Annotated in this window: 59 protein-coding genes (2 of these 59 running past the window's edge); 39 read left to right on the forward strand and 20 right to left on the reverse strand. The window is 33.7% G+C overall.

From position 1 onward, the window contains the following. From Q0912_RS05385 to Q0912_RS05410, 6 genes are all read left to right on the forward strand, one after another. Positions 1 to 763, forward strand: the 3' portion of a protein-coding gene (locus tag Q0912_RS05385) for a ParB/RepB/Spo0J family partition protein (RefSeq protein WP_299112786.1). It extends 140 nt beyond the left edge of the window; the window shows 763 of its 903 coding nt (coding positions 141-903); its start codon lies beyond the left edge, outside the window; its stop codon occupies positions 761 to 763. Further along, complete coding sequence (locus Q0912_RS05390) at positions 753 to 1361, forward strand: DUF5683 domain-containing protein (protein WP_299112788.1); 609 nt, start codon at positions 753 to 755, stop codon at positions 1359 to 1361. The genes Q0912_RS05385 and Q0912_RS05390 overlap by 11 nt, the downstream gene beginning before the upstream one ends. A 1-nt stretch (position 1362) precedes the next feature. Then, positions 1363 to 2064: a 4-hydroxy-tetrahydrodipicolinate reductase gene (gene dapB / locus Q0912_RS05395; RefSeq protein ID WP_299112790.1), complete on the forward strand. Its 702-nt coding sequence runs from the start codon at positions 1363 to 1365 to the stop codon at positions 2062 to 2064. Between the two features lie 61 nt (positions 2065 to 2125). Beyond that, positions 2126 to 3742, forward strand: coding sequence for a signal peptidase I (gene lepB / locus Q0912_RS05400; protein ID WP_299112792.1), 1617 nt, complete (start codon positions 2126 to 2128; stop codon positions 3740 to 3742). Between the two features lie 21 nt (positions 3743 to 3763). Then, complete coding sequence (locus Q0912_RS05405) at positions 3764 to 4387, forward strand: WbqC family protein (RefSeq protein WP_299112794.1); 624 nt, start codon at positions 3764 to 3766, stop codon at positions 4385 to 4387. Further along, positions 4380 to 4688, forward strand: coding sequence for a DUF6122 family protein (locus Q0912_RS05410; protein ID WP_299112797.1), 309 nt, complete (start codon positions 4380 to 4382; stop codon positions 4686 to 4688). Before Q0912_RS05405 ends, Q0912_RS05410 begins: the two co-directional genes overlap by 8 nt. Here the strand turns inward: Q0912_RS05410 and Q0912_RS05415 are convergent. From Q0912_RS05415 to Q0912_RS05445, 7 genes are all read right to left on the reverse strand, one after another. Continuing rightward, the gene (locus tag Q0912_RS05415; RefSeq protein ID WP_299112799.1) at positions 4680 to 5705 is read right to left on the reverse strand and encodes an endonuclease/exonuclease/phosphatase family protein; all 1026 of its coding nucleotides are present in this window, start codon (positions 5703 to 5705) and stop codon (positions 4680 to 4682) included. The two genes, Q0912_RS05410 and Q0912_RS05415, sit on opposite strands and share 9 nt — an antisense overlap. Positions 5706 to 5733: 28 nt before the next feature. Continuing rightward, the gene (locus Q0912_RS05420) at positions 5734 to 6603 is read right to left on the reverse strand and encodes a rhomboid family intramembrane serine protease (protein ID WP_299112800.1); all 870 of its coding nucleotides are present in this window, start codon (positions 6601 to 6603) and stop codon (positions 5734 to 5736) included. A gap of 2 nt (positions 6604 to 6605) precedes the next feature. Then, entirely contained in the window at positions 6606 to 7442 is an 837-nt protein-coding gene (locus Q0912_RS05425) for a rhomboid family intramembrane serine protease (RefSeq protein WP_299112802.1), read from the reverse strand. 3 nt (positions 7443 to 7445) lie between these two features. Next, the gene (gene mutL / locus Q0912_RS05430) at positions 7446 to 9302 is read right to left on the reverse strand and encodes a DNA mismatch repair endonuclease MutL (RefSeq protein ID WP_299112804.1); all 1857 of its coding nucleotides are present in this window, start codon (positions 9300 to 9302) and stop codon (positions 7446 to 7448) included. Then, positions 9302 to 9586 carry a riboflavin synthase subunit beta gene (locus Q0912_RS05435; protein ID WP_299112806.1) on the reverse strand — a complete coding sequence of 95 codons (285 nt, stop codon included), beginning with the start codon at positions 9584 to 9586 and terminating at the stop codon, positions 9302 to 9304. The genes mutL and Q0912_RS05435 overlap by 1 nt, the downstream gene beginning before the upstream one ends. 407 nt (positions 9587 to 9993) lie before the next feature. Beyond that, on the reverse strand, positions 9994 to 10500 hold the full coding sequence (ribH, locus tag Q0912_RS05440) for a 6,7-dimethyl-8-ribityllumazine synthase (RefSeq protein ID WP_299112808.1): 507 nt from the start codon (positions 10498 to 10500) through the stop codon (positions 9994 to 9996). Between the two features lie 3 nt (positions 10501 to 10503). Continuing rightward, positions 10504 to 11268: a tetratricopeptide repeat protein gene (locus tag Q0912_RS05445; RefSeq protein WP_299112810.1), complete on the reverse strand. Its 765-nt coding sequence runs from the start codon at positions 11266 to 11268 to the stop codon at positions 10504 to 10506. Positions 11269 to 11407: 139 nt separating this feature from the next. On the opposite strand from Q0912_RS05445, the gene recF reads away from it, so the two are divergent. The 9 genes from recF to Q0912_RS05490 all read left to right on the forward strand — a co-directional run bounded on the left by recF (position 11408) and on the right by Q0912_RS05490 (position 19630). Beyond that, positions 11408 to 12487, forward strand: a complete 1080-nt coding sequence (gene recF / locus Q0912_RS05450; RefSeq protein ID WP_299112812.1) for a DNA replication and repair protein RecF — start codon at positions 11408 to 11410, stop codon at positions 12485 to 12487. Further along, the gene (locus tag Q0912_RS05455; protein WP_299112814.1) at positions 12484 to 12903 is read left to right on the forward strand and encodes a lipocalin family protein; all 420 of its coding nucleotides are present in this window, start codon (positions 12484 to 12486) and stop codon (positions 12901 to 12903) included. The genes recF and Q0912_RS05455 overlap by 4 nt, the downstream gene beginning before the upstream one ends. 32 nt (positions 12904 to 12935) lie before the next feature. After that, entirely contained in the window at positions 12936 to 13232 is a 297-nt protein-coding gene (locus Q0912_RS05460) for a DUF721 domain-containing protein (RefSeq protein ID WP_299112816.1), read from the forward strand. 92 nt (positions 13233 to 13324) lie between these two features. Next, on the forward strand, positions 13325 to 15745 hold the full coding sequence (locus Q0912_RS05465) for a penicillin acylase family protein (protein WP_299112817.1): 2421 nt from the start codon (positions 13325 to 13327) through the stop codon (positions 15743 to 15745). Beyond that, a complete protein-coding gene (locus Q0912_RS05470; RefSeq protein WP_299112819.1) occupies positions 15738 to 16094 on the forward strand; it encodes a hypothetical protein in 357 nt (118 codons plus the stop codon). The genes Q0912_RS05465 and Q0912_RS05470 overlap by 8 nt, the downstream gene beginning before the upstream one ends. A gap of 95 nt (positions 16095 to 16189) precedes the next feature. Further along, positions 16190 to 16948 (forward strand): SDR family oxidoreductase, encoded by a 759-nt coding sequence (locus Q0912_RS05475; protein ID WP_299112821.1) that lies wholly within the window; start codon positions 16190 to 16192, stop codon positions 16946 to 16948. A gap of 54 nt (positions 16949 to 17002) precedes the next feature. Next, positions 17003 to 17917, forward strand: a complete 915-nt coding sequence (locus tag Q0912_RS05480; RefSeq protein ID WP_299112823.1) for a response regulator transcription factor — start codon at positions 17003 to 17005, stop codon at positions 17915 to 17917. Between the two features lie 43 nt (positions 17918 to 17960). Beyond that, the gene (locus Q0912_RS05485) at positions 17961 to 19133 is read left to right on the forward strand and encodes an LETM1-related biofilm-associated protein (RefSeq protein WP_299112825.1); all 1173 of its coding nucleotides are present in this window, start codon (positions 17961 to 17963) and stop codon (positions 19131 to 19133) included. Between the two features lie 56 nt (positions 19134 to 19189). Beyond that, positions 19190 to 19630, forward strand: coding sequence for a J domain-containing protein (locus tag Q0912_RS05490; RefSeq protein ID WP_299112827.1), 441 nt, complete (start codon positions 19190 to 19192; stop codon positions 19628 to 19630). A gap of 58 nt (positions 19631 to 19688) precedes the next feature. On the opposite strand, the gene Q0912_RS05495 is transcribed toward Q0912_RS05490, so the two are convergent. From Q0912_RS05495 to Q0912_RS05535, 9 genes are all read right to left on the reverse strand, one after another. Beyond that, positions 19689 to 20291 (reverse strand): SRPBCC family protein, encoded by a 603-nt coding sequence (locus Q0912_RS05495; protein ID WP_299112829.1) that lies wholly within the window; start codon positions 20289 to 20291, stop codon positions 19689 to 19691. Between the two features lie 74 nt (positions 20292 to 20365). After that, complete coding sequence (locus Q0912_RS05500) at positions 20366 to 21217, reverse strand: AraC family transcriptional regulator (RefSeq protein WP_299112831.1); 852 nt, start codon at positions 21215 to 21217, stop codon at positions 20366 to 20368. 54 nt (positions 21218 to 21271) lie between these two features. After that, on the reverse strand, positions 21272 to 21694 hold the full coding sequence (locus Q0912_RS05505) for an SRPBCC family protein (RefSeq protein ID WP_299112833.1): 423 nt from the start codon (positions 21692 to 21694) through the stop codon (positions 21272 to 21274). Between the two features lie 115 nt (positions 21695 to 21809). After that, positions 21810 to 22565, reverse strand: a complete 756-nt coding sequence (locus tag Q0912_RS05510; RefSeq protein ID WP_299112835.1) for a LytTR family DNA-binding domain-containing protein — start codon at positions 22563 to 22565, stop codon at positions 21810 to 21812. Positions 22566 to 22674: 109 nt separating this feature from the next. Beyond that, a complete protein-coding gene (locus tag Q0912_RS05515; protein ID WP_299112837.1) occupies positions 22675 to 22998 on the reverse strand; it encodes a 2TM domain-containing protein in 324 nt (107 codons plus the stop codon). Between the two features lie 25 nt (positions 22999 to 23023). Continuing rightward, entirely contained in the window at positions 23024 to 23362 is a 339-nt protein-coding gene (locus tag Q0912_RS05520) for a 2TM domain-containing protein (protein ID WP_299112839.1), read from the reverse strand. Continuing rightward, on the reverse strand, positions 23349 to 23702 hold the full coding sequence (locus tag Q0912_RS05525) for a 2TM domain-containing protein (RefSeq protein ID WP_299112841.1): 354 nt from the start codon (positions 23700 to 23702) through the stop codon (positions 23349 to 23351). Before Q0912_RS05525 ends, Q0912_RS05520 begins: the two co-directional genes overlap by 14 nt. Continuing rightward, positions 23693 to 25048: a histidine kinase gene (locus Q0912_RS05530; RefSeq protein ID WP_299112843.1), complete on the reverse strand. Its 1356-nt coding sequence runs from the start codon at positions 25046 to 25048 to the stop codon at positions 23693 to 23695. The genes Q0912_RS05525 and Q0912_RS05530 overlap by 10 nt, the downstream gene beginning before the upstream one ends. A 16-nt stretch (positions 25049 to 25064) precedes the next feature. After that, positions 25065 to 25700: a hypothetical protein gene (locus Q0912_RS05535; RefSeq protein ID WP_299112845.1), complete on the reverse strand. Its 636-nt coding sequence runs from the start codon at positions 25698 to 25700 to the stop codon at positions 25065 to 25067. A 181-nt stretch (positions 25701 to 25881) separates the two neighbouring features. Between Q0912_RS05535 and Q0912_RS05540 the strand changes: the two genes are divergently transcribed. The 8 genes from Q0912_RS05540 (at position 25882) to Q0912_RS05575 (ending at position 32425) form a co-directional block, all read left to right on the forward strand. Further along, positions 25882 to 27687 carry a serine hydrolase gene (locus Q0912_RS05540; protein ID WP_299112847.1) on the forward strand — a complete coding sequence of 602 codons (1806 nt, stop codon included), beginning with the start codon at positions 25882 to 25884 and terminating at the stop codon, positions 27685 to 27687. Positions 27688 to 27806: 119 nt separating this feature from the next. Beyond that, positions 27807 to 28298: a hypothetical protein gene (locus Q0912_RS05545; RefSeq protein WP_299112849.1), complete on the forward strand. Its 492-nt coding sequence runs from the start codon at positions 27807 to 27809 to the stop codon at positions 28296 to 28298. After that, on the forward strand, positions 28299 to 28637 hold the full coding sequence (locus Q0912_RS05550) for a cyclic-phosphate processing receiver domain-containing protein (protein ID WP_299112850.1): 339 nt from the start codon (positions 28299 to 28301) through the stop codon (positions 28635 to 28637). A gap of 160 nt (positions 28638 to 28797) precedes the next feature. Then, positions 28798 to 29160: a hypothetical protein gene (locus Q0912_RS05555; RefSeq protein WP_299112852.1), complete on the forward strand. Its 363-nt coding sequence runs from the start codon at positions 28798 to 28800 to the stop codon at positions 29158 to 29160. After that, complete coding sequence (locus tag Q0912_RS05560) at positions 29148 to 29741, forward strand: hypothetical protein (RefSeq protein ID WP_299112854.1); 594 nt, start codon at positions 29148 to 29150, stop codon at positions 29739 to 29741. Before Q0912_RS05555 ends, Q0912_RS05560 begins: the two co-directional genes overlap by 13 nt. A gap of 166 nt (positions 29742 to 29907) precedes the next feature. After that, entirely contained in the window at positions 29908 to 31353 is a 1446-nt protein-coding gene (locus tag Q0912_RS05565) for a UvrB/UvrC motif-containing protein (RefSeq protein ID WP_299112856.1), read from the forward strand. A gap of 293 nt (positions 31354 to 31646) precedes the next feature. Further along, a complete protein-coding gene (locus Q0912_RS05570; protein ID WP_299112858.1) occupies positions 31647 to 31973 on the forward strand; it encodes a metalloregulator ArsR/SmtB family transcription factor in 327 nt (108 codons plus the stop codon). Then, positions 31970 to 32425 (forward strand): SRPBCC domain-containing protein, encoded by a 456-nt coding sequence (locus tag Q0912_RS05575; protein ID WP_299112860.1) that lies wholly within the window; start codon positions 31970 to 31972, stop codon positions 32423 to 32425. Before Q0912_RS05570 ends, Q0912_RS05575 begins: the two co-directional genes overlap by 4 nt. Before the next feature lie 53 nt (positions 32426 to 32478). Here Q0912_RS05575 and Q0912_RS05580 read toward each other — a convergent pair whose 3' ends face one another. Then, positions 32479 to 32898 (reverse strand): nucleoside-diphosphate kinase, encoded by a 420-nt coding sequence (locus tag Q0912_RS05580; RefSeq protein ID WP_299112862.1) that lies wholly within the window; start codon positions 32896 to 32898, stop codon positions 32479 to 32481. A gap of 238 nt (positions 32899 to 33136) precedes the next feature. Between Q0912_RS05580 and Q0912_RS05585 the strand changes: the two genes are divergently transcribed. The 4 genes from Q0912_RS05585 (at position 33137) to Q0912_RS05600 (ending at position 36417) form a co-directional block, all read left to right on the forward strand. Next, positions 33137 to 34156, forward strand: coding sequence for a bifunctional oligoribonuclease/PAP phosphatase NrnA (locus Q0912_RS05585; RefSeq protein ID WP_299112864.1), 1020 nt, complete (start codon positions 33137 to 33139; stop codon positions 34154 to 34156). Between the two features lie 20 nt (positions 34157 to 34176). Continuing rightward, on the forward strand, positions 34177 to 34710 hold the full coding sequence (gene gldI / locus Q0912_RS05590) for a gliding motility-associated peptidyl-prolyl isomerase GldI (protein ID WP_299112866.1): 534 nt from the start codon (positions 34177 to 34179) through the stop codon (positions 34708 to 34710). Next, a complete protein-coding gene (locus Q0912_RS05595; protein WP_299112868.1) occupies positions 34703 to 35914 on the forward strand; it encodes a peptidylprolyl isomerase in 1212 nt (403 codons plus the stop codon). The genes gldI and Q0912_RS05595 overlap by 8 nt, the downstream gene beginning before the upstream one ends. A 101-nt stretch (positions 35915 to 36015) precedes the next feature. Beyond that, entirely contained in the window at positions 36016 to 36417 is a 402-nt protein-coding gene (locus Q0912_RS05600) for a beta/gamma crystallin-related protein (RefSeq protein WP_299112870.1), read from the forward strand. 82 nt (positions 36418 to 36499) lie between these two features. Here Q0912_RS05600 and Q0912_RS05605 read toward each other — a convergent pair whose 3' ends face one another. Further along, entirely contained in the window at positions 36500 to 37960 is a 1461-nt protein-coding gene (locus Q0912_RS05605) for an aminoacyl-histidine dipeptidase (RefSeq protein WP_299113179.1), read from the reverse strand. Positions 37961 to 38119: 159 nt separating this feature from the next. On the opposite strand from Q0912_RS05605, the gene Q0912_RS05610 reads away from it, so the two are divergent. The 3 genes from Q0912_RS05610 to Q0912_RS05620 all read left to right on the forward strand — a co-directional run bounded on the left by Q0912_RS05610 (position 38120) and on the right by Q0912_RS05620 (position 43633). Further along, positions 38120 to 39187, forward strand: coding sequence for a DUF3810 domain-containing protein (locus Q0912_RS05610; protein ID WP_299112872.1), 1068 nt, complete (start codon positions 38120 to 38122; stop codon positions 39185 to 39187). 163 nt (positions 39188 to 39350) lie between these two features. Then, entirely contained in the window at positions 39351 to 42317 is a 2967-nt protein-coding gene (locus Q0912_RS05615) for an amidohydrolase family protein (protein ID WP_299112874.1), read from the forward strand. An 11-nt stretch (positions 42318 to 42328) separates the two neighbouring features. After that, positions 42329 to 43633: an amidohydrolase family protein gene (locus Q0912_RS05620; protein ID WP_299112876.1), complete on the forward strand. Its 1305-nt coding sequence runs from the start codon at positions 42329 to 42331 to the stop codon at positions 43631 to 43633. A gap of 61 nt (positions 43634 to 43694) precedes the next feature. Here the strand turns inward: Q0912_RS05620 and Q0912_RS05625 are convergent, their stop codons facing one another. Together Q0912_RS05625 and Q0912_RS05630 are read right to left on the reverse strand one after the other, a co-directional pair. Next, positions 43695 to 44486 carry a DUF6503 family protein gene (locus tag Q0912_RS05625; protein WP_299112878.1) on the reverse strand — a complete coding sequence of 264 codons (792 nt, stop codon included), beginning with the start codon at positions 44484 to 44486 and terminating at the stop codon, positions 43695 to 43697. Positions 44487 to 44586: 100 nt separating this feature from the next. Continuing rightward, positions 44587 to 48171, reverse strand: a complete 3585-nt coding sequence (locus Q0912_RS05630; protein ID WP_299112880.1) for a choice-of-anchor L domain-containing protein — start codon at positions 48169 to 48171, stop codon at positions 44587 to 44589. 134 nt (positions 48172 to 48305) lie between these two features. Here Q0912_RS05630 and Q0912_RS05635 point away from each other — a divergent pair, with 134 nt between their 5' ends. The 9 genes from Q0912_RS05635 to Q0912_RS05675 form a co-directional block, all read left to right on the forward strand. Further along, positions 48306 to 49103, forward strand: coding sequence for an RNA methyltransferase (locus Q0912_RS05635; RefSeq protein ID WP_299112882.1), 798 nt, complete (start codon positions 48306 to 48308; stop codon positions 49101 to 49103). 68 nt (positions 49104 to 49171) lie between these two features. Beyond that, positions 49172 to 50407: a M48 family metallopeptidase gene (locus tag Q0912_RS05640; protein ID WP_299112884.1), complete on the forward strand. Its 1236-nt coding sequence runs from the start codon at positions 49172 to 49174 to the stop codon at positions 50405 to 50407. A gap of 95 nt (positions 50408 to 50502) precedes the next feature. Beyond that, complete coding sequence (locus tag Q0912_RS05645) at positions 50503 to 50928, forward strand: hypothetical protein (protein ID WP_299112887.1); 426 nt, start codon at positions 50503 to 50505, stop codon at positions 50926 to 50928. Between the two features lie 128 nt (positions 50929 to 51056). After that, positions 51057 to 51518, forward strand: coding sequence for a hypothetical protein (locus Q0912_RS05650; protein ID WP_366125122.1), 462 nt, complete (start codon positions 51057 to 51059; stop codon positions 51516 to 51518). A gap of 7 nt (positions 51519 to 51525) precedes the next feature. After that, positions 51526 to 51936, forward strand: coding sequence for a HipA N-terminal domain-containing protein (locus Q0912_RS05655; protein WP_299112891.1), 411 nt, complete (start codon positions 51526 to 51528; stop codon positions 51934 to 51936). Between the two features lie 203 nt (positions 51937 to 52139). Further along, entirely contained in the window at positions 52140 to 54347 is a 2208-nt protein-coding gene (locus Q0912_RS05660) for a RelA/SpoT family protein (RefSeq protein WP_299112893.1), read from the forward strand. A gap of 105 nt (positions 54348 to 54452) precedes the next feature. After that, the gene (locus Q0912_RS05665; RefSeq protein WP_299112895.1) at positions 54453 to 54905 is read left to right on the forward strand and encodes a transcriptional repressor; all 453 of its coding nucleotides are present in this window, start codon (positions 54453 to 54455) and stop codon (positions 54903 to 54905) included. A 13-nt stretch (positions 54906 to 54918) separates the two neighbouring features. Further along, complete coding sequence (locus tag Q0912_RS05670; RefSeq protein ID WP_299112897.1) at positions 54919 to 56199, forward strand: adenylosuccinate synthase; 1281 nt, start codon at positions 54919 to 54921, stop codon at positions 56197 to 56199. A gap of 232 nt (positions 56200 to 56431) precedes the next feature. After that, positions 56432 to 57671, forward strand: partial view of a hypothetical protein gene (locus Q0912_RS05675; RefSeq protein WP_299112899.1) — the 5' portion only. The gene runs 113 nt beyond the window's last position; only the first 1240 of its 1353 coding nucleotides appear in the window; the start codon lies at positions 56432 to 56434; the stop codon falls past the right edge of the window.

Consider the following 57671-nt stretch of genomic DNA (forward strand, 5'->3'; position numbering starts at 1 on the left):
CATTGAAGTTAATCCATTTCAACCAAGAACAAACTTCAATGAAGAATCCTTAAGGGAATTAGCATCATCTATACGCGAGCTTGGTGTTATTCAACCTATAACAGTTAGAAAACTAGCTTTTAACAAGTATCAGCTCGTTTCTGGAGAACGTCGTTTTAGAGCTTCAAAATTAGTTGGTTTAGAAACGATTCCTGCATATATCCGTATTGCTAATGATCAGGAGTCATTAGAGATGGCTTTGGTAGAGAATATTCAACGTCAGGATTTAGACCCAATAGAGATTGCGCTGTCCTACCAACGTTTAATTGATGAAATTCAATTAACACAAGAACAAATGAGTGAACGTGTTGGTAAAAAACGCTCTACAATTGCTAACTACTTACGGTTATTGAAATTAGATCCAATTATTCAAACTGGTATGCGCGATGGTTTTATTTCAATGGGTCATGGTAGAGCTATGGTAAATATTGAAAGTCAGATTGACCAATTAGAAATTTACGAAAAAGTGATAAGTCAAAAGCTTTCTGTTCGAGCTACAGAACAGTTAGTAAAAAGCTTAAATACTGAAACCGATTCCGCTTCTCAAAGCACATCAACAGAAGTACCCAAATACATCAAAAAAGGTGTTAAAGAATTTTCAGAATATTTTGGACATAAGATTGATGTAAAAGTATCAAAAAACGGAAGCGGAAAAATCACCATTCCATTTCATTCAGAAGAGGATTTTAATAGAATTAAAAAATTAGTGCAACGTGCTAAATAAGCGTCAATACTTTCTCATACTGTTTCTGTTTTCAGTAGTTTTATCATTTGCTCAAGAGAAGAAAAATGATACCACTAGTATTGGTTTAGATAAAGAGTTGGTCGTTATTGAGGAGCAAAACATAGAACGAAAACCTATTGATCCACTACGACCATCTAAAGCCGCATTTCTTTCGGCAATTTTACCAGGTGCTGGTCAGGCATACAATAAAAAATATTGGAAAATACCAATTGTATGGGGAGCGATAGGTACAGGAATTTATTTCTACGTTAGAAACGACAAACAGTTTGATCGCTATAGAGATGCGTATAAAAGACGTCTGGCTGGTTTTACTGACGATGAGTTTTCTGATGCCGATGGTAATCCTCTAATCTCTAATGACGGTTTAATACGAGCACAGCAGCAGTTTAGACGGAATAAAGAAATATCCTTATTGGTAACGATAGGTTTATATGCCTTAAATATTATTGACGCAAACGTTGATGCCCATTTATTGCAATTTAATGTCGATGAAAATTTAAGTTTAAGTCCACATTACCAGTATAATCAAATGGAAAATTCTTCGGATTTAGGTCTTACTCTAAACTTTAAGTTTTAAGATGAGAATAGCTTTACTCGGTTATGGTAGAATGGGAAAAAGTATTGAGTCTATTGCACTTAAAAGAAATCACACCATTACTATAAAGGCGACTAGCAATACCACTACTTTCGATTTTTCTAATACTGATGTTGCTATAGATTTTAGCCTACCTTCTACTGCTGTTATAAATATTAAAAAGGCTTTAGATGCAGAAATTCCTATAATTTCAGGAACCACAGGCTGGTTAGAGCACTATGAGAATATTGTTTCCTATTGTAATTCTAAAAATGGCACCTTTTTATATGCTTCAAATTTTAGCTTAGGAGTCAATATTTTTTTTGAAATCAATAAGAAATTAAGTCAACTCATGGCTAATGTTGACGGCTATAGCACTAAAATAGAAGAAATTCATCATACAAAAAAATTAGACGCTCCCAGTGGTACTGCCATTACTCTAGCTAAGCAAATTATCTCCAATTCTGATTACAAAAACTGGACTTTAGATAAAGCGGATAAAGATGAAATTCATATTGAAGCTAAGCGAATACCCGAAGTTCCTGGAACTCACGAGATCACTTATAATTCTGAAGTCGACTCTATAAATATTAAGCATACAGCGCACAACAGACAAGGTTTTGCTTTGGGAGCCATTATAGCGGCAGAATGGATCATGAATAAAAAAGGCGTATTCACTATGCGCGATGTGTTAAACATTGGTTAACTTGCCCAAATTTTGAAACAAATTAGAATAATTTTCAACCTACATAGAAAAACTTAACGATATGACTTGGACACAATGGTTTATATTTCTAATGATTTTACAGGTTATTCATGGAGTTGGCACATGGAAACTCTACGTAAAAGCTGGCAGACAAGCTTGGGAAGCCTTTGTACCTGTTTACAATGCCGTAGTACTAATGAAAATTATTTCTCGTCCATGGTGGTGGGTAATATTACTGTTTTTACCAATAGTGAATCTTATTATGATTCCTGCGGCTTGGGTAGAAACCGCAAGAGCTTATGGCAAGGGTACTAAACTAGATGCACTTTTATGTATTATTACTTTAGGTTTTTATCTCTATTATCTCAACTATGTAGCAAATGTCAATTATATTGAAGACCGAAAGCTAACACCAAAAACCTCAGCTGGCGAGTGGATCACTTCTATTCTATTTGCTATTGTCGCTGCCACTATTGTTCACACCTATTTCTTTCAACCTTTTGTAATTCCGTCTTCATCACTAGAGAAATCCTTATTAGTTGGTGACTTCCTTATTGTAAGTAAAATACACTATGGAGCCAGAGGCCCAATGACTACCGTTGCTGCACCTATGGTACATGATACTATTCCTGTACTAAAAAACAAATCTTACCTCTATAACGATAACTTTGAAGAAAAAAACACATCCTGGATAAACAAACTACAACTACCCTATTTTAGATTACCTGGTTTTGAAGATATAGAGCGTAACGATATTGTGGTTTTTAACCAACCAGCAGATACCTTGTTGGATATGAATAATTTCACTCCAGACCGTAATTATTACAAACCTATTGACAAGAAAACAAATTTAGTAAAGCGTTGTGTTGGACTTCCGGGAGATACTTTAGAAATTAGAAATGGTTATGTGTTTATTAATGGTAAACAAAACAAGTTACCTCCTAGATCCCACTTACAATTTTCTTACCGATTAACATTGAAAAAGCCTATCAGTACTTCTGGTGAAGAACTCATGTTTTATAATATGCTAGATAAAGCTGATATCGATGATGGCTTTAGCTTTAACCCAAATGATGGTACATTTTACCTAGCTGCTGTATCTAATGAAGCTGTAAACAAACTCAAAGTGCAACCCAATGTTGCAAGTGTAGAGCGCATAACAAAAAAGAAAGGTGAAAATGGTAATATCTTCCCAAGAGATACTAATTATAGTTGGAATGTAGATCAATACGGGAAACTATGGATACCAAAAGCTGGAGCTACAGTGCAAATAAACACTGAAAACATCTCGCTTTACAAACGTGTTATTGGCGAATATGAAGGGAACAAAGTCGTAACCAGAGGCAATCAGGTTTTTATTAATGACCAACCTGCAACCTCTTATACCTTTAAGCAAGACTATTATTGGATGATGGGAGATAACCGTCACAATTCTATTGACAGTAGATATTGGGGATTTGTACCCTACAATCATATTTTTGGCAAACCTGTATTTATATGGATGAGTATTGATGGCATTAACGATGGCATTAAAAACTGGAGTTTCCGTTGGGATCGTATTTTCACCACTGTAAGTGGTAGTGGTAAGCGTACTTCTTATCTTATCCCCTTTTTAGTTGTAGTTTTTGGTCTAACCTTCTTCAATAAATGGAGAAAGAAAAAGAAAGCTAAAGCTTAGTATTCTTAAAATAAAGACATAATGAGTTGTCTTATTTACCCAACATATTTTCCCAACATAGCACATATGGTTGCTATGCTTTATGCGGATTCGGTTTGTTTTGAAGTCTGTGACAATTACCAAAAACAATCGTTTAGAAATCGTACCGAAATATATGGCGCTAATGGTAAACTCGCTTTAACTATTCCCGTGAGTTATACGCAAAAGAACAGACAACTCTACAGAGATGTAAAGATTGCTAATGAAGATCATTGGCAATTACAGCATTTAAAATCATTACAGTCTGCATACAGCATGTCCCCTTTTTTTGAGTTCTATATTGACGATCTAATGCCATTGTTTGAAAAGCGATTTGATTACATCCTCGATTTTAATTTAAAATGTTTTGATATACTTCTTGATTGCCTACAAATAGAAATTACTACACAACAAACCATTACTTATGAAAAATCACCTAATAACATAACTGACTTTAGATTATTAACTAAACGAAATCAAGTTATAGAGCCTTTTAAACCTTATGTTCAGGTATTTAGTGAAAAGCATGGATTTATATCTAACCTCAGTATCTTAGATTTACTGTTTAATGAAGGACCAAATTCCGAATGTTACTTAAAACAACAAATGCTAAGACCTAATGCTTAAATTTTTAGTGCATTATGGATTGCATATGGGGTTGCCATTAATTATAGCATTCATCTTTTTTAAAAAAACCTGGCTTAAGACTTATCTAATAATGCTCTCAGCATTTATTATCGATCTGGATCACCTTTTAGCCCATCCTATTTTTGATCCAAATCGTTGTAGTATCAATTTTCATCCGCTGCACTCTTACTATGCTATTGCTATTTATGCTATACTACTAATCCCAAAGTCAACCAGAATTTTTGCGCTAGGACTAATAGCGCATATTATTTCAGATTATGCAGATTGTTTTTTAATCTAACTTAAGTGTTGCTTTTATTGGATAGTGATCGGAAAGTTTTAATTCGTTATAGGTTTTAAAACCATTGACAGAGAAACTTTGATCGGCTAAGATAAAATCTATTCTAAGCGGAAAATATTTAAAATCAAAGGTTCTGCCAAAGCCATTACCAGCCTCTTCAAAAGTATCTACTAAATCATCACCTTTAATTTCTTTGTAGATATAGGAATATGCTGTGTTATTAAAGTCTCCCGTTACGATAGCTTTATAAGGACACTTGGCTTTATGAGCTAGAAATAATTCAACTTGCTCTTGTTGTGCCTTAAATGTAGTACCAACTTGCTTAAACAATGCTTCAGAAGATTCTTTTTTAAGAACATCTACATCGGTTTGAATACCTGAGGACTGTAAATGTAAATTATAGATCCTTATGGTGTCTTTGTGTTTAACAATATCAACAAAAACGCCATTATTGAACGTATTTTTAAACTCTAATGATCCAGAATTTACAATAGGAAACTTAGAAAATATGACCTGACCACGCTTAGCTTCATAGTTAACTGTTGCATTAAAATTATGATAACCTTTTAAAGTAAGTGGGTTTTTTGTTCTATACTCTTGTAAACAAATGATTTCGGGCTGTTCCTTTTCTATAAACGCTTTAATATCTGCTTTTACTGTTTTACTTGGCAGCCAAGAATACATATTAAATAATCTTACATTAAAAGATAGTATAGAAACATTGTTTGTATCCTCTACGCTTTTTGAAGATGAAAACTTATATAATGCGTTTAAATAACCCCAACCCAGAACCAAAATAATTAAGGATAATAACATCTGCTTCTTTACCTGAAGTAACCAATACACAAAAAATAAAATGTTTAGCAACAATAATAAAGGCACACCTAAACTTAAAACTGATAAGGTTGCAAAACTTTTTGGCGGGACATAAGGCAATATATAAGAAATGAGTAGTAAAAATGCTGCCAACGAATTGACTAAAAACATAATTTTACCAACGAATTTTAACTTCTTCATATACTTTGCATACAAATAAGAATCTTTTTTAATTCTTACCAGATCTAAAGAGAAACTCTTTTTCTTCTGCTGTTAAACTCTCATAACCGCTCTTACTGATTTTATCGAGAATTAAATCTACCTTTTTCTGATCATTAAACGTATGAAACTCTTCTTTAGTCTTACCAGCATAAGACTTCTTTTTTGATGTTCTATGTACCGTCTTAAGATTTGATTTGGGCTTAAACCAACTCACAACTGTATCCATAATCCTTTCAAAACCTAAACCTATATCTTTACCATCTTTTAATTTTATAGCATAAAAATAGCCTAAAACTGCACCACCCAAATGAGCTACATTTCCACCTTGATTTAAACCAAATAAACCTAAAACATCCATCACAATTAAAGCTATAGCAATATACTTCAGCTTTATATTGAATGTAAAAATGCGAACTTCTGTTTGAGCCATATATACACCTAAGAAAATCATTAACGCTCTAATACCAGCTGACGCTCCAACTACTCCAGAGGTGCTTATCAATAAATTACTTGGCAAAACATTATAAACAAAAAGAAAAGCTAATCCACCAATAATGATTCCTAAAAAATAAATATTAAGCGCCATTTTAGGTCGAAACAAATTTAATAACATCCTTGATATATAATACAATATGAGGAGGTTAAAAAGAATATGAAAAAAACTATAATGTGTAAACCCATAGGTGATAAGTGTCCATGGTTTCCATAAAAACTGAAAAAAATCTGAAGGTAAGCTTAAATATGATAGTCCATTGCTTGTTCTACCAAAAACTTTAATCAATTGCCCTGTGATAAAAACAACAATATTAATAGCAATTATCTTTTCAAAAGCACTGAATTTATTGAATTTATATTTTAGATTTTGAAAATTGCTCATGGTTAATTCCAACGGTATTTATTCATACTATTCTTTTTCCAGTACCACATAATTAAAAAGCCTGTAATAGCTCCACCAATATGTGCTGCATATGCTGTATTACTTGGACTAAAAAATGATTGTCCAGTAAAAGCTGAAATAACATCTAGTATTATAATACCAGGAATAAAATATTTTGCTTTTATGGGTATAGGCAGAAATATTAACATCAATTCTGCATTTGGGTTCATCATTCCAAAAGCAGCCAAAATACCCATAATACACCCAGAAGCACCAACCATTGTAACATTAGTCTTAGCATTTACATTATATATACTGGCAAACACCTCATTGCTGACTATTGAACCATCTAAATTATTATCAAGAAATAAAGTGTTTAGTTTATTATATAAAATATTACTATCAAATCGATAACTAGAATTCACAATATCCAAATTGATTATCTCACTTACTATTTCTTTAGATAACCCAAGGTTATTTATAACATTAAAGTCTTGATATACTTGAAAATAATAAACGATAAATGTTAGTAAAACCGCTCCTAACCCTGAGGATATATATAAAAATAAAAACTTTTTATTTCCCAATCTTTGTTCTACAGCAGTACCAAACATCCATAATCCAAACATATTAAATAATATATGAGCAAAAGTTTGATTGCTATGCATAAACATGTGTGTGAAAATCTGCCAAACATTGAAGTTTTCACTTTTGGGTGTATACAAAGCAAACCATTGATTAAAAAGGTCACCATTATTTCCTATAGTCATCATTCCAATGAATACAATAACATTTATAATTATCAAATGCTTTACTGTATCAGTAATTCCTAGTCTCATATACTACATAAATTTTTTTTCAATATCATCAATGCCTAGTGTTATAAACGTAGGTCTATTGGTTGGTGATACATTGGGTTCCTTACAGGCAAAAAGACTATTGACCAAATGCTCTTGTTCTGTATGATTTAATCCTTGTCCATTTTTTATTGCCAGGCTTTTCGCCATAGATTTAGCCAGTAAATCAGTGGCGCTAAAATTCGCATCTGGCACATCACTTTCTACATCACTTATCAATTGCTCTAAAATAATAGACACCTCACTTTCTGGCACTCCAACTGGAACTCCAGTAATGGTAATATCCTCATCAGATACTTTAGAAAACACAAAACCTGTATGCTCTAAATCCGTTTTTAAGTTTGTAATTATTTGAGTCTCATTGGGAGTAAAATGTAATTGTAATGGAAACAATAATTGTTGGCTGGTTGCTTCCTTAATTGTAATGTGCTTTAAAAAATTCTCATATAATACACGTTGATGAGCTCTGTTCTGGTCTATAATGAGCATTCCCGATTTTAAGGTGCTTACAATATATTTCTGTTGTAACTGAAACGTTGTCTTAGAAGCATCAACTGAAGCATCACCAAACAATGATTCGGTTTTAGAATCACTTTCAAAAGTAACCTCACTAAAATCGTTTTCAGACTTATTGCCTTTAGACTCTAAACCAACATATAGGCTTTCCCAAGATGCTGTTGGTGCTTGCTTAAAACTTGTACGCTGCGATGTCTGTTTTGTCGTATTAGTATCATCAGCAAACGGATTAAAACTTTTATCGACATCAATGGCTGGAGTAGAAGCTACTTTATCTTTATAACTATAAGGCGTATTGAGCTGACCTTGGTGTTCAAAATCTAAAACAGGTGCGATATTAAATTGTCCTAAACTATGCTTTACCGCCGAACGTAAAATGGCATACAAGGTATGTTCATCGTCAAACTTAATTTCGGTTTTGGTAGGATGAATATTAATATCAATGGTTTTAGGATCGACAGTTAGGTTTAAAAAATAACTCGGATGGTAACCGTCTTTTAGTAAACCTTCAAATGCAGCACTAATCGCATGATTAAGATAAGGGCTTTTTATAAAACGTTGATTCACAAAAAAGAATTGCTCGGAACGCGTTTTCTTAGAATATTCTGGCTTTCCAACAAAACCAGAAATTTTTAACACTTCTGTTTGCTCTTCAACAGGCACTAATTTTTCGTTGGTTTTATTACCAAAAATATGTACCACACGTTGCCTGTAATTTTCACTAGGCAGATGAAACAATTCACTTCCATTATGATAAAATGCAAAGGCAATATTAGGATGCGCTAATGCTACACGGTGAAACTCGTCTGTGATATGACGCAATTCTACAGTATCGGATTTTAAGAAATTTCGCCTTGCGGGAATATTAAAAAATAGATTTTTAACAGCAACAGAAGTACCTGTTGGAGTCACAGAAACTTCCTGTGACTTTACTTTACTACCTTCAATTTCTATAGCAGTTCCTAACTCGTCATCTGCAAGTTTGGTCTTCAGTTCTACATGTGCTATAGCCGCTATACTAGCCAAAGCCTCTCCTCTAAACCCTTTGGTATTAAGTTGAAATAAATCTTCTGCGGATTTTATTTTTGATGTGGCATGACGCTCAAAGCTCAATCGTGCATCAGTAACACTCATGCCCTTACCATTATCAATAACCTGAACTAAAGTTTTGCCAGCATCTTTTATAATAAGTTTTACTTCAGTAGCACTGGCATCAATAGCATTTTCTAGCAATTCTTTAACTACAGAAGCTGGTCGTTGTACCACCTCACCTGCTGCAATCTGGTTAGCAACATGGTCTGGCAAAAGTTGAATGATATCTGTCATTAGCGATTAGGAAAGAAGATAGATAAGTCGAAGCCTATAAGGAATAGGAATAACAAAATTAAAATACCTGCAATGACAAATACACGTTTATTAACTTTTTCATCTCTATTATTTTGATACTCATCTAGAGCAGCATTTAACTTCCCTTTTATCCCTTTTGGTGGGTTAATAGTTTTTCTATGTGCATCAAATTTATGTTTTAATTCATAAGGATTTCCATCACCTTTATAATAACGTGGTTTATAACTATACCTTCGATTTTTCTTTAATTTCATTAATCCCATAATATCCTTATTTAATATATCCTTCGAGGATATACATTAAAACAAAAAGAGATACTAACATTATAATCAGAGCTGGTAAAGATGTGAGTACATTTCCTTTACGTTTTGTATTACCCCTAATTTTAGTCCACTTTGTCTCTAAATCGTCTCTCGACGCTTCCCGATGACTATCGGATTCAGAATCTTGAAAACGAGGCTTATAACTAAAGCGTTTATTTTTTCTCTGATTTAACAAGTACTCTTATGATTTAAACCTGATATATCTCAAAAGTACTTAAAATACTAGGAAAAATAACCTAAGCATTCCTTAAAATTATTAACAAAAAAGATGCCAGTTTAAAATTGAAACTGAAATCGAAGTTGAAGTCTAAAATTTAAAAAGATATACAGCAAACTGAGACTGGTGCCTAATTTGTGTTTCGTCTTAAATCTGCCATCTTAATTGCGGTGATAGCGGCTTCAGTACCTTTATTACCATGCTTTCCTCCAGAACGGTCAATGGATTGTTGCATGTTATTATCTGTTAGAACACAAAAAATTACCGGAATATCACCTTTAAGATTCAAATCCTTAATGCCTTGTGTTACACCTTCGCAAACAAAATCGAAATGCTTTGTTTCTCCTTGTATCACACAACCTATAACGATAATAGCATCGAGCATTCCTGAATCGGCATAGATACTTTTAGACATTCTGGCAGCACCGTAGGTTAGCTCAAACGTCCCTGGTACATTCCAACGTACAATATTCTCTTTCACCGCACCACAATCTATGAGTGTATCAAAAGCACCTTGCCAAAGTCCTTCGGTAATTTTATCGTTCCATTCAGAAACAACAATCCCAAACCGAAAGTCTTTCGCGTTTGGGATTGCTTCTTTATCGTAATTAGATAAATTATGATTTGCAGTAGCCATGTTCTATAAGCTTGCTTCTACTTTACCTATTAATACATCCGCTTGTCCAGCCTCAGTAGAATCTGGAAAATCGGACTTGATACGTTTTAAATAATCTAATGCTTTAGCATTTTCACCTAAGTCTATAGCTACACGAGCAGCTTTTAATAAATATACTGGTGTGGTGAAATCATTTGTATTGGCTTTAAATGCCTTTTCATAATATTCTAAAGCTTCAGGTAATTGCTCTAATTGCACAAAAGCATCACCAATACCACCTTTGGCAATCGGGTTTAGCATTTTATCATCACTAGAAAAATCACCTAAATGTGTTACTGCATTTTGATAATCTTTTAAGTTTAAATACGCCATACCAGCATAGTAATTTGCTAGGTTAGCCGCAGGACTTCCTCCATACTGGTCAATAATATCCAACATACCATATTTACCTTCACCTCCATTTAAAGCCATAGTATAAAGTGAATCTGAAGCTATACCATTGGCAGCATCATCAAAATACTTTTTTGCCTGATACATTTCATTCATAGCTTCTTTATGATTTGGCTCAGCAATAAACTTATTGTAACCTAAGTAAGCTAAAACAGCTAATGCAATAGCCGCTATAACACCAATAATGTAGTTTTGATTCTTAACTACCCACTCTTCCGTTTTAGAAGCACCTTCATCTAAGGTATTAAATACCTCAGCTGTTGTTGAGTTTTCCTCAACTGCTTCTACCTTTTCTTTTTTAGTTTTTGGTTTGTAGCCCCTTTTCTTATACGTTGCCATATCTTGTCTATTAATGCGTGCGCAAAAATAAAATTTTTATTGGGAATTAAAAGCCTATTTATTTGTTATTTTTCAATAATTTGCAGGAAAAATTTAAGTCTCGTAACCGTACTGAATTCAAGGAAAGCGAATTATTTTTATGATTCTAAACACACTATCTTTAGTTAATTACAAAAATTTTGAAAGTCAGGTTTTCGATTTTGACACAAAAATCAATTGTTTTGTCGGTGCAAATGGTATCGGAAAAACCAATGCCTTAGACGCTATTTATCATTTGGCCTTTGGAAAGAGTTATTTTAACCCTATTGCGCTTCAAAATATAAAACATGGTACCGAATTTTTTGTGGTGGATGGCAATTTTACCAAAAATGATAAAACCGAAAAAATCATAGTATCGCTTAAACGTGGGCAGAAAAAAATCATAAAACGAAACAATAAAGCTTATGAAAAATTCAGTGAGCATATAGGTTTTATTCCACTCGTTATTATTTCTCCAGCGGACCGTGATTTAATCATCGAAGGCAGTGACACAAGAAGAAAGTTTATCGACAGTGTTATCTCGCAAAGTGACAAGAACTACCTGACATCTCTTATTGCCTATAACAAGGTGTTATCACAACGTAATGCTTTACTCAAATACTTTGCACTCAACAATACATTTAACGGTGATACGCTCGCTATTTACAATGAACAGCTCAATACCTATGGCACGGAAATATTTAAAAAACGTGATGAATTCTTAAGCGTATTTATTCCGATCTTTAAAGAACGTTACCAAGCTATCAGTCAAAGTAAAGAAGTCATTGATTTAAAATATAAAAGCGATTTATTTAATGGTGAATTAATTCATTTACTGGAATCTAACCTCAACAAAGACAAAGCTTTACAATACACAAGTGTAGGCTCACATAAAGATGATTTAGTATTTTTAATTGATGATTTCCCTATTAAAAAATTTGGAAGTCAAGGGCAGCAAAAATCTTTTTTAATCGCATTAAAATTGGCGCAATTCGATTTTATAAAACAGCAAAGCGGAGTGTCCCCTATTTTACTTCTAGACGATATTTTTGATAAACTCGATGAAAACCGTGTCGCTCAAATTATTAGTTTGGTAGATGATGAACATTTTGGTCAGATATTTATAAGTGATACACATGCAGATAGAACCGAAAACATTGTGAAACAAATTCATCAATCGTATAAATTATTTAAGCTATGAGAAGGTTATTTTATCTCTTATGTATTCTCGTATTTAGCTGTTCGGAAAACCCTGAAACTTATATAGAGCATCTCAATGGTTATTGGGAAATTGAAGAAGTTACACTACGTGATGGCACAAAAAAACAATACAAATTCAACGAAACTATAGACTATATTAAAATCAACGATAGTTTAAAAGGTTTTAGAAAAAAATTAAAACCTGGTATCAATGATACCTACTTTACATCTGATGATGCAGAAGCCTTAAGCTTAAAGATAGAAGGTGATCGTTTAAATATGTACTATACCACACCTTATGCGGAGTGGAAAGAAACAGTTCTTGAGGCCTCATCAGAACATTTAAAAATTACAAATGCAGATAAAAACGTATATTTATACAAACGTTATACTTCAATACAATTAGATGTAGAATGATATAAATATTACCGCTTTCGCGGCAACTTAAGATGGCAAAACGCAATAACGATAACCAACCTATACAAGACATTCTAAAAGAATTTGTAAAAACTAATAATTTACAATCTGGTTTAGACAAAGTCAACGTACGTGAAGCCTGGACTAACCTTATGGGTAATGGAGTCAACAATTATACTACAGCTATAGAATTAAAACACGACACCTTATATGTACAATTGAGTTCTAGTGTTTTAAGGGAAGAATTAAGTTACGGTAATGAAAAAATAGTTAAAATGCTCAATGAGTCTATTGGCAAAGATATCGTCAAAAAATTAGTACTTCGTTAAGTGGTTTTCTAAATCACCATTGAAAATTAGTTTAATTCGTATTAGGTCTATTATATTATTTGGTATTTTTAGATTCTCTATAATACCACTTCATGAAGCATTTTAAACTCATCGTTTCCTTTTTACTAACCCTGGGAATATTTTTTGTTTTAAACACTAAATTAGGTACTGTTCCACCTATAGGGAAATTTCTTAACCCATACACAGGCATCTGGCAAAATGAAACCAATGAATCCATTTCTGGAAACATCTTCATTCCCAACTTAAAAGATAAAGTTACTGTTCATTATGACGCACAATTAATTCCGCATGTTTTTGCCCAAAATGAAAGCGACTTATATAAAGCTCAGGGCTATTTAACAGCCAAACATCGGCTATGGCAGTTAGAATTTCAAACATACGCAGCTGCTGGACGTTTATCTGAAATTATTGGCGAAGGTGCCCTAAATTATGACCGTACAGAACGTCGAAGAGGTATGGGTTACGGAGCAGACCAGGCAATAGCATATATGGAAAAATATGATACTGAGACCTTAGCGTTTGTAAAAGATTATGCTGATGGTGTCAATGCATATATTAATCAGCTCAACCCGAAGGATTATCCGGTTGAATATAAATTATTGGATTACCAACCAGAAGCTTGGTCACCCAAAAAAACAGCATTGTTATTAATGTATATGACCAAAATGCTGGCTGGTGGTGATGAAGATCTGGAAAAGACAAATACTTTGCGATTATTTGGGAAAGATAACTTTGATTTATTATTCCCTGATTTTTTTGATATTACAGATCCGGTAATTCCCAAAGAAACCGATTGGAGTTTTATCGATGTTCCGCAAACTAACTTACCAGTAAGTAAGGCTGTACTAGATACTATTAGAGAAACGATAGATCAACCGCATCCAGATAATGGAAGTAACAATTGGGCAATCTCAGGAACTAAATCTGCAACAGGAAACCCAATTCTAGCCAACGACCCACACTTAGGATTAAATTTACCTGCCATTTGGTTTGTAATGCAATTAAGCACACCAAATCATAATGCCTTTGGAGCGACAATCCCAGGAGCATTAAGTGTTATTTCTGGTTTTAATCAATACATAGCCTGGGGAGAAACCAATGCCACCAGAGATGTTATTGATTGGTATAAAGTCGAGTTTAATGAAGACCGCACTAAGTATAAGTATGATGATGACTGGAAAGATGTAAGCATAAGAGTTGAAGACATAAAAATTAAAGGCAAAGAAAACTATAAAGACACTGTACTTTATACACATCATGGTCCTGTAGTGTATGACAAAAATTTTAAATCCGATCAAGAACTTGCAGGTTATGCTATGAAGTGGATTGGGCACCAAGGTGGTAATAACCAGAAAACGTTTATTGACTTAAACAAAGCAACGAATTATGATGATTATGTAGAGGCACTACAACATTGGAATGCTCCAGCACAAAATTTTGTTTTTGCATCTACCGAAGGTGATATTGCCTTATGGATTCAAGGAAAGTTCCCTAACAAATGGGAAGGCCAAGGAAAGTTTTTAATGGATGGTAGTAATCCAGAAAATGACTGGCAAAGTTACATTCCGCAACAATTTAATGCTAAAGTGAAAAATCCTGAGCGTGGTTTTGTAAGTTCAGCAAACCAGCACCCTGTGGATGAAAATTATCCTTATTATGTATTTAATGACGGTTACGAAACCTATCGCAATCGTGTGATTAATGACTACTTTAATTCTAAAGACAAGTTTAGTGTAGATGATTTTAAAGCTCTGCACAATAACAACTACAATCTTAAAGCTTCTGAATTAGTCCCTTTTATGCTTGAGCATATGGATACTTCTTCCCTATCTGAAGAAGAGAAAATAATCTATGAAGAAATAAAAGTCTGGAAATTTAATAATGATATTGATGAAGTTGGTCCAAGTATCTGGAGGCAATGGTATAGCAAACTTTATAATATAGTTTGGGACGAGTTTGAAGTAGAAGATACAGCACTCGATGCTCCCTCTACCTACCAGACGATTTACTTGTTAAAAAACTACGGCAACCATAAGTTTATGGATATTGTAGAAACTAACGAAACCGAAACCGCAAAAGATTTATTTTTATTAGCTTTTAAAAACGCGGCAAAACGCCTAATAGAAATAAAAAAAGAAGAAGGAGATTATAAATGGGGTAATTATAAAGGCACTTATGCTGGTCATTTATTGCAAGCACTTCCAGCATTTTCACGTTTTGATATTCCTATAGGTGGAGACCGAAATATTGTTAATGCAACTTCCGAGAATCATGGCCCCTCATGGAGAATGATCGTAGAAATGACCTCACCACCAACAGCTGTTGGTATTTATCCAGGCGGACAATCTGGTAATCCTGGCAGTAAATACTACGATAACTTTATAGATGACTGGGCTGCTGGAAAATACTATAGCCTTAACTTTTTACAATCAAATGAAGCAACAAGTGCTATTATTGGGACACAAATTTTAATACCATCAACCCATGAATAAGAATATCATCAACTTTATAGCGACAATACTTTTGGCACTAATATTATCCTTATTTCTACCATGGTGGTCAGTAATGACAGCTGCATTAACAACGGCTTTATTTATTCCGCTTAAAAAAAGTGCGGTATTCTTTGTACCCTTTTTGGCTATACTACTATTTTGGGCAGTCTATAGTTTTATACTGAGTAGTGGAAACGATTATACGCTGACCAAACGCATAGCAGTTCTAATACCATTAGGAGGCAATCCTTATGTGTTAATGTTAGTTACTGGTTGTGTTGGTGGTTTAGCTGCAGGTATAGCTGCTATTTTTGGGAAGCAATTGAGTCTATCCCTTGAAAAAAAATAATATTCTGAGATTTAAACAACACAACCATAGATTTGGCAAAATCATAACTAGCAATTAGTCTCAACTTTGCATTGTAAACAAAAAACAATACAATTATGAGAACTAAAACAGCAATTATTACAGGAGGAAGTCGCGGATTAGGTAGAGACATGGCAATTAGTCTAGCAAAAAATGGAATAGATATTATATTTTCTTATCACAGTAATTCTACAAAAGCAGAAGAAGTTATAAACGACGTAAAATCTTTAGGTCAAGATGCTAAAGCATTTCAATTTGATGCTAACGATTATAAAAGTGGACAAGCATTTATTAAAAGTGCTACAGATTATCTAAACAAAAAGAATGGTAACTCATCAAACTTCGATTTTTTAATTAACAACGCTGGGACTGGCACCTATAATATGGTAGCTAATACTACAGAAGATCAGTTCAATGAAATGATGAATGTGCATCTAAAAAGTGTCTATTTTATGACACAAGCTGCTCTACCCTTTTTAAATGATAGTGGTCGTATTATCAATATTTCGAGCGGATTGGCACGCTTTAGTTTGCCAGGTATGTCCGTATATGCCATTATGAAAGGGGCAATTGAAGTCTTTACACGTTATTTAGCCAAAGAACTAGGTGACAGAAAAATAACAGCTAATACGATTGCTCCAGGAGCTATAGCAACTGATTTTGCTGGCGGAAGCAATAAAGATGAGGATAAAGCAAAAATGATTGCTAGTATTACAGCATTAGGGCGCGTTGGAGAAGCAGAAGATATAGGAGGAGTTGTAGCATTTTTATGCTCTGATGATGCTGGTTGGGTCAATGGTCAACGCATTGAAGTTTCTGGCGGAATGTTAGTATAACCATATTAGAATTGGACCAAAAGTGGTCCAATTCTTTTCATTACATTTATAATAATGAAAGCTATTAAACGACTTAAAAAAGTAGGAGACTATCATAAGCTGGCAAATCTTGCGGCTCCAGAGCATCCTTTAATTAGTTTAATTGACTATTCTAACGTTCAGTATCCTGATGACATTAGTGAGTTAAGCTGGACACAAGATTACTATACTATTGGTCTTAAACGAAATGTAGCTTATAAACTGTTCTATGGTCAGCAAGAATATGATTTTGATGAAGGTTTAATGACCTTTGTAGCTCCGAATCAGGTAATGAGTCTTTCTAGCAATCCTAATATAAGGCATTCACCATCGGGTTGGCTACTATTAATCCACCCTGATTTTTTATGGAATACCACATTAGTAGAAAAAATTCAGAAATACGAATTCTTTGGTTATACCATTAATGAAGCCTTGTTTCTTTCGGAAAGAGAGGAAACCATGATGGGTGATTTATTGCAAAACATACAACGCGAATATCAATCTAACATTGATAAATTCAGTCAGAATATCATTATATCGCAAATAGAACTTTTGTTGAATTATGCTGAGCGTTTTTACGAACGACAGTTCATTACCAGAAAGATTGTTAATCATAAAATCTTAGATGGGTTAGAGTTAATTTTAAAAGACTATTTTAAAGATGAATCGCTTATTGACAAAGGAATCCCAAGTGTACAATGGGTCGCAGATAGCTTAAATCTATCACCTAATTATTTAAGCAGTATGTTAAAATCTTTGACCGGTATGAGCACTCAGCAGCATATCCATCAAAAACTGATTGAAAAAGCTAAGGCACAATTATCCACCACAACATTGTCTATCAGTGAAATTGCATATAATTTAGGGTTTGAACAACCTGCATCATTCACAAAATTGTTTAAAAACAAAACAAAGATGTCACCCTTAGAATTTAGAAAGACTTTTAACTAAAGTTTACAGATAAAAAGTATCTTTATGATATAATTAAAAATTTATGAACCCATCAGCTAACGGCTGGATAAAAAAATTGCTCAGTGAAGTTTCTGAAACTACGTATTCGCAAATTGCGATTACTGAGTTTTACAGCAAATTAAAACTTACAGGGTTTATTTATGGAAGCAATATCAAAGTGGTATTAGACATTGTTAAACGCTTTGATTTTACTGAAGAAGAACGCTGTAAAATAAATCTTTTACTCACCTATTATTTTATATACAAAAAAGAACAAACCGAAGAGGATTTTACAGATAATCTTATTAGATATTATAAAGCAATAAGCGATAAAAAGCAGTCAATTTTCGAAGAATTATTTGGTGATAAATCATCAGATAGTTTATTAGAAAAAATGATTCACAAGCGGATTCATATTGACGATAATTTCATTACAAAAAGTTTTAATTATTTCTTAATCAATGCACTTTTATTTGTAGATGTTTTAGGATATCAACGTTTTTTGAAAGATGAAAACAATATAAGATCTTATGTTAACCAACTTGAATCAGCTCTAGAAACCATTGTATTTTCTGTTATTGATGCCAAATCTAAAAAGACCGAATACGACCATAATCTCATAAAGTTATTTGAAGGCTCTATAAGACACAAAAACTCTGTGTTACCTTCTTACAAAGACGCTGTTTCCTTTGTTAAAAGACCTCTTGAAAAACTTTACGTTATTGATTTGGTATGCATGGCATCATGGACTGATAAAGTTATAGATGAAGAAGAACGCAAATTTTTAAATCGTTTAAAAACTGACTTATCACTATGTGATGCTGACATCGCAAAATCAGTAGATGATATTAATGTCTTTTATGAAGAGCATAAAGATGAAGTAGCCTTTTTAAGCTCAAAAAACTTAGCTCAGAGTTTTTACGACAACAGTAGTAAAGTTGTTTCTAAATTGATAAAACGCAATAGCAAACGTCTTATTAAAGAACTGTCTGAAAGTAAAGAAGCTATGGCACTTTTAGCACAGTCTACACAACGTAATTTATCAGATGAGGAGCAGAAAAAAATTCAGTCGCAGCTTCTAGATATTTTTAAATCCATTCCTAGTCTGGCTATTTTTATGTTACCTGGTGGCATGTTATTGCTGCCTCTATTTGTAAAGTTTATCCCTAAATTATTACCATCAGCATTTGATGATAACAGAATTGAAGACGATTAAATTGTAACATTATTTTCTAATTCGTTACATATAGATAAAACAAAATACGTTCTGTTATGATAACTAACTACTACACTTTATTAAAAGTAGAACCATCTTCGGATATCAATACCACAAAAAAAGCCTTTAGAAGAGAAATTGCTATTTATCATCCAGACAATAATACTTCTCCAGAAGCTAGAGAGCAGTTTGAAAAATTAGTTGAAGCCTTTGATATTTTATCTAACGAAGAAAAACGCCGTGATTATGTTGAAATGTTGAAGTATGAGGCCACAAACAAGCCTATTATTATAGAACAAAAACAACAGTATGAAGATTGGCAAAAGGAAGCTAAAACCAAATCTAAAACATATGAGGACTATGGTATTAATGACCTCTTGGCATTGGACACATTTAATACAGTAGATGAAGATATTGCAGAAAGTATAATATCTGATGCTGATGACTTAGTCGACGGATTGACTGATGAGCTAGGAGATATTTTCGATTTATTTTAAATAAAAAGAAGCCTAACAAAAAATGCCAGACTTCTTTAAAACTTGCTATTAATCTAATCTATTTCTTTTTCAATGCCTTATATTCCTTCTTAACTCTTCTGAAATTGTCCTTTGTAACACTTTCGCCAGTTCTAATATAATGCTCTATAGATATCGCATAATCTCTAATTAGGCGTTTAAATTTTCCTTTGGCAAAAGCTCCCATAAATGCTGGCTTAGTCCTATATTCCATGCTAAAAACAAATCTACACGAATTGTCATCTATGCGTTCAACTTTATAAGTGCCTCTGGTATAATTAGGATCTACAGGGAATTTATCAGCTTGAAATACCTGATTTACAAATGTCATATTATCAGGGTCGTAAGACACCATTCTCTCTTTTAACAGACGTGTTTTTTTATCATTGAAATAACATACACGTTCTGCTCCTTCTTCAGCTTTAAGTGATCCGTTCACATATTCTGAAGTTATAATTTTTGGGTGCGAATATGCAACTGCACCATAATCTTCTCCTACAACAGCCCAAACTTTTTCTGCACTATGAGGAATTACTTTACTGACTGTAAATTTCTGAACTTTCTTTTGTGCTAAAGCTTCGTTTGTTGAAGCCACAATCATTAATAAAATCATAAAAAATGATATACTTTTTGTGTTAAACATGAGTAATTTTTTTTTAGTTATCAATACTCAAATTTAAAGCCAATACCAGCCCAAACATTTAATAATCAGGTCAATTAGTTATGATTAAAGTTCAATCTGAAATGGGATGGAGAACATCCATATTGTTCTTGGAATGAGTTAGAGAAATGAGCAACTTCCGAGAAACCACAATTAAATGCAATTTCACCAATACGTTCATTAGTATTTAAAAGAAGTTTGGCAGCACGTTCTAGCTTTCTTCTTTTAAAATATCGTCCAGGACTTTCGTTATATACTTTTTTAAATTCTCGCTTAAAAGTAGACAAACTAACTCCATGTAGTAGAGCTAGCTCATCTAAATTTAAGTTATTATACACGTTGGCCTCTATTAGCTCTTTAAAGGAATATTCGTTTGGAGTAAATAAACTCGCTATTAACTGCTGCATAGATCCTGTAGCATCGGTCTTAATTAAAAGTAGAATGATTTCTTTAAGTTTTAGCTTTAATAATTCTTCATTAACTAAGTCTGGGTTTTCGAAATAGAATTTAAGACTGTTGATGTAGTTTTTTAAAAGTTTACTGGATTTTACTTTCTCCAGACTACTAGGTTTAGTACCTGCGACAGATTTAAAAAAACCAGGGAGCTCCTTATCATATAACTTTTTTAAAACATCTGGATAAAAATGAATAGCAATAGCCTCGCAAGTACTTTCATCTGAAGTGGCTAACCAATCATTAAGGTAATTACCACACTTCATCACTACGGCTTCTTCTGTATTTAGTTTAAGATCAGAGACTGCAGAAAACACTTTAGATTCGCCAGCAACTGCATATAAAAAACATGCTTCATTATGCATTATACCAGGTACCTTCATTGGTGGTTTTAATACCACACGCTCAAATATCCCTTTTTCGTATAAACTAAATTGAAGGTGTTCTTTTACCATTTAGTGATGTATCTTAATTCAAAATTAGAAGAATTCTTAAATAATTGTCAGATATTAATGTACTAAACTATTAACAAAACTTTCAATCCCGTTTATACCCATAACACCTAAACCAGATAATGCCTCTCTTACTTTAAGATCATCTGTATCCTCAACCAAATAATTCCAACTCCAAACCACTGCAGTGGTATCTTCATTAATGGTTTTTACCTTCATACTGCCTTCAATATCTTTAACAGGTAATATATGTTGCGTAGGAATAAAATATCTAAAGATCTTATTTTCATTATCAACTTGTAAAATATCCTCTTCAAAACTTCCTTCTGCAGTAGCACAAACTCTTTTATTGCCTTCAACTTTACAACTTGTAATTGGTGCTAACCACTTATCTACATCCTTGCCAGAAGCGATAACTCCCCATACCGATGACGGGTTTGCACTAATTATAACCTCAACACTGTGATTTGATTTTTTCATCTTTTCTAAAATTTTTAAATTAAACATTCATTCAATTCAAAATTAGAACAGATAACTCTTTTAGCCTTTTAGAAATAGCCCAATTACTTGTAAGAAAAGGTCAAAGTAAAATGTACTATTCTAACCAGTTCTTAAAATCCTTTACACGCTCTCTGGCTACAATAACTTCTTGCTCATTAAAGTTATTTAATTTAATCTGAAGTCTGGAATTAGTATAGCTAATAATGTCTTTAATAGCATTTATATTCACATAAAATTTTCTACTTACCCTAAAAAACACATGAGGTTCTAACTCGTCTTCGAGTTGGTCTAATGTCATATCTAAAAGATAGTTTCTGCCTTCATTAGTATGTGCATAAGTACCTTTGTTCTCACTATAAATACATTCAATATCTTCTATATTAATAAGCTTTAAATGTTGACCTACTTTTACAGAAAAACGTTTTTTGTATTCGCGTTCTATAGGGTTAACCAATAGCTTTTTAATATCATTAAAGTCTAAAGTAACTGCTTGTCTTTTGGGCGTTCTGCTTTTAAATTTTTCTACAGCTGTGTTTAAATCCTCATCATCAATAGGCTTTAACAAGTAATCTATACTATTTAACTTAAATGCTTGTAATGCATATTCATCATAGGCCGTTGTAAAAATGACTGCCGAATTGATGTCTATTGCTTCAAAAATCTCAAAAGACAAGCCATCACTTAATTGAATATCTAAAAAAATGAGATCTGGATGTTTATTTCCCTGAAACCACTCTATAGATTCTTCTACAGAATGCAACATTGTTTCTGCTTCAACATCCAAGGCTTTAAGCATGCGCTGTAAACGTCTTGCAGATGGTTTTTCATCTTCTATTATAATTACATTCATAATTTAATTTTTGTTGAAAAATGATTAGTAAATAGTCGCTTTTAAAAATTTGGTATTTTTCTGAAATGATGAATACACTTAGTGCTGTGGAAAACACAACTGTAAAAAATTATTCCCAAAGCTTTTTCTCTGAGTCTTCTTCTTTTGTAAATTCTTTGATTTTTCTTTCCTCCCAGCTTCGTTTAAAAATTGCTTTTTCTTTAAAAGTATTTAACCCATGAATTATAATAAAAACTGACCATCCTACTATTATACTAAGGTTTAGACTTATAATATTATTTTTATAAGGTCCATCTTCGATAATATAAAAGTTATAAAGAATAAGAGCTATACCAATAATATAGAATACTAAATGCAAGTAAAATATCTTAATGCGTCTAACCTTGTTTTGTGCATTAACCAGCAGTTGTTTTTCATCTTTATTTAATGTCATAGTATTATTAATTTACAGCTTAAAATTACTCCCAATTTTGACGTTCTTTATCCATAAACTCTTGCACTTTACGCTTTTCCCAGTCTTTACCAAAAAAGAAGTCTGGCCCGAATACACCTATAAAATGAAAGATCAATCCAATACCCCAAAACGCCGCTGTAGCATATGGTCCAAAGCCATTAAAACCTGCATTAACACCTATAAGAATAATTAAAAAGATATTAATCACTATATAAACCGCCAAGTGCCAATAAAACCCAACAAGTGCTTCTACTTTCTTTTTAGCTCTTAAATATGCTTCTTCTTTTCTAAAATCTGAAACCTCTTCTTTATCTTTATAAGGCTCTATATTATATTTTTCCATGATTTTTCTCTTCTGAATTATTAAATAATTCTTTGTTCATTAATTCTTCTATCTTACGCTCTTCCCAAGCTTGTCCGTATTTAAGGGATAAAAAGTGCAGTACTAAAAATATACCCCAAATTACCCATACACTCCATACATTTATACTCATTAACTCGTTAGTGAAACTCTCCCAACTTCCTAAATTATTCCAGACTTTAACTACCGTAATACCTATATTTACCAGTATATAAATCATAAGATGCGTATAAAACCCCTTCTCTTTTTCGACTCTATTTTTAGCTCTTATATACTTTAAATTTGATTTTTCATTATTCATAACACTACGCTTTAATTCCAACGGTTATTTTGATCATCTTTGCGCATATACTCTTCGATTTTCTTTTTTTCCCAGCTAGCGCCAAATGCTCCATTATCTACAAATACTCTATAAGCTTGTATAACCAAACTCAATCCCCAACCAAACATAGGAAACCAAAACCATTGTATGGTATGTCTGGAATATGTATACCATATAAAAATTAGAAATGGTATTACAAACACATATGAAATTAGACTATAATAAAATCCTTTTAATTCTTCTACACGTTTACGAGCTCTAACATAATCGTCATTTAGACGCTCTTCAGATTTTTGTATTGTTCTCATGATTGATACTTGTTTTGTGAGCATAGGAATTGCTACTGCAAAATCCTTTTCTCTTTGATTGATATAAACTTTTCGTTCTGAAAGAAGCTTATAGCGTTGTTTTATATTTTCTAAACCAACTCCACTACTCTTCTTTACTATTTGTTTTGGTTGAAGATTATTCATCACCACTAAGTGATTACCATCTTCGTATATTTTAATGTGTAACGGTTTACTCGAGGTTACCATATTATGTTTTACTGCATTTTCTAAGAGTAACTGTAATGACAGCGGTACAACTTTACTTTCAGGGTTAGAGGCCTTATCTGGTATCTCAAAAATAATGCTATCCTCAAAGCGCATTTTTAAGAGCGACATATATGTTTTGGCAAAATTCAATTCTTCATCTACTGTCACCAATTCTTTATTCTTCTGTTCTAAAACATAGCGATACACCTTAGATAATGACGTCGTAAACTTCTGTGCACTATCTGGATTTTCTTCTATTAAACTCGTTAAAACATTTAAGCTATTGAACAAAAAATGTGGATCTAGTTGATTCTTTAAAGCATCAAATTTTGCACTTGCTGCACCCGCTATTACTTTTTGTTCTTTTACTTTATTCTTTTGGTAGCGATTATAGAAAAACACCACATAGAAAACAGAAACTATACTTAATGTAATCCATAACCCAAAGGCATAATTTCGCCAGTTATCTCTACTTACAAACTCACTAAAAGATTGGTTATAAATGACTACAGAAATAAAGACTCTTATAAGAAATATTGCAAAAAGCGTTATTATAGTTGCGCCAGAAATACCAAAAACAATACGTTTTATAACATCAAAATTTTCAAACTTTCGGCGCTTTATAAATTCAAAATATACTGTATTTACATAGCTTAAAACAAAGGTGTAAAGTTGTGTATAACCAAAATCAATAAAGAAGTCATTTAAGCTTTGATATTGAAAGTTGTTACCAGATACAAGATTACTTATAACTTGTATAACGCATCCAATAAAAAATACAATTACTAAACTCTTAATTGACTTAAGCATACTTTTCTTCTTTTAATTACGACTTACAAGATTCTACAACTTGTTCGGCACGTTTTTTTCCCCAATTAGGATGAAATTCACTCTCTGGCTTAAAGGTATCAAAAAGTTTAATTGATGCCTCAATATCTTTACAGTATGGTGCTGTATCTTTACCAAAGTATCTGGCACTACCCATATCCCAATCGGCTTTACAAAATACTGCTCTGGGATTTTCTGGTTCTAATTTTACAGCTTTAGCATATAACTCTGCTACTTTTGCAGCATACTTCATACCATAGGTTGCCCCATCATAAGCCACCCAATTGGTGTACACCTGAGCTTGCATTATTATTAATTCTGCATTGTCTTCGCTTTTGGTCATAGCTATATCCAAATGTTCTTGCGCTTTGTCTAATTGTGCTTTTAAAACCGTTTCATCCTTTTCGTTCCAGCTTTTTAAACTGTTAATTTGTGCCACATAATAGTTGGGCAACCATTCTTTTGATTCTGCCTTTGCAATACGTTCAAACATATTTTCGGCTTCATCCATTTTGTCTGCTTCCCAAAGCTCAAAAGCTTTAGCCATACCTTTTTCAAAATTGGTTTGGGCATTTAGGCTTGCGCCTACTTGGCCTATTATTAATGCCACTAAGATTCTAACTAATACACTCATAATTATTTGTTTTAATTTGACACAAATATCTAACGCAAATACATGTTTAAAAAACCAGACTTACCGAACTGTAATTTTTTAATGACGAATTGTAATTTCTTTAAATTTCCTTTTAAAAAAGAGTAACTTAGTAAGCACTTTTACTACCAATAAAGTGTCTAACCATTAAATCCGACCAAAAATGAAGATTAGAATTCTTATTGTTGCCCTGTTTTTAATTTCTACAATAACATATGCGCAAACCGACAAACGTTTAAAAGGTATTGAAAAACAGTTTAATTCCGTTTTAGAAAGCACTAAAGCAGCTGGTTTTGCAGTTGCTATTGTAGAAGGTGACAAAATTATCTACGCTAAAGGCTTTGGCTATGCAGATTATGAAAACAAAATACCTGCAAATGCCAATACACTCTTTGCTATTGGGTCTTCTACAAAAGCCTTTACTTCTGCGCTATTAGGTTTGCTTAGAGAAGAAGATAAATTAGATTTTGATGACAGTCCATTGAAATATGTACCCAATTTAGAGTTTTATAATGATGATATGAACAATACCATTATCATTAAAGATTTAATGCGCCATAGTACTGGCTTACCCAGACATGATGGCGCGTGGTACTTCTTCCCTAGTCATGATAAAGACACTTTAGTGTCACGCATGCAATACCACGAACCTTTTACAGGAGTGCGTCAAAAGTGGTATTACAATAATTTCGGATTCCTTTTGCAAGGTGTTATTACAGAAAAGCTAACTGGTGAAAGCTGGGAAAAAAACATAGAAGACAAGTTCTTTAAACCTTTGGGCATGAACCGCTCTAAAACAAGGATCGATGGCATGAAAAACGGCACCAATACTGCTTTTGGTTACACTTTAGACGAAGACAGAGCTATCGAAAAAATGGGCTATTACGATATTGCAGGTATGTCACCAGCAGGTAGTATTAACAGTAGTGTTAATGACATGAGCAAATGGCTGATGACCTGGATCAACAAAGGAAAATATGGTGAAGAACAAATTATTCCAGAAAACTACGTAAAAGAAGCGATGAGCTCTCAAATGGTAGCAGCAGCAGGCTACCCAAATGAAGAATTACCAGATATGCAATATGCTAACTATGGCTATGGATGGTTTTTGCACTCATATAAAGGGCATTATATGGTAGAACACGGAGGTAATATTGATGGATTTTCGGCAAGTGTCGCCTTATATCCTACAGATAGTTTAGGTATTGTGGTCTTAGCCAACCAAAATGGCTCTGCTGTACCACGATTAATACGAAACATTGCTGCAGACCATATGTTAAAAGTAAAAAAAACAGCATGGGCACAACAACATAAAGAGGATACGGAGAAAGCACTTAAAGCACAAGAAGATGCTAAAGACGATAGAGAATCTTCTAATGTAAAAGGCACAAAACCATCGCATGCCAAACTCGACTATACTGGTACTTATGAGCACAAAGGCTATGGCAAGGTGGATATCATTGTAGAGAACGACACCCTTTTTACGCAGCTTAATAATAAGAGGCAATATTTACACCATTACCACTATGACACCTTTGAACTTATAGATGTTATTGAAGGTAAAGTAGATACAGCCGCTATTGGCAGATCGTTAAAAATTACCTTTAGTACTAACGAAGCTGGTGATATCGATTATGGTCGTGTAGGTATAGAGCCTATGGTAGACCCAATTGCTTTTAAACGTACACCAAATATCATCGATGTCGCTATAGAAGCTTTAGAGCGTTATGTTGGTAAATACGATTTAATGGGTACAGAAATAAAGGTATACATTAAAGACGAAAATGTACTCTATGCCTTTGTACCTAACCAACCTGAATATGAGCTCGTGCCAACTGCAGAGCATAAGTTTAACCTTAAAGTACTCGATGGTTTTAAAGTGGAGTTTATTGACACCGATGGTGAGATCAATGAGGTAAAGTTTATACAACCTAATGGCACTTTTGTAGCGAAGCGGAAAGCGGAGTAATACTTTAAAAAATACGTAAGGTTACGTATAAAAAACAATGTGCTTTACTGCTAAATTTGAGATATATAATATAGTGGAGCTAAAAACATTGTTTTTAGCCCTCCGTTAGGCACAATTTGATGGAAAGCCAAAAAGAAACAAATAGACTATTACAAAAAATGGTTGAGCTTCTTGCTAAAAACGAGGCTCGAATTGAAACTAATGAACTGACTTCAACTGCAGATGGATTAATTAAAAAAGCAGAGAAAGAAGGTGACGAAGCTGCTAAAAAAATACAATCAAGTTTTGATAGAATTCACGACAAGTTATTTACCATTAATAGTATTCTAATTGCATCTTATGTTGGTCTAAGTAAGTTCCCAACTGAAAAACCCATCTTTAGTTTATGGATGGCTCTTCTGCCAATATTGAATATTTTCTATTTGGTATTATTAGAAAAATATCAAATGGAAATATATAGACACGCTTCCCAAAGAATGAATTGGAATTTATCAACTGATGTAGATAAATATGGAAAGAAAATCAATAGACAAAATTTAAGGTCTTTGCTTGCTATAATAACAACCTTGGCTTTATCAATATTTCTTGCAGTAAAAATAATCACCTATTAAATGAAAAAGCTCTTTTTAGATGATGTTAGAACCATCGATATGATTTATGACAAGTCAATGGAATCTGAATTTGATATTGTTCGCACATATAAGGAATTTGTTACTTATATTAAGGAAAATGGACTGCCGAACTATATAAGTTTTGATAATGACCTTGGACTTGGAGAGGATGGAAAAGTCGCACCTGATGGATTGGCTGCTGCGAAATGGTTAGTGTATGAATCGGAACTTGATTTGCGGAATTTAGAATTCAAAGTACACTCTGCGAATCCAGTTGCAGCGGAACAGATAAAAGGACTTTTAAATAATTATATAAAACATTTAAAAACAACCGAATAAAAAACTGTGCCTAACAACGTGTATAGCTCATTGCGGCTGAATTCCTAATCGGAATTCATTGCAATTTGCTATCTTTCGATTACGGCGGAAAATCAGATATGATTTTCCGCAACGAGCCATACACAAATCCGTTAGCCACAAGTATAAACAACATCAAAATTTGAAAAATACATTTCATCTGATTTTAATTTTGTCCCTTTTTATTAGTTGCAAAAATGAACTAATTATTCAACCAAAATACTGGGATTTTGAAACTGATTTAGAAGCAAAGAACTTATTTGGTAATGTTAAAGAATATAGCCAGTTCAGAGCTAATATTCAAGGTTCCGATAAAAGACAAACCGAAAAACCAATAATCAGACTAAAAGAAAGTTTCAACAAAAGTGGATTTGTAAAAAGAATGGAATATTTTGATACGTTTGGAAAAACACTACAAATAACAGAAAATTTCTATGACTCAAATAATTATTTGCAAAAGAGAATAACAAAAGGGGGAACTTTCCTAAAAATATGGTTGAGTTAATCAAACTTGATACTATTAAAAAAACAGAGTTTAGAAATATTACAATTAATGATACATTAAACATTGAATTTCATTCAACTTTTGCTAAACTTGATAGAATTGAAGAACGAATGAAAATTGAGAATGGAGATACGACTCTTATCAAATATAATTACAAGTTTGATTCAAACGAAAACATTATTCTATTAGAAGAAATAGAAAACGGAACTAAAACTGTAACAGAAAACAAATATGACCAAAATGGAAATATTGTGGAATCAATAAACGGGTTGAACAATTTCAAAATGAAGACTGTTACAATTTATAAAGCTGGACAAATATCCAAAATTGAGTACTATAGCATTTTTGATGATTCAGAACAGCTTCTCGAAAGCGTAACAGAATTTGACAAGTATTATAATCCGATTAACGAAAAAACTTATCAAGAGAATAAATTGAACAGAGAAACAAAGAATGAATATGAATTTGACGATAATGGAAATTGGATTAAGAAGACTGTTTCTTTAAAAGAACATTTTTACAATTCGAAGAAATTTGTTCCGATTTACATTGAGAGCAGAAAAATTGAATATTGGGAATAAATACCAGTGGCTAACAACGTGTATAGTTCATTGCGGCTGAATTCCTAATCGGAATTCATTGCAATTTGCTATCTTTCGGTTACGGCGGAAAATCATAGCTGATTTTCCGCAACGAGCCATACACAAACACGTTGGCAACAATTAGAGAGCATCAACAAATTTAAAAATGGAAACTAATAAAATACTTGCAATAGCAATAAACGATTATGACGATGCTGAATTAAATCAAATTCAAAACTGTAAAAAGGATTTAGAAAATATTATTAAAGTTCTTACAACAAAATACACATTCGACGATGTTGAATTTATTTTTGAAAAATCAAAGACCACAAGAAAGGCACTTTTCAATTCTTTAAATGAATACTTTATTAATTGCCTACCTGAAGACAATGTACTTTTACTTTTTGCAGGACACGGTCACTACAACGAACAATTAAATACTGCCTATTGGCAACCATCAAATGCAGACCCAAAAGATTCTTCAACCTGGATTAGTATTATTGAAATATTAACCTTCATAAAAGCATCCAAAGCTTTTCATATAGGGTTAATTTCAGACTCATGCTTTTCAGGAGCAATATTCGAGCCTATGCGAGGTGGTGGAATTCAAGCATTTAAAAAACATAAATCTCGATTGGGCTTAACATCTGGCGGAATTGAGAAAGTTAGTGATGGTCAAGAGGGAGAAAACAGTCCTTTTGCAAAATCTCTAATAAACGTTCTTGATAAAAACCAATTAAAAGAACTTCCTTTTTCTGTTTTAGCTACAGATGTAATTTTAGAATTTAGTGAAAAGAAAAAGCAAACACCAAGGTTTGGACCATTAAGCGAGGTAGGTCATGATGGTGGAGCATTTATATTTAAATTAAAATCCGCAGAAAAAGAAAGTATTATAATTGATAATAAAAATGAGTTTCTAAAAAAGCGGATGGCACATTTATTTATAGAAATTTCAGAAATTGATTTAGAAACTATTGATAAAATAAAACCAATTAGTGATTTAAAAAATCAAGTAGTTAGGAAGCAAAAATATGAGGAAGCTGCAAAGCTTCGAGACGATGAAAAACAGCTTGAAAAAGAAATTTTTGATAGAATTCCTAAACATATCGATACTGTTATTGCGACCATGAAATTTAGTGATGAACAAATAGAGAAGTCAAAACAACTTGATATTGATATTGCAAAATATAAAGTGGATTTAGAAAAAACTACCTCAAAAAAGGAGAAAAGAAAAGCAATAATAGAAGACGATATAATAAATGTAGAAGATGACGAAAAGAAGGAAACCTCAATTCATTTTGCCATGTTCGATGAGATTTTTGGTTTTTTTCTGCCTTCTAATCCAGCGGAAGATTTATTTGAAGATGAAAAGGATAACTTCATAAAATTTTATAAGGAGAACGTGCTTAAAATTTATGAACACATATTTAAAATTACAGGTATCTCGAAGAGTGAATTTCTAAATACTAAAATTAAAGATTTCAAAGAGATTTTAACTAAAATTTATAGATATGAAATTAATCTTTTGATTAAAGGCTATCGTGATGAAATTGATGAAATCATGATTTTAAAACAAATTGAAGTTGATATTTTAAATTGGATTAAAAAATAATAACTGTTGCCAACAACGTGTATAGCTCATTGCGTCTGAATTCCTTAATCCGAATTCATTGCAATTTGCTATCTTCGTTTTAGGGCGGAAAATCATAACTGATTTCCCGCAACAAGCCATACACAAAACAGTTAGTACATGATTACCTGTAGTGCCCAGAATCAAACTTCACAAATACCTCCCTTCCACTAACTACATTTCACCACTCACCTAAAAATTCTTAATTATTCTTAGATAATATTTGCGTAACCGAATAGTTACACATATATTTGTAACCGATTAGTTACATAATTATGAGAAGAGACGTTTTTCAAGCTATTGCAGATCCAATTAGAAGAGATATTATCGAATTACTTGCTAATGAAGCTTTAACTGTAAATGAGGTTGCCAAAAAATTTGAGATCAGTAGGCCTGCAATCTCTAAGCACCTTAAAATACTAAACGAATGTGGCATCATAGATTTTAACCCAATTGGTAGAGAACGCCTATGCCTAATACAACCACAACAGTTAATTCCTGCTTTTTTATGGATAAAGCAATACAATAAATTATGGGAAGACAGAATAGATGCATTTGAAAACTACATTAATCAAATACAAACAAAAAACGATAAAAAATGAGCGATTTAGCAAACAGAACTTTAACCATTGAAAAAATACTTAATGCACCTGTAGATTTAGTTTGGGATACCTGGACAAAGTCCGAGCACATTGTAAAATGGTGGGCGCCAAACGGAATGGATATTAAAGTTATACAGCACGATTTTAAAGTTGGCGGGAAATGGAAATATTCTATGCTAATGCCAGACGGAAATGAATTTATATCCGAAGGGACATATAAAGAGATTGAAGTGTTTAAGAAAATAATTACCTCAGCGGATTTTAAACCAATGACACATAACGTAGAACTACAAATACATTTAGAGGCTGATGGAGAGAATACAAAATTTACGTTTAATGTAATTCACGATACACCAGAATATTGCAAGCAACAAGAAGAAATGGGATTCTATAATGGTTGGGGCTCTGCATTTAACAGATTAGAAAAATTATTAACTGAGAACCTTAAATAAAAAAAGACCATCCTAAAAGATGGTCTTTTCAATTTTATATAAAATGCTTTTCTTTAAAACATCTCTCTTCCAGAGAAGTGAAACGCGCCTTCAATAGCAGCATTATCATCACTATCACTACCGTGTACTGCATTTTCACCAATAGAAGCTGCATATAATTTACGGATTGTTCCTTCAGCAGCATCTGCAGGATTAGTTGCACCTATCAAAGTTCTAAAATCTTCAACAGCATTATCTTTCTCTAAAATCGCTGCAACAATTGGTCCGCGTGTCATATATTCTACTAATTCCGGGAAGAATGGACGCTCTTTATGGATGGCGTAAAACTCCTGAGCATCAGCAGTAGTCATTTGCGTTAACTTCATTGCTACGATTCTAAACCCTGAAGCTGTAATTTTTTCTAATATTGCGCCAATGTGTCCTTTTTCAACAGCATCTGGCTTTAACATTGTAAATGTTCTGTTAGTTGCCATGTATAGTTTTTTAAAATGTGGTGCAAAAGTAAGCTATTTCTTTAATTTATCAAGCTTAGCTTTTATTAAATTAATGTTAGGATATTATCGTCAGTTAGAGTGAAAATGCTTTTTCTCTAATTTTATTTTGAAAGTGGATCAACAGCAAGTACAGAATAACAATCGCAATACAAAACATTCTCTTAATTTCATATTAAAACGTTTTACCAAACCTCTAAAAATTGTAAATTCGCTCCTTATGATTAAAGCGCAGATTTTAGAACTTAAAAAACTATTAAATACTCCTAAGCACATTGTTATTGTGCCACACAAAAATCCAGATGGTGATGCAATGGGTTCTACTTTGGGTTTATACCATTATTTAAAAACCTATAATCACAAAGCAACGGTAATTGCTCCTAATGATTACCCCAGTTTTTTAAAATGGTTACCCGGAGACGATACGGTTCTAAAATTTGAAACACAATCTGAAGAAAGTAAAGCGCTTATTGAAACAGCGGATTTACTATTTACTTTAGATTTTAATGCCTATCATCGTGCTGGAGATATGGCTGATGCTCTTGAAGCTTCTAAAGCCACTAAGATTATGATAGACCACCATCAGCAACCCGATGATTATGCCACATATACCTACTCTGATGTGAGTATGTCTTCGACTTGCGAAATGGTGTATAATTTTATTGAAATGCTAGGCGATACGGATAAAATTGATGCCACAATTGCCACTTGTCTCTATGTAGGTATTATGACAGATACGGGCTCTTTTCGTTTTCCTTCAACAACAAGTAAAACGCATCAAGTCATTGGACATTTAATCGATAAAGGAGCAGATAATTCGCAAATTCACAATAATGTATTTGACTCAAACAGTTACAGTCGCTTGCAATTATTAGGTAGAGCGATGCAGAACCTTAAAGTGATTCCAGAATTACAAACCGCTTATACTACACTCTCGCAAGCAGAATTGGATGAATTCAACTTTAAAAAAGGAGACACCGAAGGTTTTGTTAATTATGGTCTGTCTTTAGAAGGTATCATTTTTGCTGCAATCTTTATTGAAAGCAAGCAGGAAGACATCATTAAGATCTCTTTTCGAAGCAAAGGCAATTTTTCAGTGAACGAATTTTCAAGAGCACATTTTAATGGAGGCGGCCATACTAATGCAGCTGGAGGACGTAGTGAAACAGATATGCAGTCTACCATTGTCAAATTTATTAGTATATTACCACAGTATAAAAATGAATTGTCCCAATCGTAATGGACATTAATGTATTCAAGATGAAGAACCTACTCATACTACTTACTTTAACGTTAGTTTGCTTCAGCTGTAAATCGCCTGAAGCCAGAATGCCTGAGTCTGTACAGTCTGGTTCTTTCTTAAAAGAATCTGCCGAACGCAACAAAAAACTCAATGAGGAAGAAAAACAGCTTATTGAAAACATTATAAAAAGTAACCCAGACAAAAACTATATCGCCTCAGAAAGTGGATTTTGGTATTATTACAACACTAAAGTTGAAAATGACACCATTCAACCCAAGTTTGGAGATATTATTGATTTTAACTTCAATGTTTCTGATTTAAGCGGTAAAGAAATTTACGCCAATGCTAACAAGACCTACGTTATGGATAAACAAGAGTTATTTACAGGTCTGCGTGAAGGGTTAAAGCTTATGAAACCCGAAGAAAGTATCACCTTTATTTTTCCATCGCAAAAGGCATATGGCTATTATGGTGATGATAATAAAATAGGAACAAATATTCCTTTAATTTGCGAAGTAACACTAAATACAATTACACAAGAAAATGATTAAACAGACACTTACAGCAATCGTTGTATTACTGGTATTGGTAAATATATCATGCCAAGAACGTTATCCAGAATTAGAAGATGGTCTTTATGCCGAGATAATAACCACTAAAGGCACTATGGTAGCAAAATTACATTATGATAAAGTACCCGTAACCGTAGCCAATTTTGTGGCTCTAGCCGAAGGCAACCATCCAATGGTTGAAGAAAAATATAAAGGAAAACCTTTCTACGATAGCCTTATTTTTCATCGTGTTATGAATAAATTTATGATTCAGGGAGGTGACCCGTTAGGCACAGGAGCTGGTACACCTGGATATAGATTTGCTGCAGATTTTAGTCCTGAATTAAAACATGACAAACCAGGGATTTTATCCATGGCTAATGCTGGTGGTATTAACACCAATGGCAGTCAGTTTTTTATTACTGAAGCACCATACCCAAGAGGAAATTTTTATGACGCTAATGGAAATTTAAAGCCTTGCGATCAAAGAGGTGTAAGTTGTCATTCTGTTTTTGGCGAACTTGTTAAAGGATTAGAAGTACAGGACTCTATTTCTAATGTAGAGGTTATTGATCCTAGAGCAAGAAACCACAGACCTGTTGAAGATGTCTTTATTACTAAAGTAAACATTATAAGAAAAGGGAAAGATGCTAAATTCTTTGATGCTCCAAAGGTATTTGAGGAAAAGATGCCTAAAGTTGAAGCTGAGTTTAGAGAGATTAAAGAAGAAGCCAAAAAGAAAGGTGAGGAATTAGCTAAAAAAGCGAAAGCCGATTGGTTAAAGAAAAATGAAGCCTTAGATGGCAGACGTATCGATTCCCCGACAGGAATGGCCATGATTTTCACACACGAAGGTAATGGTGCAAAACCAACCTCTGCGCAGCGTGTAAATATTGATTGTGCTGGTTATTTTGAAGATGGCACTTTGTTTTGGACAACCTGGAAAGAAGTTGCTGAGAAGAATGGTAAATATGACGAACGTCAAGATAAGGCTGGTCGTTATGCTCCCTTCCCTATGCCTTATAACAAAACTGCCAGTTTAGTATCTGGTTTTAGAGAAGCTATGTTAAACATGAAAGTTGGAGACAAAGCCAGAGTCTTTATACCATATTATTTAGGTTATGGCGATGCAGGAAGAGCACCATTAATTCCTGGTAAAACCAATCTTGTTTTTGATATTGAAATAGCTGGTATTGCTGAATAACTAAAACTTATATAATCTATATAAATCCCCAATATTGGGGATTTTTTTATGTGTGGATCTCAACTAAATTGCCTTTAATATTAATCCATAAATCTAATATTATGAAAAATGTAGTTTTAGCTTTAGCTCTACTCGGCACATTGGCATTTGCTCCTGCTAATGACTCAGAAGCAATAGATATAGATATGAGTCTATATAATAGTCCTGTTATTTATCAACATGCAGCTTTTAACCGCAATGACCCTGGTGGTGCTCAAGTAAGTATAGCGTGTACGGAATTTAACTTTGACAACGTCGGCTGGAATGACACCATTTCATCCATTTATATACCAAGTGGTCAAGGATGGGTTGTTGAAATTTTTGAGGCCAGTCATTTTGAGGGGCGTTCTTACAGAACCAGCAGTAGTATTGTCAACTTAGAAAAAATTCGCTTTAATGATATTGTATCCTCAATTAAAATATACAAACGAGGAGTACTGCAAGGAGATTGTATTTGGAGATAAAACTATAACCCAAATGAGTACTCAATAAAAAAGCCTGTTAGCGTATAGTCTATCAGGCTTTTTTCGCTTTATTTATTATAAATTATCGTTTCGGAATATGCTTCAAAATTTCTAATACAAATTCCCAATACTTCTTAGCCGAAGAAATCTGTGCGCGCTCATCTGGTGAATGTGCCCCTTTAATATTTGGCCCAAAACTAATCATATCCATATCTGGGTAATTCTGCCCCAAAATACCGCATTCTAATCCTGCATGGCAAGCTGCAACATGAGGTTTTTCACCATTATTTAAGCGCTCATATATCGGCACCATAACTTTTAAAATATCTGAATCCATATTAGGTTGCCAGCCAGGATACTCACCAGAAAACTCAACATCACAACCTGCCAGTTCAAAAGTAGCGCGTAACGAATTTGCTAAATCCATTTTTGAAGATTCGACAGAACTACGGGTTAAGCAACCTACCTTAATATTTCCATCCTTAACAATAACTCGAGCAATATTATTAGAGGTTTCTACCAAGTCAGCAATATCAGCACTCATGGTGTAAACACCATTGTGTGCAGCATAAATTGCATTAACAAGTTGCTCTTGTGCTCCTTGTGGCATAACTTTTTCTGGCACATCAATTTCAGAAAGTACGACTTCTAAATCTGGCTCCATCGTTTTAAACTCTTTCTTAATGGTTTCATACAATGCATTTAACAGACTTGTAAGAATAGCTTCTTTATCAGCTTCAAAAACTATAGTTGCAATGCTTTCTCTTGGTATGGCATTACGCAAACTCCCTCCATCAATCTCAGAAATGCTTATATCTTCAATAACAGCATATAACAAACGGTTCATAATTTTATTGGCATTACCCAAACCCTCATGAATTTGCATACCAGAATGACCACCTTGAAGTCCTTTGACTTCAATTTTATAAGCTTTATTCCCTTCTGCAATAATCTTATCTTCATTATAAGTGCCTGTTGCTGTGATATCAATTCCTCCAGCACAACCTACTCCAATTTCATCGTCTTCTTCTGTGTCTAAATTTAAAAGTATATCGCCTTTCAACAAGCCTCCTTTTAAACCCATAGCACCAGTCATACCAGTTTCTTCATCAATAGTGAATAAGGCTTCTAAATCTGGATGTGCAATAGAATCACTTTCTAAAATAGCCATAATTGTAGCCACTCCCAGCCCATTATCAGCGCCAAGTGTTGTCCCTTTGGCTTTTACCCAATCCCCTTCGATAAACATTTCAATACCCTGAGTATCAAAATTAAATATGGTATCATTATTTTTTTGATGCACCATATCTAAATGCGACTGCATAACTATAGGCTTACAATCTTCCATACCTTGAGTAGCTGGCTTCCTAATGATTACATTACCCACTTCATCCTCTATAGTTTCTAAACCTAAATTTTCACCGAAGTCCTTCATAAATTGTATCACACGTTCTTCTTTTTTTGAAGGTCGTGGTACAGCATTTAAATCTGCAAATTTATTCCATAGGGCTTTAGGCTCTAATTGTCTTATATCTTGGTTCATATCCATGCCCAACAAAGTGGGTCTCTTTTTTAAATTAATACTAGATTCTAAATCAGACTGCAAAAATACAAAAAATCACTTCCTATACTTTGTTTCTTAATTCTAAAAACCAAGGAGTATTAAGCTTTGTTAATTATAACTTTTCCCTATTTTTGATTCATGTTGAAAAACAAAAAACTTATCATAACCTTGTTTCTTGGAATACAGATACTACTGATTTCAATACTGAAAAACTATCCACAATTTATCGAACAATTTTACAGTAATGGGCTTTATATCTTCATTTCTAAATCAATGCGCCATATTTTTGGCTGGATACCATTTTCAATAGGAGACGTCTTTTATACTTTAACTGGAGTTTATGGCATTCGTTGGCTAATCATTAATCGTAAACGCATTGTAAAAGATACTATCAATTGGTTATTAGATATTGGAGTAACTATTTCTATTGCATACTTTGCTTTTCATACACTTTGGGCTTTTAACTATTATAGAGAACCACTATACCAATCCTTAAATATTGAAGCTGAATATACTACGGAAGAGTTAGTCAATTTTACAGAACGTTTAATTCAAAAATCGAACAGTGTTCATAATCAGCTTACTGTTAACGATTCGACAAAAGTTGAAATGCCTTTTACAAAATCTGAAGCATTCAATATGGTAAGAAACGGTTATGAATCACTCTCTAAAATATATCCTCAATTTAATTACCAACCAAAAAGCATAAAGAAATCTATTTACAGTACTGCTCTAACTTATATGGGCTTTTCTGGTTATCTAAATCCATTTACTAACGAAGCTCAAGTCAATGGTCTAATTTCCACATATAAATTCCCAACAACCTCGTGTCATGAAGCAGCCCATCAGTTAGGTTACGCTGCAGAAAATGAAGCAAATTTTATAGGTAGTTTAGCTGCTATTCATAATGAAGATATGTATTTTAAATACTCTGGTTATACTTTTGGATTACGCTATTGTCTTCTGGAAATTTTTAGAAGAGATAAAGACTTATACTATGAAATGCTTTCTACAATTAACAAAGGTATCATTAAGAATTATCAAGAGGTTGATGAATTTTGGAGGTCTTACGAGAATCCCTTAGAACCCATCTTTGAAAAAACATTTGATAGCTTTCTAAAAGCCAATAACCAATCTGATGGAATGAAAAGTTACAGCTACGTTGTTGCGCTTCTGGTTAATTATTATGAAAACCGGACTTTATAACGTCTTGTTATTCTGAAAGTACATAAAGTAGCTAAAGAATCTGTTCACTAAGTAAAAAGTATCATTTCAAATGGTATGTATAAAAGTTAAAATAACCTTATTCAAGTTAGATTTTATCTATTATTCCTATCTTTAGAATTCAAATTGTTAACCAACCAACTATATGATAAAAGTACATTTACGGCTGCTCATACTTATGTGCAGTTTTTCGTTATTTGCACAAGATTATTTTCCAAGTAACACTGGAGTTATAGCAAACAATTCTAATTACACGGCATTTATTAATGCTACGATACATGTATCACCCACCGAAATTATAAATAATGCTACACTTCTTATAAAAGAAGGTAAAGTAGTTAGTGTAGGTACATCAATAAGTCTTCCTAAAAATACAACACGTATTGATCTTACTGGTAAAACTATTTACCCCTCATTTATTGATATGTATACAACATTTGGAGTTAAAAAGCCCGAGCGTGGTGGTAACGGCCCAAGATACGCTGCTAGTAGAAGTGGGTTTTATTGGAATGATCATATTATGCCAGAACAAGACGTTATGGTAAGTTTTAAGTACGATACTAAGTCAGCTTCTGAGCTTCACAAACTAGGTTTTGGGGTCGTAAACACGCATATGCCAGATGGCATTGTAAGAGGTACAGGAGCACTTATAGCACTTAATAATGATGCCGACAACGCTATGCGTATTGTTGATGGAGAAACCACACAACATTTTTCGTTTCGCAAAAGTGTTACCTCTCGCCAGTCTTATCCATCTTCTATAATGGGAAGTATGGCATTATTACGTCAAATGTATAATGATGCCAAATGGTATTTAGATGGTAATGTAAAGACTAAAGATTTATCACTCGAAGCTTTAAATGACAACAAAAACTTACTCCAAATCTTTGAAGCTGGTAATAGGGCTAATGTAATGCGAGCTGATAAAGTTGGAGATACTTACAATGTACAATATACTATAGTTGGTGGCGGTGACGAATACGAACGCCTTAATGAGATTAAAAGAACAAACGCTACGCTCATTCTTCCAATAGATTTTCAGTTAGCTTATGATGTAGAAAATGCATTCTTAGCCTCTACCTTATCATTAAGCGATATGCGTGCATGGCATCAAGAACCTCATAACCCAAGGCTATTAGCAGAGAATAATATTCAATTTGCATTAACAACCCATGGTTTAAAATCTAAAAAATCTTTTAAATCTAATCTTATGAAGGCCATAGAAAGTGGGCTTTCTAAACAAAAAGCCTTAGAAGCTTTAACAACGATTCCTGCAAACCTATTGGGAAAGTCCGATTTACTAGGAACGCTGAAAGCTGGGAGTTATGCTAATTTTTTAATTGCCTCTGGTGATATTTTTAACAAAGAAACTAAGCTATATGAGAATTGGGTTCAAGGCACACCTCATGTTATTGCTAATATGCATGCAAAAGATATAGATGGTGATTACAACTTTAAATTAATAGGTAATGACTATACACTTTCAATTTCGGGAAGTACAAGTAAACCTGGTGCTAAATTAGAAAGTAACGGTAAAAGTTTAGGCACTAAAATAAGTTATGCTAATGATTGGGTAAATCTAACCTTCAAAACTGCTGACAGTATCAAAAAAGAATTCATTAGAGTAACGGCAAATACTGCCAATGGTAATAACTTAATTGGTAAAGCTATACTTCCAAATGGAAATGAATTATCATTTTATGCAAGTAAACTAAAAAAAGAGACCGTAGAAAAAATTGAAAGTGATAAGAAAATAAATAGTGAGGATATGTATATGAGTCCTATTACCTACCCAAATTTAGCCTATGGTTTTAAGGAAAAACCAAAATCTGAAACCCTATTATTTAAAAATGCAACAGTTTGGACAAATGAAAAAGATGGTATTTTAGAAAACACAGACCTGTTAATTAAAAATGGTAAAATTTCAAAAATTGGAAAGAACCTTTCTGCAAAAAATGCCAAAGTAATTGATGCTACGGGCAAGCATATTACTGCTGGTATTGTTGATGAGCATTCGCATATCGCAGCAGTATCAATTAATGAAGGTGGTCAGAATTCTTCAGCTGAAGTTACAATTGAAGATGTACTTAATGACGAAGATATTGATATCTATCGTAATCTAGCAGGTGGAGTAACGTCTATACAGATTCTTCATGGTTCAGCAAATCCTATAGGTGGGCGTTCAGCAATCATCAAATTAAAATGGGGTGAATCTGCAGATGATTTGATTTATGACAACTCACCAAAGTTTATCAAATTTGCTTTAGGTGAAAATGTAAAGCAATCGCGTTTTAGCAGAAACGAACGGTTTCCTCAATCTCGTATGGGAGTTGAGCAAGTCTTTATGGATTATTTCTCCAGAGCAAAAGCTTATGATGATATTAAAAAAAGCGGAAAACCTTACCGTATAGATACCGAAATGGAAGTTCTTGCAGAGATTTTAAATAAAGAACGCTTTATTTCTTGCCATTCATATGTACAGAGTGAAATAAATATGCTGATGAAAGTTGCTGAAAAATTTAACTTTAACATTAATACATTCACACACATTTTAGAAGGTTATAAAGTAGCAGACAAGATGAAGAATCACGGTGTAGGCGGTTCTACTTTTAGTGATTGGTGGGCTTATAAATACGAGGTTAATGATGCTATACCCTATAATGCAGCCATAATGCATAATGCAGGAGTTGTGGTTGCTATTAATAGTGATGATGCAGAAATGGCACGACGTCTTAATCAAGAAGCAGCAAAGTCGGTAAAGTATGGTGGTGTAAGCGAAGAAGAAGCCTTAAAGTTTGTAACACTAAATCCTGCAAAGCTCTTACACATAGATGACCGCGTTGGTAGCCTTAAAGTTGGAAAAGATGCCGATGTTGTCTTATGGTCCGACCATCCTTTATCTGTGTATGCTAAAGCCGAAAAAACAATTATAGAAGGTATCACCTATTTTGACATTGAACGTGATAAACAAATGCGAGAAGCTATTAAAAAAGAAAAAAGCGAGTTGATCAACTTAATGCTTCAGGATAAGAATAAAGGTTTAAAAACGCAACCTGTTAAAAAGAAAGAAAAGGAATTGTTGCACTGCGACTCAATGGACCAACACCAATAAACAATTTAAAAATGAAAAACTTAAAGAAAATAAATATCGTATTGTTTTTGTTGTGTATTACTTTGAGTTTCGCACAGCAAACACCTGCACCAAAACAAGTAAAAGATTTTGCCATTGTTGGTGCAACGGCTCACCTTGGAAACGGAACAATAATTGAAAATAGCATTATCGTAGTAAGTAATGGTAAAATTACCACAATTGGACCAGCTGACTCTACTCCACTCACTCGACAAGCCATGGATATTATCGATGCCAAAGGCAAACACGTTTATCCTGGTTTTATAGTCTCTAATGGCACATTGGGTCTAGTAGAAGTTGATGCTGTAAAAGCATCTAATGACCTATCAGAAATGGGCACTTACAATCCACATATTAGAAGTATTATAGCATATAATGCAGAATCTAAAGTTGTAGAATCCATGAGACCTAATGGCGTATTATTAGGCCAAGTTGTACCGAGAGGTGGTCGTATTGCAGGTACGTCTTCTATAGTACAGTATGATGCTTGGAACTGGGAAGATGCTGCTATTAAAACAGATGATGGTATACACATCAACTGGCCAAATAGTTTTAGTAGAGGACGTTGGTGGTTAGGTGAAGATCCAAGTCTAAAACCTAATAAGAATTATGTAAAACAAGTTAAAGAGTTAAAAGACTACTTTAATGAAGCTAAAAGCTATAATAAAGGTGATAAGAAAAACGTAAACTTACCTTTTGAAGCTATGTCTGGTTTATTTGATGGATCTAAGCATCTTTATATTAATGCAGATGATGAAAAAAGTATCACAGATGCCGTAAATTTTGCAAAATCAAATGGAGTATCTAAAATTACTATCGTAGGTGGTTACCAAGCTGGTAATATTGCTGATTTTTTAAAGCAGCATAATATTTCAGTGATGTTACAACGTATACATACGAGACCAGAGCTAGAAGATCATGATTATGACTATACTTTTAAACAAGCAAAACGACTTGTAGATACAGGTGTGTTAGTGTCTTTAGAACCTAGTGGACAAATGGAACGTATGAATTCGCGTAACCTTCCTTTCTATGCTGGTACAACCGTTGCATATGGCTTAACCAAAGAACAGGCTTTACAACTTATCACTCTAAATGCAGCAAAAATCATGGGTATTGATGATAAGTATGGCACTTTAGAGGTTGGTAAAAGTGCTACTTTATTTATTAGTGAAGGTGATGCTTTAGACATGAGAACAAATATTGTATCTAAGGCATTTATTGATGGCAGAGATATAAACTTAGAAACACACCAAACTGAATTATGGAAACGTTATTCTGAGAAGTATAAAGAGTAATGTAGATAGAATAAAAAAGCGAGCCAATTGGTTCGCTTTTTTCAACTCTTAAAACATAAATTTATTCAATAACCTTTCCGTCTTTAGGTATTGCAAACATTGAATTATCTGGCACTTCTTCAGAAAGAAGAACATCAGTAAATTCAACAGTATTTCGTAATTCAGTCGGAACATTATTTTCGTATGTATACCAACTTATACTCTTTGGTAATATCAAACCATTAATCGTTTGCCAGTCATTGTATCGTATATACCTAAAATCTTTACTCTTTTCGTCTTTCCCAAATGTAACGGTATAGCTCAACCATTGCATTTGTCCTGTATCAGAATTATAATAAACTACGTATTGATCATCTGGTGACACTCCTACTCCTGCTTCATAAGAAATTAAAATACCTGGATAGGTTTTACCTTCAAAAGTCAATGGAGCAACGTTTTCATAAATTATACCATCGTCACCTACAATAAAAGGCATGGCATAGAAATACATCATTAAGCCTTTATAAAATCTAGCATTGCCTTTATATTCATTTCCATCTTTTTCGCTGACCCATAAGTCTTCACCATTATAACCCATAGCATAGGTTGGTGTATCTATCAGTTCAGCACGGGTTTTTAAGTTCGTTGTAGTTACTTCTTTTCCATTTGGTTTTTCCATAGTAAAAGACAGTGTTTTCATTTTATTCCAATTGTCAATTCCACCATGGGCGTCAAATACTTTGGTGATTGGCTCTGGATAAATACTTGTAGTGATATCTTCGGTAGTTACAGATTTAATTTCTGTTGACTCTACTTTAGCCTCATTTTTACAAGAGATAAGTACAATTACTAAAAGAAATATTAGTTGTTTCATGTTCTGATTTTTTGTGTTTGACGAAATTACACAAAAGGCATTACAAAAAAAGCTTCAGAAAAAAATCTGAAGCTTTTTTAATGTTATGAATATTTACAACCTACTCAATAATAAGTTTTTCTATAACAATACGACTATCATTTTTAAGTTGTACAAAATACAATCCAGAGTTTAACGATGACACATCAAGTTCTAATAAATCATCACGCACTACTTGTGGAGTACTAATGATTTTACCTTGAATATCTATCAGTGACACTTCTAAATCATTAACCGATTTACCATTTAACGCAATTGTAACTTTAGTATTAGCCGGATTTGGATATAGACTTACATCTGCACCATTAAAATCATTGACCGAAAGTGGTTCTATAAACGTAGTATTATACGTATTGGTAATAATTGGCGCATTAAAATCAAAATAAATCGAAGCTGAGTTTGGAATCACATCATTTACAGCATAACCAGCTTTTGGCTTAATTTTAAAATACACAAAACCATTACTTCCGTCCGCATCATCTTGCTCTGCTGGTAAGTTAATGTCATCAAAAAACCATTCTAAACTTGTACCTGTTCGTGTTACTGTATAATCATGGCTGGCACGAAGCATCTGAAATGTCGTTTCATCTAACTGTACATCTAATTCATCTTCAATTCTAACAAAAATAGCTTCAGCTGTGCCTACATTCTGAAAACGAATGGTGTAATATAAATATTCATCCGTAGTAACAAAATCATCATAAACTATTTCTGGTCCATGAGACTCCATTTTATCATTAGGGTCGTATGAACCTATTACAATTTCAGAAAGCGTTGATATATTGTTTTCTGACACCAGATCATTTGAAGCTGTAGTATATTCAGCAATATTTGTAACTATTTCACCCAGAGGTACGCTCACAGGACAGAACAAAGTAATGTCTACCACTCGACTTTCACCAGCTACTAAATTTGTGAAGTTTAAAGTAAAACCATTTGCTGTATTTGTAATACTCATGTCTGTATTACTTAAAGCCGTATCATTTATTACCAGGTCATCATCTACTGTAAATTCTACTGAACCAGAAGCAATAGTTGGACCACTTAAATTTTGTATAATCAAAAGATTAGTATGTTCAAAGCCTGGTCTTGGAGATGCGAATGGATTAACAAGATACACACCTAAATCTTCACATGTTAAATTATCTACTACTGGGAAATTTACTTGGGCAACTTCTCCAAAGGAAACACTAACATCATCAAATGCTGTGGTTGTTAGCGTATAGCAATTTGTATAGTCGTCATTGATTTGATAGGTTATATCATAAGTATCAGATTCGTTATCGCTAAGGATAGTAAAACTTCCGTTTGAAGAATTTACAACATTAATAATGCCATCATTATTTTTCTCATACGTAAATGAACCATTGGTAAAATTCGTTTCAGAATTATCAAAACTACCATTGGCATTAGTATCATTAAAAGCATTCATACTTATTAATCCTACATCATCACAAATTGATCCTACATCAAAGCTACCTGCTTTAAAGAATACTGCAGTATCGTAAAGTGCATCTGAGTCATCTGCAACAACTAATTTTATATGATACGTTTCCCCTATATTAACATTAGCTTGTGCTGTAAAGCTTACCGTTCTACCATTAAAATTTGTTGGTGGCGCATTAGCAGCTGTATAGCCACCAAAAAATTCTGGATTGGCTGCATCGCAATTGTCATTCGCATTGTGAATATTTGTAACTGTAATTGGTAAATCTGTTCCAGGTATTAAAGCGAGATTTGTTGTATTACCCATAGCGTCCGTGAGTAAAAAAGCAAAAGCATCAGAAAACTGACATTCAAATTGTCCTCCGTTATACTCTTCAGAAGCCATTAAGAAATCAAAATTAATTTGATTTACTACTGGTACAAAATCAAACTCTATAGAGGTTGCATTATTTGAATTGATGCCTAACGTTGTATCTAAATCATTATCTCCAGGCCAATTATTGGTACCAGAGCTAGCCAATTCGTCATTTGGACCTTCGGCATCGGCCGCACTTCCTGTACTGATAAGCAAACCTTCTGAGAACGGAAAGTCGCTACCTGCATAAACAAAATAACCTATACCATTAGGCTCTTGTCCAGCAATGCTACCCGTAGAATAGGTAATATTAGATATTTGACTACATTCATTTCCTATAAGCACATTTTGCACTAATTCTTCAACAGTAAATTGGCTTTGGTCTACAATAAGATTCTCTCCGACCACTAAAACTTCAAGATTTGTTGATGCAGTACAACCTTCAGGATTATCATCAGTCACGGTAAACGTTACAGTATAACTTCCTTCTTGAGTATAATCGTGAGTTACAGCAGCACCTGATACAGAACTACCATCTCCAAAATTCCAATTATAAGTAGCGTTGGTACCATCATTAGAAAACGTAGCACTTCCATTAAAACTTACCGTATCACCTGCTTGTACAACTACAATTCCAGAATCGTTAACCTCTGGTGTTGTAGTATCTACCGTTGGCGTAATTTCCTGGCAAGGCATACAGGTTTGATCTGCTACCAGATTAAAACTACTGGTCTGTACACTACAAAAATTAAAGTCTGTAACAGCAACATATATAGTTTGTGGGTTACTGAAGTTTGTAAAAGGTGATGATAAAGGATTCGTTAAATTTAAAGCATCTAACTCTGTTAAGTGATATGTTACTATAAGCTCCCACGAGCTTTGATTGGTTAAGACCTCTTGATCTTTTTCGTTTAAATTAAATTCCGTTAAACCATCCATATCTGTATCACAGACTACAAAATCTGTAATATCAATAAGCGGATCAGCACCAGTGACTATAAGTTCTACAACAGCCAGAGCAAAACAAGACGAATTATTATCTTCAATTCTAATATAAAGCAACTGAACAAATGGAACAATATTAGTATAAGAAAACTCAGTATTAATAGCATTTGTAGCTGCGTCTGCATCTGCCTGGGTTTCATGGTAAGTTACGGTTAAACCTGTAAGACCATTTGTAATCTCGGATGTCATAGTTTCTAAATCAAATTCTCCAAATCCATTACCAATATTACAGCTAAAAAGTGTATTGGGTTGATTATAATTAAGTGTACCATCAAACGATACATTGAAAGATTCAAAAGCAGAACAGCCAGTTATGTTATCAAAGACCTGAACGGAATAAGGCCCCTCTTGTGTAACTTCGAGAAAAGGATTGGTCTCAGACTGTAGGACAAAACCATCATAGGACCAAAGAAATGAAAATTGACTACCACCTAAACCTGTATCAATTACCGTTGAATTACCCTGACATATAGAAACATCGTCTATTGTAACAGATGGTAATGGGTTAACAATTATATCAAAAGCATAGGTTTCGTAATTCCCAGTACTAAACTCAAAAACTCTGGCATACAAAGTTTGTGGGTTACTGGTATTTGTATAAGGCCCAACAATAGGATTCATACCACTTTCAGCATCTGCTAAAGTTTCGTGATAGGTAATTGTTAATGTGCTAGGATCTAGAATTCCTAAAATAACCTGATCGTTAATTGTTAAGTCAAATACTGCGAAACCATCTTCATTATCATCGCAAATTTCGATTTGAGAAGGCGGATTAGCAATTTGAGAAAATGTATTTAAGAAAAAGAGGCAAAGAATTAAAGTGAGTAATCGGTGTTTCATAAACTATAAATTAGATTGATATTGTAGTTATTTACCTATAAAACAGACTTAGCATTAAATCTCCTAGGTCTTTTTTATGCCTTATGCAAAATACATTAATATTTACAGTAATTTAGTCAACTATTATATTTTTCATGATCAAAAAAATTAGTAGCCCACAAAACCCATTAATTAAGCAACTTGCTCAGTTAAAAGAAAAATCTCGAGAGCGAAAAAAAACGAACACCTTCTTAATTGAAGGCAAACGCGAATTATCTCTTGCCATAAAAGGCGGTTACAAAATTACAACCTTACTTTTCTATGCCGATTTGTTTTCTGAAAGTGAAGCTAAAGCGATGAGTAGCTATGGTATAGAAATTATTGAAATCTCTAAAGACGTATTTCAAAAATTAGCACATCGCGATACGACTGAAGGTGTTATTGCATTAGTAAATGCAAAACAACATGGCCTTGAAGATTTAAAATTAGAATCCAAAAACCCATTAATCTTAGTAGCCGAAGCTCCAGAAAAACCAGGAAACATCGGTGCGCTTTTAAGAACCGCTGATGCCGCAAATGTTGACGCTGTGATTATTGCCAATCCAAAATCAGACCTTTACAATCCCAATATTATTCGATCTAGTGTTGGTGGTGTGTTTACTACCGAAATTGCTTTAGCAAGTTCTGAGGAAGCAATTGCCTTTTTAAAAAAATACAGTTTCACTATTTTTTCTGCCATTTTGCAAGAGTCAGAGCCTTATCACACTCAAGATTACACCTTACCAACGGCTATAGTAGTAGGTACTGAAGCTACAGGCTTAACTCAGGAGTGGCGAGATGCCGCAACTCAAAATATCAGTATTCCTATGCAAGGGGTTATCGATTCTATGAATGTGTCTGTTGCTGCTGGAATTCTTATTTTTGAAGCGAAAAGACAACGGAATTTTAATTAACTAAAGGATGTCAATTCGAGTGATTCCGAATTTTTCGGAATTGTATCGAGAACCCGTAAAACTATCTAATGGAAGCAGAAACTCTTTTTTATATAATCATAGCAATCATTATCGTCAATTTCATTAAAGACAAAGTCTTAGATACTATAAATGCAAAACATTTTAATGATCCGGTTCCTGAGGAATTGAACGACGTATACGATGAAGACGAGTATAAAAAATCACAAGCTTACAAAGCAACAAATTATAAGTTTGGTGTATGGTCGTCTCTATTTTCATTAGTATTGACCTTAGCGTTTTTAGTCTTAGATGGTTTGGAATATGTCGATAACATAGCCCGAAGCTATTCTGATAACGCTATCGTAATTGCTTTAATTTTCTTTGGAATTATTATGATTGCCAGTGATATTATTACCACACCTTTTGCCTATTACAAAACCTTTGTCATCGAAGAACAATTTGGTTTTAATAAAACCACAAAGAAGACTTTTGTGTTAGATAAATTAAAAGGTTTGCTAATGATGGTAATTATTGGTGGTGGCATTATTGCTTTAATTGTGTGGTTTTATCAGTTAACAGAGCAACAATTCTGGCTCTATGCCTGGGGCATTGTAACCGTTTTTACCGTGTTTATGAATATGTTTTATTCTAAACTAATTGTACCACTATTTAATAAACAAACTCCATTAGAAGATGGTGAATTGCGCCATAAAATTTCGGATTACGCTAAGTCTGTTGGGTTTAGTTTAAATAAAATTTTCATCATTGATGGCTCAAAACGCAGTACCAAAGCCAATGCATATTTCTCGGGTTTTGGAAGCGAAAAACGCGTTACCTTGTACGACACCTTAGTTAATGATTTAGACGATGAAGAAATCGTTGCCGTTTTAGCACACGAGGTTGGGCATTACAAACGTAAGCACATCATTTTTAATTTGGTGGCTTCTGTTCTACTCACAGGATTAACACTCTATATTTTATCCATATTTATTTCTAATCCTTTATTATCTAACGCTATTGGTGTGGCAATACCAAGTTTTCATGTGGGCTTAATTGCCTTTGGATTGCTCTACTCGCCTATTTCTGAACTCACGGGTTTAATAATGAATTACGTCTCGCGAGTATTTGAATACCAAGCCGATGATTATGCCAAAAACACCTATAAGGCAGAACCTCTAATTACATCCTTAAAAAAGCTCTCCAAAAATAGTTTAAGCAACCTTACGCCTCACAAAGCCTATGTGTTTATGCATTACTCGCATCCTACACTTTTAGAACGCGTTAGGAATTTGAGGAAACGATAGCTTGGCATTTTAGAATAAAAAGCCGAACTTCGTTAACGACTGATATAAGTCATTAAAACAGACTCATATCACTAAGTTGGCAGTAATTAGAAAGAATGAGTAGAAAAACAAATCACAAGTTTAAACATGTTTCAAAGCTTCCAATTTTAAAGTATAGTGGATTTAGTCCTAAATTTGGAGATATTGAAATTGCAAAAAAACACAATTATTGTGTGATTAAAGATGTTGCAGTAACTGGTGATGCTCCAAAAGACATTATTCGATATTATGAATACGGACATTCTCTAAAGATTAAAACAAAAAAATGGCCAATTTATATTGCCAAACTTGGCCATAAATATTATCCTCTAGAATCAATAACGGAACAATTGATTTCGGATGTAGGTAAATGGTATGGTTTTAATCTCGCAGATTCAAAAATTTGTAGCATTGGAGGGCAAATTAGATTTCTTTCTAGATACTTTTTAAAGAAACATACGGATGAACTCTATCATGGAGCAGATATGTTGCTGGTTACTTAAATGATAAGCAATTTGTAGATGATATAGAGTTACAAAGAATGACACAAGCATTTTTTACCATCAGTTTCACGAGAGATGTTCTCTCTCACTTTTTCAAAGATTCATTTAATGAAATTTTTAAATCATTCATGTTAATGTTATTTTTTGATGCATTAATTGGTAACAATGACAGACACATGTACAATTGGGGAATAATTCGTGACGTTTATGGCGAAAAATTAGCCGAATTCTCTCCTATCTATGATTCGGCACGAGGTTTGTTATGGAATGAAACAGAAGATAAGATTAATGAAATTTTAAACACTAAGAATCGTAAAGAACAATTCATTAAGAAATATTGTAAAAATAGTAGACCCAAAATTGGAATCGAAAACGAAGAAAATGTAAATCATTTTGAATTAATTAAATCTTATGACACTTATTTTAAAAACACTGAATTTATAAAAGAACTTTTTTCAGAAAATAAAATAGAAAGAGTAATTGAAAATTTTAACATTAAATATAAGACACTAATAAGTAACAATAGACGTTCTATAGTTACTGATATATTAAGATACAGATTTCAAGAACTAAAAAAAATCGTAACTTAGCTTATTAATGAAAGAAAAATTAAAAAATATACTGCAAAAATTAACTCCATGGTCTGGAGATGATGAATTCTTGTCCAAACTTAACTCAAAGAATGAAAATGCAAAGTTTGAGTTATCGTTTGAGGACAAGTTAGTAGGTATACTTGAATTTAGTGAGGACAAGTGGTTTTTTGAGTATTCTAAAGAATACAAAGAAAAGCAGTTTGTTCTTCCATTAATTAACTTTCCAGATATTGATAAAAAATATGAATTTGAGGAATTAATGCCATTTTTTGCTACTCGAATTCCGAATTTGAATCAACCCTATCATGAAAAGAAGTTGGAAAAACTAGAAGGTGATAAAACTAGTTTAGTCTCTTTATTGAAAATCTTCGGAGAAAAGTCCATTAATAATCCTTTTGAGCTTAAGTTTATATAAACTACTGCCAACAACGTGTATAATTAATTGCGGCTGAATTTCCTCTCGGAAATTCAAACTTATTAATTATCTTTCGATTACAGCGGAAAATGACTCGCGTCCTTTCCCGCAACTAACCATACACAAACACGTTAACGAAACCTCCAAAAAATTCCTTAACAAAAACTATTGCCCATTACATTAGCTTTCATTACTTTAGTTCTATGACTGAGGAAGCGATAGAATTAGAAAATAAAGCCATTGCCAAAGCTTACAAAGAATTACTCAAAGTAAGCTACCAGACCTTAACCACAGACGATAAAAAATTGATTCGTCATGCTTTTGAGGTAGCTGTTGATGCGCACAAAGACCAACGACGCAAGTCTGGTGAGGCTTATATTTTTCATCCTATTGCTGTGGCTAAAATTGTAGCTCAGGAGATTGGCTTAGATGCCACATCCATTGCAGCAGCTCTGCTCCATGATGTGGTTGAGGACAACCCGGATTATACCATTGCAGATATGGAACGCCTTTTTGGCGAAACGGTTGCCAGAATTGTAGATGGTCTTACCAAAATCTCTTCGCTTAAAAAAGATATGGACGTCTCCTTACAGGCGGAGAACTTCCGTAAAATGCTGTTAACACTCAATGAAGATGTACGGGTGATCATTATTAAAATTGCCGACCGTTTGCACAATATGCAGACTATGGATTCTATGCGATCCGATAAGCAAGTAAAGATTGCTTCAGAGACGCTTTACATTTATGCGCCTTTAGCACATAGAATTGGGTTGTATAATATTAAAACCGAGCTCGAAGACTTAGGGCTCAAATACACCGAACCCGAAGTCTATAATGACATTGCTGAGAAAATGCAGGAGAGTAAGGAAGAACAAGATGCTTACATTAAATCATTCTCTAAAGTCATAGAAAAATCACTAAACAAAGAAGGCCTTAATTACGAGATTAAAGGACGCCCAAAATCCATTTTTAGTATCCGACGTAAAATGGTAAAGCAAGGCGTTTCTTTTGAAGAGGTCTATGACAAATTTGCGATTAGGATTATTTTTAAGTCCGATTTAGACAATGAAAAATTCCTCGCCTGGAAAATATATTCGGTCGTTACAGACCACTTTACTCCCAATCCTATTCGATTAAGAGATTGGATATCTTCGCCTAAATCTACGGGTTACGAAGCCCTACATATTACGGTTGTTGGACCTAAAAGCCGTTGGGTCGAAGTTCAGATTCGTAGTGAGCGCATGAATGAGATTGCCGAAAAAGGCTATGCCGCGCATTACAAATACAAAAATGCCAATGATAAAGAAGATAATCTAGATATCTGGATTAACCGCTTGCAAGAAGCCTTAGAGAATAACGAAGCCGATGCTGTGGATTTTGTTGAGCAGTTTAAGCTCAACCTCTACTCCAAAGAAATTTTTGTATTCTCTCCAAAAGGAGACTTAAAATCATTGCCAAAGGGTGCGACTCCACTCGACTTTGCGTTTAGTATCCATACCGAAGTAGGTATGAAAACCCGTGGTGCAAAGGTCAATGGCAAATTAGTACCACTAAGCCACGAGTTACAAAGTGGTGATCGTGTAGAGATCTTAACATCCGAAAACTCTAAACCCAATGCCAACTGGTTAGATTATGCCACTACAGCTAGAGCACGCAGCAAGATTAAATCGGCCTTAAATGCGCATACAAAAGAAATTGCTGAAGAAGGCAAGGAAATCTTACGACGAAAATTAAAACAGCTAAAGATTACCCTCAACGAAAAGTCTATAAACGAACTGGTTAATTATTTTAAACTAAAAACGTCTTTAGATTTATTTTATCGTGTCGGTATAGGTACCATAGACAATACCAAACTCAAAGCTTTTGCCTCATCTCGAAGCAATATGTTTATGAGTTACATTAAAAACAAAATCCGAAAGCCAGAAACCCCTAAGGATATCAACAAAGAAGAGATTACTTCTAAGTACGATATGCTGGTGTTTGGCAAAGAGGAAGAACGCCTGGATTACACACATGCTAACTGTTGTAACCCTATTCCTGGCGATAAGGTTTTTGGTTTTGTAACGGTTAACGATGGCATTAAAATCCATAAAAAGAATTGTCCTAATGCGGTGAGTTTACAATCTAACTATGCCTACAGAATTATGCAGGCCAAATGGATCGACTCTTCGCAACGTACCTATACATCCCAAATCAGACTTTCGGGAATAGATAATTTGGGATTGGTTAATGATATTACCAGTCTTATTTCCGAAAACCTTCATGTTAATATGAAAAGCCTAAGTTTTTCGAGTGATGATGGTATTTTTAATGGTGACATAACGGTCGAAGTAAAAAACCAAACCATGTTAAAAAACCTTATCGAAAAGCTCAAAAAAATTAACGGGATCGATAAAGTGAGTAGAGTATAATCTTTTTCAGACTAAAAGTCTTGAAAACTTGTTCATTTCTTTCGGTTTTAATGCTGAATTAAATAACTCATATCCTATAAATTTACGTAAATTTGCACCTTAATTATGAATGCAACTACAGAAGAAAGTAATCAGGAAATTGTAAAGCGTGTTTTTACGCAATTCCTTGAAGATAAAGGCCATAGAAAAACGCCTGAGCGTTATGCTATACTTCAGGAAATCTATGATAGTGAAGATCATTTTGATATAGAATCTCTATACATTAAAATGAAAAACAAAAACTATCGTGTCAGTAGAGCTACGCTATACAATACTATAGAATTACTATTAGAATGTGCTTTGGTTCGCAAGCACCAGTTTGGGCAAAATCAGGCACACTACGAAAAATCATACTTCGACAAACAACACGACCATGTTATCCTTACCGATACAGGAGAAGTTATTGAGTTCTGTGATCCGCGCATTCAATCCATCAAAAAAACCATAGAAGAGGTTTTTGATATCGAGATAACTAATCATTCACTATACTTTTACGGTAACCGTAAAAAAGACGACTAACTAATTTTTTAAAATGGCAGTAGATTTACTACTTGGATTACAATGGGGAGACGAAGGCAAAGGAAAAATTGTCGATGTATTTACCTCAAAATACGATATTATTGCACGCTTTCAAGGTGGACCAAACGCAGGTCATACACTAGTATTTAATGGCAGAAAGCATGTATTACATACCATTCCTTCAGGGATTTTTCATGACAATACCGTTAACCTTGTTGGCAATGGTGTAGTCATCGATCCTGTTATTTTTAAAAAAGAATTAGAAAAACTCGATGAGCAAAATGTGGATTATAAAACGGCTCTCTGCATCTCGCGTAAGGCACATATCATTTTACCTACGCATCGCTTATTGGATGCTGCGAGCGAAACTGCAAAAGGGAAAGCAAAAATAGGCTCTACACTAAAAGGTATTGGACCAACATATATGGACAAAACTGGTAGAAACGGTATAAGAGTTGGTGATATTGAGCTTGCCGACTGGAAAGACAAATACAGAGCTTTAGCCAACAAGCACGAAGCAATGATCGATTTCTACAATGTTGATATTCAATACGATTTAGATGAGCTCGAAACCGATTTCTTTGCAGCTATAGAGACCCTTAAAACATTAAAATTTATAGATTCGGAAGAATTTATACATCAGGCACAAACTTCTGGAAAATCTATTTTAGCAGAAGGTGCTCAAGGTTCGCTCTTAGATATCGACTTTGGGACCTACCCTTTTGTAACCTCATCTAATACAACAGCGGCTGGTGCCTGTACAGGTTTAGGTGTAGCACCCAACCAAATTGGTGATGTCTTTGGGATTTTTAAAGCCTATACCACACGTGTGGGTTCTGGACCATTCCCTACAGAACTATTTGATGAAGCTGGTGAAACCATGGCACGTGTTGGTCACGAATTTGGAGCTACCACAGGTCGCCCAAGACGTTGTGGCTGGTTAGACCTGGTTGCTTTGCGTTATGCATGCCAGGTTAATGGAGTTACACAATTAATAATGATGAAAGGAGATGTGCTTTCGGGTTTTAAAACCTTAAACGTCTGTACAGCATACAAGTATAAGGGTGAAACCATACAGCATTTACCATACAACATCGAAGCAGAAAATGTCACTCCGATATATACCGAAGTCAAAGGTTGGTCCGAAGATTTAACCGCTATGACCGAAGCTTCAGAATTACCAAAGGAGTTTAACGATTATGTCGCGTTTTTAGAAAAAGAACTCTATATCCCAATTACCATTGTGTCCGTTGGGCCAGATCGTAAACAAACGATTGTTAGAAAAACACTATAGTTTTTAAAATTATTATACCTAAAAAAAGTGATCCTACATATTAGAGTCACTTTTTTTTTACACACTTAAAACGATTAAAAGCTTTAAGGGTTGTCGTATTTTCCCACTTATACGCTTATACGCCCACTTATTACTTTGTGTTTAGATAAGTGCTTTATCCTATCTAGTTTTAACTTCCTCCTAAAAACTAATTTATAGTGATTTAATAAACCCTGTTAAATACTATAAACATATGAAGACTAACACATTGTCCGTAATCCTATATCTGGGATTATGTATTACTTTTTTTACTTGCGAAAAAGAGGACACCACTATTGATCAGCAAGACCATTTTAAAACCGTATCCATTGATGATGCTATACGCTTTTTGGATCACAACCACCTTAATACTGCCAGCAGAAACCCTAATGAGGACACTTACCTTACCTCTATATCTACAGATATGGTACAAGAGGAAATTACCCATAGCGATGAACTCATAACGGTTGTTCCGGTAACTACAATCTATAACAGTCATTACAGCAGAGTGCTTTTGCTAGAAGTAGAAGGCCATATACAAAGTGTAGTATATAGTATGTTCTCTAATACCGATACTACTACAGATCTGTTTTCTGGTGAGATGATCATAACCGATCTGCATGGGCAGTTCTTAAAAGGTTACAGAGCAGAAAATGGTATTGTAGTTTCTGAACTTGTAAATCTTAATGGTACCGCCAACAGAAACACTGATAATAGCTGTAGTGTACATGGAGCATGTGAGGATGCCGATGCAGGATGTGCCATGTGTAATAACGATTTAGGGGAAGTGGTGATTATAGCTAATCCTGTACCAAGAGTACACGATTTGGTGTTACACCGCATCTTTGATTTTAGTATAGGTAGTGGCTCATTCGGCTCTGGTTGGAATGCTGGTGGTTCATCACTTCCCAACGTTACACCATATCAGGCTTTTTTAAACTCGCTTAGTATTGCTCAGCTCGACTTTTTAAACCTTACGGTAAATATCCCTCTAAAGATTGCGATACAGGATTTTTTTGATGAGCATGGGCACACCCAAGAGATTGAAAATCACATTAAAAATAAGTTGATTTTTTTAATGAATAATCCAAATGGAAAATTTGATTTCGCAACTATTGTTAACTCAGAAAATGCTTTACATTTTGATTCCTTTGAGGATTTCCAAGACTTTTTAAACAATATTAGAAGCTCTGAACCTGAAATAGATTTTGAAACTGACATTTTTGACCCTAGAAAAGTTACAGCAAAATTTAAATTTGATATTGATATATACTCAAGTGTAAACATACATATAAATCAAAAAATAGATTCTGACTTGAGCACCTATGAAGTTTTAGATGTCAATTCTCATGCTTCTGGTTTTACTTTTGGGATGACATGGACACAAGATTCTTGGGATAGTAATATATTACCCTCTTTGGCAGACTTTGATGTCTATGGTCATGTAACTTTAC

Source organism: uncultured Winogradskyella sp. (assembly GCF_947498345.1).
Classification (GTDB): domain Bacteria; phylum Bacteroidota; class Bacteroidia; order Flavobacteriales; family Flavobacteriaceae; genus Winogradskyella.

Excerpts from the sequence above, each read along its gene's own strand:
- Q0912_RS05435 (WP_299112806.1), bottom strand. The coding sequence starts at position 9,586 with ATGGGATTAATGAAATTAAAGAAAAATCGAAGGTATAGTTATAAACCA.
- Q0912_RS05485 (WP_299112825.1), top strand. The coding sequence starts at position 17,961 with ATGAACCCATCAGCTAACGGCTGGATAAAAAAATTGCTCAGTGAAGTT.
- Q0912_RS05600 (WP_299112870.1), top strand. The coding sequence starts at position 36,016 with ATGAAAAATGTAGTTTTAGCTTTAGCTCTACTCGGCACATTGGCATTT.
- Q0912_RS05545 (WP_299112849.1), top strand. The coding sequence starts at position 27,807 with ATGGAAAGCCAAAAAGAAACAAATAGACTATTACAAAAAATGGTTGAG.
- Q0912_RS05665 (WP_299112895.1), top strand. The coding sequence starts at position 54,453 with ATGAATGCAACTACAGAAGAAAGTAATCAGGAAATTGTAAAGCGTGTT.
- Q0912_RS05615 (WP_299112874.1), top strand. The coding sequence starts at position 39,351 with ATGATAAAAGTACATTTACGGCTGCTCATACTTATGTGCAGTTTTTCG.
- Q0912_RS05530 (WP_299112843.1), bottom strand. The coding sequence starts at position 25,048 with ATGCTTAAGTCAATTAAGAGTTTAGTAATTGTATTTTTTATTGGATGC.
- Q0912_RS05465 (WP_299112817.1), top strand. The coding sequence starts at position 13,325 with ATGAAGCATTTTAAACTCATCGTTTCCTTTTTACTAACCCTGGGAATA.
- Q0912_RS05410 (WP_299112797.1), top strand. The coding sequence starts at position 4,380 with ATGCTTAAATTTTTAGTGCATTATGGATTGCATATGGGGTTGCCATTA.
- Q0912_RS05660 (WP_299112893.1), top strand. The coding sequence starts at position 52,140 with ATGACTGAGGAAGCGATAGAATTAGAAAATAAAGCCATTGCCAAAGCT.
- Q0912_RS05605 (WP_299113179.1), bottom strand. The coding sequence starts at position 37,960 with ATGAACCAAGATATAAGACAATTAGAGCCTAAAGCCCTATGGAATAAA.
- Q0912_RS05500 (WP_299112831.1), bottom strand. The coding sequence starts at position 21,217 with ATGGTAAAAGAACACCTTCAATTTAGTTTATACGAAAAAGGGATATTT.
- Q0912_RS05565 (WP_299112856.1), top strand. The coding sequence starts at position 29,908 with ATGGAAACTAATAAAATACTTGCAATAGCAATAAACGATTATGACGAT.
- Q0912_RS05595 (WP_299112868.1), top strand. The coding sequence starts at position 34,703 with ATGATTAAACAGACACTTACAGCAATCGTTGTATTACTGGTATTGGTA.
- gldI (WP_299112866.1), top strand. The coding sequence starts at position 34,177 with ATGAAGAACCTACTCATACTACTTACTTTAACGTTAGTTTGCTTCAGC.
- Q0912_RS05405 (WP_299112794.1), top strand. The coding sequence starts at position 3,764 with ATGAGTTGTCTTATTTACCCAACATATTTTCCCAACATAGCACATATG.
- Q0912_RS05580 (WP_299112862.1), bottom strand. The coding sequence starts at position 32,898 with ATGGCAACTAACAGAACATTTACAATGTTAAAGCCAGATGCTGTTGAA.
- mutL (WP_299112804.1), bottom strand. The coding sequence starts at position 9,302 with ATGACAGATATCATTCAACTTTTGCCAGACCATGTTGCTAACCAGATT.
- Q0912_RS05635 (WP_299112882.1), top strand. The coding sequence starts at position 48,306 with ATGATCAAAAAAATTAGTAGCCCACAAAACCCATTAATTAAGCAACTT.
- Q0912_RS05640 (WP_299112884.1), top strand. The coding sequence starts at position 49,172 with ATGGAAGCAGAAACTCTTTTTTATATAATCATAGCAATCATTATCGTC.
- Q0912_RS05650 (WP_366125122.1), top strand. The coding sequence starts at position 51,057 with ATGTTAATGTTATTTTTTGATGCATTAATTGGTAACAATGACAGACAC.
- Q0912_RS05575 (WP_299112860.1), top strand. The coding sequence starts at position 31,970 with ATGAGCGATTTAGCAAACAGAACTTTAACCATTGAAAAAATACTTAAT.
- Q0912_RS05420 (WP_299112800.1), bottom strand. The coding sequence starts at position 6,603 with ATGAGCAATTTTCAAAATCTAAAATATAAATTCAATAAATTCAGTGCT.
- Q0912_RS05490 (WP_299112827.1), top strand. The coding sequence starts at position 19,190 with ATGATAACTAACTACTACACTTTATTAAAAGTAGAACCATCTTCGGAT.
- Q0912_RS05560 (WP_299112854.1), top strand. The coding sequence starts at position 29,148 with ATGGTTGAGTTAATCAAACTTGATACTATTAAAAAAACAGAGTTTAGA.
- Q0912_RS05625 (WP_299112878.1), bottom strand. The coding sequence starts at position 44,486 with ATGAAACAACTAATATTTCTTTTAGTAATTGTACTTATCTCTTGTAAA.
- Q0912_RS05535 (WP_299112845.1), bottom strand. The coding sequence starts at position 25,700 with ATGAGTGTATTAGTTAGAATCTTAGTGGCATTAATAATAGGCCAAGTA.
- Q0912_RS05455 (WP_299112814.1), top strand. The coding sequence starts at position 12,484 with ATGAGAAGGTTATTTTATCTCTTATGTATTCTCGTATTTAGCTGTTCG.
- Q0912_RS05645 (WP_299112887.1), top strand. The coding sequence starts at position 50,503 with ATGAGTAGAAAAACAAATCACAAGTTTAAACATGTTTCAAAGCTTCCA.
- Q0912_RS05570 (WP_299112858.1), top strand. The coding sequence starts at position 31,647 with ATGAGAAGAGACGTTTTTCAAGCTATTGCAGATCCAATTAGAAGAGAT.
- Q0912_RS05520 (WP_299112839.1), bottom strand. The coding sequence starts at position 23,362 with ATGGAAAAATATAATATAGAGCCTTATAAAGATAAAGAAGAGGTTTCA.
- ribH (WP_299112808.1), bottom strand. The coding sequence starts at position 10,500 with ATGGCTACTGCAAATCATAATTTATCTAATTACGATAAAGAAGCAATC.
- Q0912_RS05445 (WP_299112810.1), bottom strand. The coding sequence starts at position 11,268 with ATGGCAACGTATAAGAAAAGGGGCTACAAACCAAAAACTAAAAAAGAA.
- Q0912_RS05515 (WP_299112837.1), bottom strand. The coding sequence starts at position 22,998 with ATGACATTAAATAAAGATGAAAAACAACTGCTGGTTAATGCACAAAAC.
- Q0912_RS05415 (WP_299112799.1), bottom strand. The coding sequence starts at position 5,705 with ATGAAGAAGTTAAAATTCGTTGGTAAAATTATGTTTTTAGTCAATTCG.
- Q0912_RS05425 (WP_299112802.1), bottom strand. The coding sequence starts at position 7,442 with ATGAGACTAGGAATTACTGATACAGTAAAGCATTTGATAATTATAAAT.
- lepB (WP_299112792.1), top strand. The coding sequence starts at position 2,126 with ATGACTTGGACACAATGGTTTATATTTCTAATGATTTTACAGGTTATT.
- Q0912_RS05480 (WP_299112823.1), top strand. The coding sequence starts at position 17,003 with ATGAAAGCTATTAAACGACTTAAAAAAGTAGGAGACTATCATAAGCTG.
- Q0912_RS05620 (WP_299112876.1), top strand. The coding sequence starts at position 42,329 with ATGAAAAACTTAAAGAAAATAAATATCGTATTGTTTTTGTTGTGTATT.
- Q0912_RS05610 (WP_299112872.1), top strand. The coding sequence starts at position 38,120 with ATGTTGAAAAACAAAAAACTTATCATAACCTTGTTTCTTGGAATACAG.
- Q0912_RS05550 (WP_299112850.1), top strand. The coding sequence starts at position 28,299 with ATGAAAAAGCTCTTTTTAGATGATGTTAGAACCATCGATATGATTTAT.
- Q0912_RS05475 (WP_299112821.1), top strand. The coding sequence starts at position 16,190 with ATGAGAACTAAAACAGCAATTATTACAGGAGGAAGTCGCGGATTAGGT.
- Q0912_RS05495 (WP_299112829.1), bottom strand. The coding sequence starts at position 20,291 with ATGTTTAACACAAAAAGTATATCATTTTTTATGATTTTATTAATGATT.
- Q0912_RS05505 (WP_299112833.1), bottom strand. The coding sequence starts at position 21,694 with ATGAAAAAATCAAATCACAGTGTTGAGGTTATAATTAGTGCAAACCCG.
- Q0912_RS05585 (WP_299112864.1), top strand. The coding sequence starts at position 33,137 with ATGATTAAAGCGCAGATTTTAGAACTTAAAAAACTATTAAATACTCCT.
- Q0912_RS05540 (WP_299112847.1), top strand. The coding sequence starts at position 25,882 with ATGAAGATTAGAATTCTTATTGTTGCCCTGTTTTTAATTTCTACAATA.
- Q0912_RS05460 (WP_299112816.1), top strand. The coding sequence starts at position 12,936 with ATGGCAAAACGCAATAACGATAACCAACCTATACAAGACATTCTAAAA.
- Q0912_RS05655 (WP_299112891.1), top strand. The coding sequence starts at position 51,526 with ATGAAAGAAAAATTAAAAAATATACTGCAAAAATTAACTCCATGGTCT.
- recF (WP_299112812.1), top strand. The coding sequence starts at position 11,408 with ATGATTCTAAACACACTATCTTTAGTTAATTACAAAAATTTTGAAAGT.
- Q0912_RS05510 (WP_299112835.1), bottom strand. The coding sequence starts at position 22,565 with ATGAATGTAATTATAATAGAAGATGAAAAACCATCTGCAAGACGTTTA.
- Q0912_RS05470 (WP_299112819.1), top strand. The coding sequence starts at position 15,738 with ATGAATAAGAATATCATCAACTTTATAGCGACAATACTTTTGGCACTA.
- Q0912_RS05630 (WP_299112880.1), bottom strand. The coding sequence starts at position 48,171 with ATGAAACACCGATTACTCACTTTAATTCTTTGCCTCTTTTTCTTAAAT.
- dapB (WP_299112790.1), top strand. The coding sequence starts at position 1,363 with ATGAGAATAGCTTTACTCGGTTATGGTAGAATGGGAAAAAGTATTGAG.
- Q0912_RS05670 (WP_299112897.1), top strand. The coding sequence starts at position 54,919 with ATGGCAGTAGATTTACTACTTGGATTACAATGGGGAGACGAAGGCAAA.